This is a genomic window from Spirulina sp. CS-785/01 (genome assembly GCF_028330525.1).
Taxonomy (GTDB): domain Bacteria; phylum Cyanobacteriota; class Cyanobacteriia; order Cyanobacteriales; family Spirulinaceae; genus JAQMSD01.
Genome location: NZ_JAQMSD010000075.1, coordinates 1 through 57,445 on the forward strand (window position 1 = coordinate 1; position 57,445 = coordinate 57,445).

General features: G+C 44.6%; 46 protein-coding genes, 5 pseudogenes and 1 riboswitch. Of the genes and pseudogenes, 26 read left to right on the forward strand and 25 right to left on the reverse strand.

Going from position 1 to position 57,445, the window contains the following annotated elements; translation table 11 throughout:
* Both PN462_RS04160 and psbC read left to right on the forward strand, forming a co-directional pair.
* Nucleotides 1-187: pseudogene (locus PN462_RS04160) on the forward strand (photosystem II D2 protein (photosystem q(a) protein)); the annotation flags it as partial.
* Nucleotides 171-1,556 carry a photosystem II reaction center protein CP43 gene (psbC, locus tag PN462_RS04165; protein ID WP_443029058.1) on the forward strand — a complete coding sequence of 462 codons (1,386 nt, stop codon included), beginning with the start codon at nt 171-173 and terminating at the stop codon, nt 1,554-1,556. The pseudogene PN462_RS04160 and the gene psbC, both read left to right, overlap by 17 nt.
* Before the next feature lie 279 nt (nt 1,557-1,835).
* Here the strand turns inward: psbC and PN462_RS04170 are convergent, their stop codons facing one another.
* From PN462_RS04170 to PN462_RS04180, 3 genes are read right to left on the reverse strand one after another with little or no spacing between them, the layout of a single operon-like run.
* Complete coding sequence (locus PN462_RS04170) at nt 1,836-2,618, reverse strand: ABC transporter ATP-binding protein (protein WP_272126719.1); 783 nt, start codon at nt 2,616-2,618, stop codon at nt 1,836-1,838.
* A gap of 11 nt (nt 2,619-2,629) precedes the next feature.
* Nucleotides 2,630-3,040 carry an ExbD/TolR family protein gene (locus tag PN462_RS04175; protein ID WP_272126720.1) on the reverse strand — a complete coding sequence of 137 codons (411 nt, stop codon included), beginning with the start codon at nt 3,038-3,040 and terminating at the stop codon, nt 2,630-2,632.
* On the reverse strand, nt 3,021-3,695 hold the full coding sequence (locus PN462_RS04180) for a MotA/TolQ/ExbB proton channel family protein (protein WP_272126721.1): 675 nt from the start codon (nt 3,693-3,695) through the stop codon (nt 3,021-3,023). Before PN462_RS04180 ends, PN462_RS04175 begins: the two co-directional genes overlap by 20 nt.
* A 131-nt stretch (nt 3,696-3,826) precedes the next feature.
* On the opposite strand from PN462_RS04180, the gene PN462_RS04185 reads away from it, so the two are divergent.
* The 6 genes from PN462_RS04185 (at nt 3,827) to PN462_RS04210 (ending at nt 12,014) form a co-directional block, all read left to right on the forward strand.
* Nucleotides 3,827-5,158, forward strand: coding sequence for an energy transducer TonB (locus PN462_RS04185; protein WP_272126722.1), 1,332 nt, complete (start codon nt 3,827-3,829; stop codon nt 5,156-5,158).
* A gap of 96 nt (nt 5,159-5,254) precedes the next feature.
* A riboswitch (cobalamin riboswitch) is annotated at nt 5,255-5,411 on the forward strand.
* 403 nt (nt 5,412-5,814) lie between these two features.
* Nucleotides 5,815-7,890 carry a TonB-dependent receptor gene (locus PN462_RS04190; protein WP_272126724.1) on the forward strand — a complete coding sequence of 692 codons (2,076 nt, stop codon included), beginning with the start codon at nt 5,815-5,817 and terminating at the stop codon, nt 7,888-7,890.
* 122 nt (nt 7,891-8,012) lie between these two features.
* Nucleotides 8,013-8,861, forward strand: coding sequence for a (2Fe-2S) ferredoxin domain-containing protein (locus PN462_RS04195; protein WP_272126726.1), 849 nt, complete (start codon nt 8,013-8,015; stop codon nt 8,859-8,861).
* A 129-nt stretch (nt 8,862-8,990) separates the two neighbouring features.
* Nucleotides 8,991-10,208 (forward strand): ABC transporter substrate-binding protein, encoded by a 1,218-nt coding sequence (locus PN462_RS04200; RefSeq protein ID WP_272126727.1) that lies wholly within the window; start codon nt 8,991-8,993, stop codon nt 10,206-10,208.
* Between the two features lie 16 nt (nt 10,209-10,224).
* Nucleotides 10,225-10,974, forward strand: coding sequence for a metallophosphoesterase (locus tag PN462_RS04205; protein ID WP_272126728.1), 750 nt, complete (start codon nt 10,225-10,227; stop codon nt 10,972-10,974).
* Nucleotides 10,971-12,014 carry an iron ABC transporter permease gene (locus tag PN462_RS04210; protein ID WP_272126729.1) on the forward strand — a complete coding sequence of 348 codons (1,044 nt, stop codon included), beginning with the start codon at nt 10,971-10,973 and terminating at the stop codon, nt 12,012-12,014. Before PN462_RS04205 ends, PN462_RS04210 begins: the two co-directional genes overlap by 4 nt.
* A 186-nt stretch (nt 12,015-12,200) precedes the next feature.
* Here PN462_RS04210 and PN462_RS04215 read toward each other — a convergent pair whose 3' ends face one another.
* Nucleotides 12,201-12,449 carry a type II toxin-antitoxin system HicB family antitoxin gene (locus PN462_RS04215; RefSeq protein WP_272126730.1) on the reverse strand — a complete coding sequence of 83 codons (249 nt, stop codon included), beginning with the start codon at nt 12,447-12,449 and terminating at the stop codon, nt 12,201-12,203.
* 210 nt (nt 12,450-12,659) lie between these two features.
* On the opposite strand from PN462_RS04215, the gene PN462_RS04220 reads away from it, so the two are divergent.
* The gene (locus PN462_RS04220) at nt 12,660-13,232 is read left to right on the forward strand and encodes a COP23 domain-containing protein (RefSeq protein WP_272126732.1); all 573 of its coding nucleotides are present in this window, start codon (nt 12,660-12,662) and stop codon (nt 13,230-13,232) included.
* A gap of 4 nt (nt 13,233-13,236) precedes the next feature.
* Here PN462_RS04220 and PN462_RS04225 read toward each other — a convergent pair whose 3' ends face one another.
* The 15 genes and pseudogenes from PN462_RS04225 to PN462_RS04285 all read right to left on the reverse strand — a co-directional run bounded on the left by PN462_RS04225 (nt 13,237) and on the right by PN462_RS04285 (nt 28,708).
* Entirely contained in the window at nt 13,237-15,048 is a 1,812-nt protein-coding gene (locus tag PN462_RS04225) for a tetratricopeptide repeat protein (RefSeq protein WP_272126733.1), read from the reverse strand.
* A gap of 108 nt (nt 15,049-15,156) precedes the next feature.
* Nucleotides 15,157-15,792 (reverse strand): annotated as a pseudogene (locus PN462_RS04230) (cobaltochelatase subunit CobN); the annotation flags it as partial.
* A gap of 292 nt (nt 15,793-16,084) precedes the next feature.
* Nucleotides 16,085-16,336 carry a hypothetical protein gene (locus PN462_RS04235; protein WP_272126735.1) on the reverse strand — a complete coding sequence of 84 codons (252 nt, stop codon included), beginning with the start codon at nt 16,334-16,336 and terminating at the stop codon, nt 16,085-16,087.
* Nucleotides 16,337-16,414: 78 nt separating this feature from the next.
* A complete protein-coding gene (locus PN462_RS04240) occupies nt 16,415-16,840 on the reverse strand; it encodes an ATP-binding protein (protein WP_272126736.1) in 426 nt (141 codons plus the stop codon).
* A complete protein-coding gene (locus PN462_RS04245) occupies nt 16,828-18,294 on the reverse strand; it encodes a PP2C family protein-serine/threonine phosphatase (RefSeq protein ID WP_272126737.1) in 1,467 nt (488 codons plus the stop codon). Before PN462_RS04245 ends, PN462_RS04240 begins: the two co-directional genes overlap by 13 nt.
* Nucleotides 18,295-18,315: 21 nt before the next feature.
* Complete coding sequence (locus PN462_RS04250) at nt 18,316-18,648, reverse strand: anti-sigma factor antagonist (RefSeq protein WP_272126738.1); 333 nt, start codon at nt 18,646-18,648, stop codon at nt 18,316-18,318.
* 119 nt (nt 18,649-18,767) lie between these two features.
* A complete protein-coding gene (gene thrB / locus PN462_RS04255) occupies nt 18,768-19,727 on the reverse strand; it encodes a homoserine kinase (RefSeq protein ID WP_272126739.1) in 960 nt (319 codons plus the stop codon).
* A gap of 293 nt (nt 19,728-20,020) precedes the next feature.
* Nucleotides 20,021-21,154 (reverse strand): SGNH/GDSL hydrolase family protein, encoded by a 1,134-nt coding sequence (locus PN462_RS04260; protein ID WP_272126740.1) that lies wholly within the window; start codon nt 21,152-21,154, stop codon nt 20,021-20,023.
* A gap of 61 nt (nt 21,155-21,215) precedes the next feature.
* A complete protein-coding gene (locus PN462_RS23370; protein ID WP_443029059.1) occupies nt 21,216-21,368 on the reverse strand; it encodes a DUF5989 family protein in 153 nt (50 codons plus the stop codon).
* Nucleotides 21,368-21,772, reverse strand: a complete 405-nt coding sequence (locus tag PN462_RS04265) for an SxtJ family membrane protein (protein WP_272126741.1) — start codon at nt 21,770-21,772, stop codon at nt 21,368-21,370. The genes PN462_RS23370 and PN462_RS04265 overlap by 1 nt, the downstream gene beginning before the upstream one ends.
* Nucleotides 21,773-22,053: 281 nt before the next feature.
* Nucleotides 22,054-23,892, reverse strand: a complete 1,839-nt coding sequence (locus PN462_RS04270) for a carbamoyltransferase family protein (protein ID WP_272126743.1) — start codon at nt 23,890-23,892, stop codon at nt 22,054-22,056.
* 445 nt (nt 23,893-24,337) lie between these two features.
* Nucleotides 24,338-24,478: pseudogene (locus PN462_RS23375) on the reverse strand (carbamoyltransferase N-terminal domain-containing protein); the annotation flags it as partial.
* Nucleotides 24,479-24,854: 376 nt separating this feature from the next.
* The gene (locus tag PN462_RS04275; RefSeq protein ID WP_272126744.1) at nt 24,855-25,892 is read right to left on the reverse strand and encodes a hypothetical protein; all 1,038 of its coding nucleotides are present in this window, start codon (nt 25,890-25,892) and stop codon (nt 24,855-24,857) included.
* Nucleotides 25,879-27,495 (reverse strand): hypothetical protein, encoded by a 1,617-nt coding sequence (locus PN462_RS04280; RefSeq protein ID WP_272126746.1) that lies wholly within the window; start codon nt 27,493-27,495, stop codon nt 25,879-25,881. Before PN462_RS04280 ends, PN462_RS04275 begins: the two co-directional genes overlap by 14 nt.
* Nucleotides 27,488-28,708: an AAA family ATPase gene (locus PN462_RS04285; protein ID WP_272126747.1), complete on the reverse strand. Its 1,221-nt coding sequence runs from the start codon at nt 28,706-28,708 to the stop codon at nt 27,488-27,490. The genes PN462_RS04280 and PN462_RS04285 overlap by 8 nt, the downstream gene beginning before the upstream one ends.
* Nucleotides 28,709-28,763: 55 nt before the next feature.
* Here PN462_RS04285 and PN462_RS04290 point away from each other — a divergent pair, with 55 nt between their 5' ends.
* The 3 genes from PN462_RS04290 (at nt 28,764) to PN462_RS04300 (ending at nt 31,218) form a co-directional block, all read left to right on the forward strand.
* Entirely contained in the window at nt 28,764-29,216 is a 453-nt protein-coding gene (locus PN462_RS04290) for a hypothetical protein (RefSeq protein ID WP_272126748.1), read from the forward strand.
* Nucleotides 29,217-29,380: 164 nt separating this feature from the next.
* Entirely contained in the window at nt 29,381-30,475 is a 1,095-nt protein-coding gene (locus PN462_RS04295) for a tetratricopeptide repeat protein (protein ID WP_272126749.1), read from the forward strand.
* A gap of 32 nt (nt 30,476-30,507) precedes the next feature.
* Nucleotides 30,508-31,218, forward strand: coding sequence for a dienelactone hydrolase family protein (locus tag PN462_RS04300; protein WP_272126750.1), 711 nt, complete (start codon nt 30,508-30,510; stop codon nt 31,216-31,218).
* Between the two features lie 124 nt (nt 31,219-31,342).
* Here PN462_RS04300 and PN462_RS04305 read toward each other — a convergent pair whose 3' ends face one another.
* Together PN462_RS04305 and PN462_RS04310 are read right to left on the reverse strand one after the other, a co-directional pair.
* Complete coding sequence (locus tag PN462_RS04305; RefSeq protein WP_272126751.1) at nt 31,343-32,608, reverse strand: O-antigen ligase family protein; 1,266 nt, start codon at nt 32,606-32,608, stop codon at nt 31,343-31,345.
* A gap of 100 nt (nt 32,609-32,708) precedes the next feature.
* On the reverse strand, nt 32,709-33,548 hold the full coding sequence (locus PN462_RS04310) for a YaaW family protein (RefSeq protein ID WP_272126752.1): 840 nt from the start codon (nt 33,546-33,548) through the stop codon (nt 32,709-32,711).
* 80 nt (nt 33,549-33,628) lie between these two features.
* Here PN462_RS04310 and PN462_RS04315 point away from each other — a divergent pair, with 80 nt between their 5' ends.
* The 7 genes from PN462_RS04315 to PN462_RS04345 all read left to right on the forward strand — a co-directional run bounded on the left by PN462_RS04315 (nt 33,629) and on the right by PN462_RS04345 (nt 47,113).
* Nucleotides 33,629-35,290, forward strand: a complete 1,662-nt coding sequence (locus tag PN462_RS04315) for a sensor histidine kinase (protein WP_272126753.1) — start codon at nt 33,629-33,631, stop codon at nt 35,288-35,290.
* Nucleotides 35,291-35,529: 239 nt separating this feature from the next.
* The gene (locus PN462_RS04320) at nt 35,530-35,952 is read left to right on the forward strand and encodes a response regulator (protein WP_272126755.1); all 423 of its coding nucleotides are present in this window, start codon (nt 35,530-35,532) and stop codon (nt 35,950-35,952) included.
* 3 nt (nt 35,953-35,955) lie between these two features.
* Nucleotides 35,956-38,001 carry an ATP-binding protein gene (locus tag PN462_RS04325; protein ID WP_272126756.1) on the forward strand — a complete coding sequence of 682 codons (2,046 nt, stop codon included), beginning with the start codon at nt 35,956-35,958 and terminating at the stop codon, nt 37,999-38,001.
* A 227-nt stretch (nt 38,002-38,228) separates the two neighbouring features.
* On the forward strand, nt 38,229-41,567 hold the full coding sequence (locus PN462_RS04330; RefSeq protein WP_272126757.1) for a response regulator: 3,339 nt from the start codon (nt 38,229-38,231) through the stop codon (nt 41,565-41,567).
* Nucleotides 41,568-41,616: 49 nt separating this feature from the next.
* Nucleotides 41,617-44,970: a response regulator gene (locus PN462_RS04335; protein WP_272126758.1), complete on the forward strand. Its 3,354-nt coding sequence runs from the start codon at nt 41,617-41,619 to the stop codon at nt 44,968-44,970.
* A gap of 242 nt (nt 44,971-45,212) precedes the next feature.
* The gene (locus PN462_RS04340) at nt 45,213-46,136 is read left to right on the forward strand and encodes an isoaspartyl peptidase/L-asparaginase (protein ID WP_272126760.1); all 924 of its coding nucleotides are present in this window, start codon (nt 45,213-45,215) and stop codon (nt 46,134-46,136) included.
* Nucleotides 46,137-46,198: 62 nt separating this feature from the next.
* Entirely contained in the window at nt 46,199-47,113 is a 915-nt protein-coding gene (locus PN462_RS04345) for a histone deacetylase family protein (RefSeq protein ID WP_272126761.1), read from the forward strand.
* 192 nt (nt 47,114-47,305) lie between these two features.
* Here PN462_RS04345 and PN462_RS04350 read toward each other — a convergent pair whose 3' ends face one another.
* Together PN462_RS04350 and PN462_RS04355 are read right to left on the reverse strand one after the other, a co-directional pair.
* Complete coding sequence (locus PN462_RS04350) at nt 47,306-48,259, reverse strand: ADP-ribosylglycohydrolase family protein (protein ID WP_272126762.1); 954 nt, start codon at nt 48,257-48,259, stop codon at nt 47,306-47,308.
* A 114-nt stretch (nt 48,260-48,373) separates the two neighbouring features.
* Nucleotides 48,374-49,375: a methyltransferase domain-containing protein gene (locus tag PN462_RS04355; protein ID WP_272126763.1), complete on the reverse strand. Its 1,002-nt coding sequence runs from the start codon at nt 49,373-49,375 to the stop codon at nt 48,374-48,376.
* Between the two features lie 160 nt (nt 49,376-49,535).
* Between PN462_RS04355 and PN462_RS04360 the strand changes: the two genes are divergently transcribed.
* The 3 genes from PN462_RS04360 (at nt 49,536) to PN462_RS04370 (ending at nt 51,124) form a co-directional block, all read left to right on the forward strand.
* Nucleotides 49,536-50,366, forward strand: coding sequence for a carbohydrate ABC transporter permease (locus PN462_RS04360; protein WP_272126764.1), 831 nt, complete (start codon nt 49,536-49,538; stop codon nt 50,364-50,366).
* Nucleotides 50,367-50,511: 145 nt separating this feature from the next.
* Nucleotides 50,512-50,874: a DUF6972 family protein gene (locus PN462_RS04365; protein ID WP_272126765.1), complete on the forward strand. Its 363-nt coding sequence runs from the start codon at nt 50,512-50,514 to the stop codon at nt 50,872-50,874.
* Complete coding sequence (locus PN462_RS04370; protein ID WP_272126767.1) at nt 50,834-51,124, forward strand: hypothetical protein; 291 nt, start codon at nt 50,834-50,836, stop codon at nt 51,122-51,124. Before PN462_RS04365 ends, PN462_RS04370 begins: the two co-directional genes overlap by 41 nt.
* 191 nt (nt 51,125-51,315) lie before the next feature.
* On the opposite strand, the gene PN462_RS04375 is transcribed toward PN462_RS04370, so the two are convergent.
* On the reverse strand, nt 51,316-52,557 hold the full coding sequence (locus tag PN462_RS04375) for a vWA domain-containing protein (protein WP_272126768.1): 1,242 nt from the start codon (nt 52,555-52,557) through the stop codon (nt 51,316-51,318).
* Between the two features lie 175 nt (nt 52,558-52,732).
* Nucleotides 52,733-54,010 carry a DUF1517 domain-containing protein gene (locus PN462_RS04380; RefSeq protein ID WP_272126769.1) on the reverse strand — a complete coding sequence of 426 codons (1,278 nt, stop codon included), beginning with the start codon at nt 54,008-54,010 and terminating at the stop codon, nt 52,733-52,735.
* 446 nt (nt 54,011-54,456) lie between these two features.
* On the opposite strand from PN462_RS04380, the gene PN462_RS04385 reads away from it, so the two are divergent.
* The 4 genes and pseudogenes from PN462_RS04385 to PN462_RS23380 form a co-directional block, all read left to right on the forward strand.
* The gene (locus PN462_RS04385; RefSeq protein ID WP_272126770.1) at nt 54,457-55,560 is read left to right on the forward strand and encodes a M23 family metallopeptidase; all 1,104 of its coding nucleotides are present in this window, start codon (nt 54,457-54,459) and stop codon (nt 55,558-55,560) included.
* A gap of 73 nt (nt 55,561-55,633) precedes the next feature.
* Nucleotides 55,634-56,260: a precorrin-8X methylmutase gene (locus PN462_RS04390; RefSeq protein WP_272126771.1), complete on the forward strand. Its 627-nt coding sequence runs from the start codon at nt 55,634-55,636 to the stop codon at nt 56,258-56,260.
* 24 nt (nt 56,261-56,284) lie between these two features.
* Nucleotides 56,285-56,584, forward strand: a pseudogene (locus tag PN462_RS04395) (Uma2 family endonuclease); the annotation flags it as partial.
* 47 nt (nt 56,585-56,631) lie between these two features.
* A pseudogene (locus PN462_RS23380) lies at nt 56,632-56,757 on the forward strand (RNA-guided endonuclease TnpB family protein); the annotation flags it as partial.
* Between the last annotated feature and the right edge of the window lie 688 nt (nt 56,758-57,445).

Sequence of the window (57,445 nt, forward strand, 5' to 3'; positions counted from 1 at the left end):
AAACTTACGGGCTTACGACTTCGTATCCCAAGAAATTCGGGCCGCAGAAGACCCCGAATTTGAAACCTTCTACACCAAAAACATTCTGCTCAACGAAGGTCTGAGAGCCTGGATGGCCCCTCAAGACCAACCTCACCAACGTTTTGAATTCCCAGAGGAGGTATTGCCGCGTGGTAACGCTCTCTAATACAAATATGACAGGAGCAGGTCGTGACCTAGAATCCACAGGTTTTGCCTGGTGGGCAGGGAACGCACGCCTGATCAACCTGTCCGGAAAATTACTCGGCGCTCACGTCGCGCACGCAGGACTCATTGTCTTTTGGGCTGGGGCTATGACCCTATTTGAAGTTGCCCACTTCACCCCAGATAAGCCCATGTACGAACAGGGCTGTATCCTAATCCCCCACTTGGCCACTTTAGGACTCGGCGTAGGTCCTGGTGGTGAAGTGGTGGACACCTTCCCCTACTTCGTCGTTGGGGTTCTTCACCTAATTTCCTCGGCTGTCTTAGGACTGGGCGGCATTTATCACGCTGTTCGCGGGCCCGAAACCCTCGAAGAATATTCCGATTTCTTCGGATATGACTGGGCGGATAAAAACCAAATGACCAACATCATCGGCTATCACCTCATCCTCTTAGGAGGCGGTGCATTACTGTTGGTCTTTAAAGCCATGTTCTTTGGCGGTGTGTATGACACCTGGGCTCCTGGTGGAGGGGATGTCCGCATCATCAATAACCCCACCTTGAATCCGGCTGTGATTTTTGGCTACTTGGTTCAAGCTCCCTTCGGTGGGGAAGGTTGGATCATTGGTGTCGATAACATGGAAGACATCATCGGTGGTCACATTTGGATCGGTCTCATCTGCATCGGTGGCGGTATCTGGCACATCTTAACCAAGCCGTTTGGTTGGGTGCGTCGTGCCTTCATCTGGTCTGGCGAGGCTTATCTCTCCTACAGCTTAGGTGCGTTGTCCTTAATGGGCTTCATTGCCTCTTTCTACGTTTGGTTCAACAACACCGCTTATCCTAGCGAATTCTACGGTCCGACTAACGCTGAAGCCTCTCAAGCTCAAGCCTTCGTGTTCTTAGCCCGTGACCAACGCCTCGGTGCGAACATCGGGTCTTCTCAAGGACCCACTGGCTTAGGGAAATACTTAATGCGTTCTCCCACTGGGGAAATCATCTTCGGTGGTGAAACCATGCGTTTCTGGGACTTCCGTGGTCCTTGGCTCGAACCGTTACGGGGACCCAACGGGTTAGACCTCAACAAGCTGAGAAATGATATTCAACCTTGGCAACTCCGCCGTGCGTCTGAATACATGACTCACGCTCCTAACGGGTCTTTAAACTCCGTGGGTGGTATTATTACCGAGCCGAACTCCTTTAACTACGTGAACCCTCGCGCTTGGTTAGGGACTTCTCACTTTGTGTTAGGGTTCTTCTTCTTAATCGGACACCTTTGGCATTCCGGACGCGCTCGTGCGGCTGCGGCTGGGTTTGAAAAAGGAATTGACCGGAAGACTGAACCTGTTCTGTCTATGCCTGACATTGACTAATTAACACGATTCATCGTCTTAGTTTAGGTTGAAAAACAAGAGACTCCTAGATTTCTGTCTAGGAGTCTCTTGTTTTTTGGGAGATAAAAAATTGCTATGTTAACCCAAAAGGTAACTGTCAGTATCTAGCCACAAAGGCTAACCTATTATAGAGTCAGGGGTTCAGTTTCAAAATAGTTCTCATTGGTCTGGTTAAACAATAGACCTCTCCAAAAAATCTGATTTAGCTACGGTAGAACTAGCGGTTCAGTTTTGTTTTTCTGAATGATGGGAGAAGTCTCATGGACGAATGGGAGACAGGGGATAGATTTGCTTGCCAACGGGAGTTTCCACGATCGCAACCTCCACATCAAAGACGGCCTTGAGATTGTCCGGGGTGAGGACTGTAGCAAGGGGGCCCACGGCCCACAGTTGGCCCTGACGCAATAAGGCCAAGCGATCGCTATACCGGGCCGCTAAATTAATATCGTGGAGAACAGTCACAATGGCTAATCCTCGCTCTTGGTTTAAACGAGTCAGCAGGTCTAACAGTTGCAATTGGTAATGAAGATCGAGAAAGGTGGTGGGTTCGTCGAGGAGGAGGACTTGGGGGTTTCGCGCTAAGGCCAGGGCTAAAAACGCTCGCTGTCTTTCTCCTCCGGAAAGGGCGGCCACCGGACGATCGCGGTATTCTCTCATTTCCGTCCATTGCAAAGCCCAATCCACCCATTGTTCTCCCTCTCGATCTAACTCCCATTGCCACCATTGTTGATAGGGCGATCGCCCCAAACTCACCAGTTGATACACAGTCAGGCCAGAGGGTAAAGTTTGTTGTTGGGGGAGGAGAGCTAACTGTTGGGCCACCGCAGTGGGGGAGAGGGTTTGAATATCTTTGGCACTCAAGCAAACTACCCCGTTTTGGGGTTTGAGGAGACGAGTCAGTAAGCGCAACAAGGTTGATTTTCCCGAACCATTCGCCCCCACTAAACTCAACCATTCCCCGCGATCAATGTTCAAATTGACTGCTTCTACAATGGGCTGAGTGTTATAGCCTCCGGTAATAGCTTCTGCTGCTAGTAACATGGCATTCTCGATTAATTTTCCTCTGGGGGGGTGGTGGCAAGTCCCAATCGTACCCCGTCAATTTGGCGTAAAATATCCATCACTTGAATTAAATTGCGATGATAGGTGCGTTCATCGGCATGAATGGCCACGAATGTAGAGTTATTTTTGACCCGCTCAGTCATGGTATCCTCAAGGGCGATCGCATCAATCGGCTCATTGTCTAAATACAGTTGTCCTGCCGCATCTATAGCAATCGTTACATCCGGTTCTTGACTCACATCTCCTGTTTCCGCAGAGGGCAAGTTAACAGGCATTTCCTCAGCACGAGTGAGAAACAAAGTGGACAAAATAAAGAAGGCTAAAATCGCAAAAATAACATCGATCATGGGGACAATATTAATTTCTAATTTCTCATCTCCTTCATTGTCTCGGACTCGCATATTTCACCTCCTTTCCCTTTTGTTCATTGTGTTGATTGTAATGCCATTCATAAAGGATTTCTAAATGACTGCCATATTCTTGTAATAAGGCAATTTGTTTGCGGTAAAAACTGCGAAAAACATTAGCTAAAAGGAGGGTTGCGATCGCAACTGTTAATCCCGTCGCCGTAGAAACCAATGCCTCACTAATTCCCCCAGTTACTAACGTCGCATTTTCAGTCATTTCTCCAATTTTAATGGCGGAAAATGACCGAATTAACCCTAAAATTGTTCCTAATAACCCCAATAACGGAGACACCGCAATAATGGTTTGGAACGCCCCATTAAAGCGTTTTAACCCCGGAATTTCTCCTGATGTCGCCCCTTCTAGAGCCAAACGAAACTGATTTGGCGACGCTCCATCCAATTCCATCGCTTCTAAAAAAATACGAGCAATGGGCAAATTGAGATGTTTCTTTAACTTCCCCATTGCCTCTAGAGGAGAATAACGATAGGTTTTTAAAATATCTTTAGTCACTCGTTTTTGGCGACGCTCAATCTGCAACCAAAAGAGCGATCGCTCTAGGCTTAATGTTAGCGTAGCGAGAGAAAATGCAAGGAGTGGCCACATCACAACCCCCCCTGCCGTAAAGATGTCTCGAACAAATCCAATCATGGAAAACGGCCTCGGTTTTGTTGTGTGAAGAAAAAATTTTAGTGGGTGATGGGTCGTACACCCAGTCATGCTAAGTTGTATCAATCGACAATAGTCGAAAGTAGAAATTTGGTCAAGTTAAATTTTATCTGATGAGTCTTTCCAAAACTTGTCTTGAGCAGCGAGCCAAGCAAAATACCAGAACGAAAAAATGGCTCTGTTGGGGCTTTTTAGGGGCGACAGGGGTTCACCTTGCGCTCTTACCTTTCCTTGCATGGATGCCTACACCGTGGCGCGATTCCCCTTTGGGGACGCTACGCGATCGCAATGCCAGCCAACCCACAACCATTGAACTGGTTGTCACCGCGTCTGAGGAGACGGAAACCCCCGAACTAGAAGCAACAGAGCCAACCGAATCCGAACTTACCTCCGAAGCGACGGAAACTCCTGCTGCGGCCTCCTCCCCTCCGAAGCGTGCCACCCTGACTCCAAGTCCACCGGAGAAGATGAGGGAGTCAGAGGCAGAAAATCCCTCTCAAGATACAGCAGAAGAGGAGAAAGCCGATTCTGAAGATAATACCGATGAAAATCAGCAAAATTCCCAAGATTCTGGAGAGAGTCAGGAGGAAACTGAAGCAAATAACAGCAATTCTGGGGAGAATAGCGAGGAAAATCAGCAAAATTCAGAGAATTCTGGAGAGAATGATGATCAGGGATTCAGTGACGATGAAGGATTAGGGGATGATGAGGGAGAAAATGAAGGAGATTCCGGAGAAAATAGCAATGATAATGGAGAAAGTGAGCATAATTCTGGAGAAAGAGGCAATAATACGGGAGAAAATGACGAGAATTCCGGAAATGGTAACGATAATAGCCCCTCTAGACGCACCATTTCCTGTGTCTCCTGTCCTCGTCCCGCCTACCCTCAAACAGCGCGACAGCAACGCCTAGAGGGAACAACTACCGTTGTAGCTGAGTTTAACGCCAATGGCACTGTCACCAATGTTCGCCTTGGGGGATCGAGTGGTCATTCCCTACTGGATAACGCGGCCCTCAATGCTGTGCGAAATTGGCGATTTAATGGCGGTGGCCAGAGTGGACAAATTTCGGTACAACTCCCATTTAGTCTGGGGTCTGAGGAAGAACAAGCAGAACGACGACGCAGCGATCGCACATCCGTCGAAGTCCCATCACAACCCCAAACCCCCCCATCCCCCACCCCCTCACCAAATCCCACTCCCGTTGAACCCTCCCCAACAGAAGCAGAGTTGGAAACATCCGACCCATCGGACGAAACCCCCACCCCGACACCATCCCCCAACCCCGCACCAAGTCCCACTCCAGCACCCGCACCAAGTCCCACTCCAGCACCCGCACCAAGTCCCACTCCAACACCTGCACCAAGTCCCACTCCAACACCTGCACCCAAACCCTCACCAAGTCCAAGTCCGACATCAACCCCCCCACCAGAAACCCCCTCTTAACCCAAAATTGATTACTGATTACTGGTTACTGATTACTGCAAAATCCTCCCCAAGAATGATTTTGAACACAATACTTGCAAAGTGGACAAAAAATAGTATGATGAGTAAGTCATCGGTTCTAGTGAGGAACAGTCGCTAGAGGAAACGGGGAAAGAACGGTGTAAATCCGTCGCTGTCCCGCAACTGTGATGAGATAAAGGCGAGTTTGAGCCAATCTCTTAGTCAGGATGCCCGCCGATTGTACAATCTGTCGATTTTATAAACATCTGCGAGGTACGGATGATGAAAAGTATTTTTCGAGTATTTGGACAAAAATATTGTCCTAAAAGGCGCGTTCACGCAGCGTCTCAGAACAAGAATCGCTATTATTTCGTTACATTCTGGTAGCGTTCGCACTTTGGCATTACAGGCTTTGCTAAGTTGAGTCTCAACCCAATGGGTGTTTTTGTACCGTTGTTTTGGCAATAACGGCCATCCTTGCATGGTTATTGCAAGGATAGAGCCGAGTATCACAAACAAACCCAGTAAAACAGCTTAACTCTGCGCTGGCCACCCTTTCCCCATGGGGAATTGCCCGATCTGAGAGCAATTCTCAACCCTTCCCCTATGCAGCTTTACGACAATTTCCACCCTCTAACCCAACTCAAAATTTTTCGATGCAACAATCTTTAATCTCCCTGTCTCTCCTATCTAGCTTAATTGTTCTATCCCCCTTCGCGCTTTGGGAATCCGTTCTTGCTCAAGAGAATTCCTCTGAAGAAGAACCCACACTTCGGATCAACGTGACAGACACCATTTTAGACACCCCCACCTCGACCCCCTTTCGTGGAAATGCTCCCTTACGGGACTCCACTCGTCCCACCTATGTCATCGACCGAGAACAGATCGAGCAACAGGGTGCAAGAACCATCCGAGAAACCCTCCGTTTTCTCCCTGGTATTTTGGGAGATGGGACAACTGGAACGGAAGTAAACGGGTTAAGCGGACAATTTATTCGCGGTTCTAATAGCTCTCAAGTCCTGATTTTATTGGATGGTCGTCCCATTAATGCGCTAGGGTTTGGAGGGTTTGACCTCTCAGAAATTACTACCGATGTAATCGAACGGGTGGAAGTGTTACCCGGTGGGGGTTCGACGCTTTATGGGTCGGATGCGATCGGGGGGATTATTAATATTATTACCCGTCGTCCGTCTGATGAGTTTAGCGGTCAAGTTGGCGTTGAAGTGGGGAGTTACGGTTATAATGAGCAGAATTTAGAACTCAGTGACTCTTTTGGGGATTTTGGTTATTTTCTCAACTATAATCGCGTTGCCGCAGAGAATGAGTATGATTACACCATTGAAGGAGTTACGAGAACTCGTGAAAATAATGATACAGAATACAATAATTTAGCCGTTCGGTTAGAGCAAGAAATTGGCGATCGCGCTCTTTTGCGCTTCACTTCCTTTTACCTCCCGAAAGAACAAGGTCTTCCGGGGGGAGTTCCGGTGGCCGATCCCCCTTTTGGACAAGGCTTTTTTAACTCCTTGACCGACAATAATCGTAAATTTACCGACCAAGTATTAAACGACTTATCCTTAGAAGTAGATTTAGGAGAAGACGGAAACTCAGTCTTAACTGCACGCTTTTTCCTCGACTATTTGAATATTCGCTTTGATAACCGCACGGAAGTTACAGAAACGCTTTCTTTTACACCACCCTTCCAATTACAACGCACCGAACCCGACCAACAACGCTTTGAAACCGAACAGCGATCGCTCGGTTTTCAAGTTCAACACAATTGGCAAATTACACCCAATCAAAACATTGTTTATGGGTTCGACTATCGCAACACCAATGTCAACAACTTGACACAAAACTTAACTACTAATAAAATTAGAACAAATTTCAACGATGAGATTAGTCAAGGGGCTTTATTTGCTCAGTACGCTATCGACCCTGTGCCAGCGTGGACAGTTGTTTTAGGACTACGACAAGAATTTAGTAGCCTCATCAATGGGTCGGTAACATCTCCCAGTATTGGCACAAAAATACAGGCTTCCGATTCCACAATTTTCCGTGCTAATTATATCCGGAACTTCCGAACTCCCACAGTCGCTAACCTATTTAACGCCAATCCAACTAACATCGGAAATCCTGATTTAGACCCGGAACGAGGCAATAGTTTTGATATCGGAATTGATCAAGCTATTGGTAATGCTGCTCTGCTCCGATTAACCTATTACAACAACACGATTTCTGATTTAATTGCCTTTAAACGGATCAGTCCGCCTGAAAATGGCGTTTCAGGAACATGGCAAAACTTAGGCAAAGTTCGCAGTCAAGGACTCGAAGCCTCAGTTAATGTTCAACCTGCACCTAATGTCTTTTTCTCGATAGGCTATACACTCAATGAGCCAGAAATTTTAAAGAGTGTTAACCCAGAAGAAGAAGGCCAAGAATTACGATTTGCGGGAGCAGATAAGTTAAATTTAGGAGTATGGTACGAAAATCAATACGGTTGGTATGCGGGTTTATTAATGAATTCTTTAGGCAGTTATCCGACAAATAACACCAATACAGAATTTTTACCGGGATATACCACCTTTGATGCTCGTTTGCGTGCGCCAATTACACCAGATTTAACCGTTGAGGCCGGAGTCCGGAATTTATTTGATCAACGATATCAATTATTTTCTGGTTTCCCCGATAGCGGTCGCACTATTAATCTAGGAGTAGAGTACAATTTTTAACCTGTGTGTCACAATTTAAGTTGGCTGGATGAGTCTCCCTAACCCCCCTTCCGTGTTCACCCAAAACAAACAAACAACAAACAACAAATAACCAAGAACAAATGACAAATAACCAAGAACAAATGACAAATAAAACAACTGAAACTACCCTAACCGGAGGAACAATTGAATATGAGGACTTTTCCTGTGAAATTGGGGTCTTGGGGCCAATGCTGTACACCCTCTGTCAAGATCATTGGCAAGAGGTGCAAATTGGTCATGTTGTCCAAGGTAGTGTCCTAGAACTCTCCTTTCTTGAACCGCCCAAAATATTTGTCCTGTACGACGGTTATCTTACCGTAGCGACAGAGGCTTGGCACTTGCATCTCTGCGTTGAGGAACATTTAGGCGGCCCCCATTGCAAAACCCCACCCGAACTGCGGAAACAGCGTTTAGTGACTCGGGGTGCGCTTTATCGTCGTCTCAACCGTCAGGGAAAACCCACCAGTTGGGGGATTCAATTCTGGAATGGGGATGGGGAAAAAATGATGACCTTCTTTTTACCGAACCCCTATTTAGGAGAAGACGAAGACTTACTTCCCGAAGGGAAACCTCAATGGAAAAAACTGGGACTCTATGAAACCCTGCGGGAAATTTATGTTTTGGGCAATCAACCGATTCCCTTTCCTGAAAACCCCCTCAAACGCCCGTATTTAGCCGTTTGTCGTTCCAGTCGTTGTAACCCCTCTCGTAATTGGCAACCCACCTATGACGCGCTGAAAGCTGCCACAGAGGAGGCGGGATTAGATATTCCGGTGCAAACTGCGGGGTGTCTGGAAGTGTGCCAACAGGGGCCTGTGGTTTTTTATTCTGGCGATCGCAGTTGGTATGTTCAAGCTAAACCCGAGCTGGCTAAACGAATCGTCAATGAACATATTATCGCAGAAACCCCGATCTCAGAATATCTTTACCCTCAGAACAGTAATCAGTAATCAGTCACCAGTCACCAGTCACCAGTCACCAGTTACCAGTTACCAGTCACCAGTCACCAGTCACCAGTCACCAGTCACCAGTTGGGAATAGGGAACAGTTATCAGTCAAGATGAGGCGATTCTTGAATTATGCCTAGATTTGTTGAGGGGAAGCAGTTAATTTTAATTTTGCTCGGTTTTTGTGGGCCGGTGTTGATTTGGGGATGTCAACCCCAAGAGACAACCCAAGGAGAAACCGAACAACGTCTTAGTGCAGAATGTGTTCAGGATTATGATCCCGAGAAAAATTATTTCCGCGATCGCACCCAACCCGAATACGCCACCGGATTTTCCGTCACCTATCATAACCATTATAAAATCGTCACTGTCCGTAATCCTTGGCAAGATACCGACGAAACTTTCCAATATTTACTGGTTCAATGTGGAACACCTGTCCCGGAAGGATACGAACAGATGCAGGTGATTAAAATCCCTATTCAAAGCGTCGTCACCCTCTCCACCACCCATTTACCCCATCTTGACCGTTTGGGAGTTATTGATCGTTTATTGGGAGTGAGTCGCTTTTCCATCGTCAATACTGCCACTGTCCAAAGCAAAATCGAGGAGGGGAAATTACTCGAAGTGGGGTCGGGTAACACTTTAAACTTAGAACGGTTAGTGGAACAATCCCCCGATTTAATCCTGACCTATGGGACAGGCAACCCAGAATTTGACCGCCATCAACAAATGCAGTCTGCTGGCCTTTCGGTGGCTATTGTCGCTGAATATATGGAATCTTCGCCATTAGGTCGGGCAGAATGGATTAAATTTACGGCCTTATTTTTCAATCAAGAAGCCAAAGCAGAGGCAATTTTTACGAAAATCGCGGCTCAATACGAAATGCTCACCCAACTCACCGAAAATATTGAAGACCGTCCTACAGTTTTGACGGGTTTTAGTTATGAGGGAACGTGGTATGTTGCAGGAGCAGAGAGTTATGTGGGGCAATTTCTCCGGGATGCAGGGGCGAATTATCTTTGGTCAGATTTAGATATTGCGGGGAGTTCTCCGAAAGACTTTGAAGCGGTTTTTGCTCGTGCCAAAGATGCGGAATATTGGTTAAATGTTAGCCAAGACTGGCAGAGTCGAGAGGATATGGTGGCGGCTGATGCCCGTTATCAAATGTTCACCGCCTTGCAAGAGGATCGCGTTTTTAATAATACGGCTCGACTCTCTCCCCAAGGGGGAAATGATTATTGGGAGACGGGAATGCTCGAACCCGATCAAGTTTTAGCCGATTTAATCGCTATTTTACACCCCCAACTCCTCCCCGACCGAGAGCTTAAATATTATCAAAAATTAGATTAATTACCGACTCCCTACTATGATCACTATTGCCCAACTCACCGACACTCATCTGTTAGCCCAAAAACAGGATAACTTACGCGGGAGTAATCCTTGGTCATCCCTAGAAGCCATTGTCGAAGCCATTGCCCAAGCTCAACCCGATTCCCTCCTTTTAACCGGAGATATCGCCGATACAGGGGATAGAACTGCCTACGAACAGGCGATCGCACTCCTCTCCCCCCTAGAAACGCCCATCTACTGGCTACCTGGAAATCATGACGTAAACGCCTTCCTCAAAACCAGCTTCACCCACCCCCACTTCCATCCCCCCCAAACTACCCTGTTAGGTGACTGGCAACTCTGCACCCTCGACTCCACCCGACAAGATGCCCGTTGGGGAGAAGGCCACCTCCCCCAAACCACCCTACACCACCTCGAAACCCAATTAAAACAGACTCATCGCCCCACCTTAATCGCCCTCCACCATCATCCCTTACCTACGGGCATTGAGTGGCTAGACATGATGGGCTTACAAAATGCCGAGGACTTTCTTACCCTCCTCCACCGCTTCCCCCAAGTCAAATTAGTGGTTTTTGGTCATATTCATAGCCCCTTCCACCAACAACAAGGGGACATCCATTTTTATGGGACTCCCTCCACTTGCGTGCAGTTACCACAAACTGCCCACACCCCAACAGACAAACAACCCGGTTTTCGCTTGCTGCACCTTCATCCCGACGGGACACACACCACCGAAATTCAGCGTGTAGAGGTTTTCGCTTCATGACCAAACTGAGGACAATTGCCCCCTTTTCTGAACCGATGGATCGCAAAACCCCTTGGCTCTTTGGCGTATTAGCCATTTTACTTGCGATCGCGGTCGCAGGCCGATTAACGTTAGGATCGGTCGAGATTCCCTTTTCCCAAGTTGTCACCATCCTCTTAGGAAACGAACCCACCCAAACCCCATGGCGCGATATTATCCTACAATTTCGCTTACCCCGTGCCATTGCCGCCATTTTAGCGGGTGCGGCCTTATCCGTTAGCGGCCTACAAGTCCAAACCCTTTTTCGTAACCCCCTCGCTGGCCCCTCTATCTTAGGCATCAATGCCGGAGCCAGTTTAGCGGTTGCTCTCGTCGTCTTAGTCACAGGCAGCAGCAAACTCCCCAACCTCGGCATTGCTATGGCCGCAGGTATCGGGGCAGGATTGGCGGCCAGTCTTCTCTTGCTCATTTCCCAACAACTTCAGAGCCAACTCGCCTTATTAGTCTTTGGCTTAATGTTTGGCTATATGACGACTGCTTTCGTCACCATTTTTCTACATTTTAGTTCCATCGAACAGACGCAAAGCTATCTGGTTTGGACGTTTGGCAGTTTTGCCGGGGTAACATGGTCACAAATTCGCGTCTTGTTGCCCTTGGTCTTGTTAGGATTAATTCTGTCTAGTTTATTGTGTGGGTCGCTCAATTTACTCTTACTCGGAGACGAACAAGCCCGTAATTTGGGCTTATCTGTCCGTGCCATCCGCATTGGCATTATTCTCAGTTCCTCTTTATTAGCGGGTACAGTCACGGCATTTTGCGGGCCAGTGGCGTTTCTGGGGGTGGCCGTGCCGCATTTATGCCGAAGTTTGTTCAAAAGCGTCGAACATCGCCTTTTAATCCCGGCCACGATTCTCTTAGGGGCGTTATTGGCTTTATTTGCCGATGCGATCGCGCAATTCCCCGGCCAAGACACCGTACTCCCCTTAAACGCCGTCACAGCCCTCTTAGGTGCGCCTGTCGTAACGTGGTTAGTGTGGAAGCGACAACACTTTTTTTATTGAAGAGAAGGGGGCATAGCAACGAATTATCAATGAATTATGTATGGAGTTAGTCTCCCAGATGATGTAAATTCTACTCAAGAATGTACGAGATGTAGGATTATATGAAAACGGCGAGTAATGATGTGCATTGTTACATAATGACATTTTGATCTATCAAGAATGTGTAGATTCGAGATTGTAGTAAAATTAGTAATTTTTGGAAGGGAGAGGGATTGTTTTTTCGTTACTACAATAAACGGTTTCAATCCATAATTCTCTGGCTTCGTTAATATTGTCTAATGCCTCCTCTAAGGTATCCCCTTGGGTGATACATCCCGGTAAATCGGGAATTGTGACGGTATATCCCCCATCTGCTACGGGATAGAGCGATATGGGATATTTTAGAGATAAATAGTATTCTAAGGGTTGATGGTCAGGATTTTGACTCGGTTTCATAAGACCTATTCCTGTAGGGTGCGTTGGGTGGGGAAAAACGTTCAAATATCACTTAACGGTAAGTTCCACCCAACGCACCATCTGATTATAGAATACAATGTGGTGCGGTGCATTCAACGGTCGATACTCTCTATTCTTGCCCTCAATTTAACATCTGTACAGTAGCACATCCCAAAAAAATTGATTACTATTAAAGAGTAAGTAGATTATATGGGCAATTCTGCCATGACATCGGATAGCAAAATTAACCTTACTAATATAATGATAACAGCAGTTATCGGTTTGTTGAGTCTAGGGTATGCAGTCTATAGTAATTACGAGAAAACATTGGTGTCTCAAAACAGTTATTTTTACTGTGAGTCTCAGGCTGTTCCAGAAAAAGGTGGGGCTGTGTGGACTATAATGTATCGAGCTGATAAAAATGTTCGTCCTAAACCTTGGCTAAGGATGGTTCGACAAATGGGAGAAGAATGGAATACGTTAAAACGATGTCAAGAAATTGCTGACCGTATAGAGCAATTTCGCCAAGATGGTTTGATTGAGTTTGCCTATCGCAAGGATGAGGCAACAGATGCAACAGGACAATATGTATTGTGTGCAAAAACTCGCCTTAGTGGCGATAGTTGTCCTATTCTTCTCACCTTGATGCCAGATGATAACCCATATCAAATGTTGCGAGAAGTAGCAGGTGCATTAATGCCTGGCAGTTCACCAAGTTACCAAGGTTCAGGAGAAATTGCTCTTGAAAAATCTGTAGTCATCAACTTAGAAGATCAACTATAATAAATTATTCTTGTAATTTTTCCAATACAAGTTGCTTGTTCTCTTGAGCTAGTTGATAATCTGGGTTAAGTTCAAGAGCTTTATTGATGTGTTTGAGAGCCTCTTCATAATTACCGAGCTTGTATAATGCAGCTCCTTTATTAGACCAAACTATTTCATTTGTGGGATTCAAGTCTATGGCTTTATTCCAATCTTGAATTGCCTCTTCATATTTTTCTAGCTTGAAAAATACAAGACCTCGACTGTTAAAAGTATTAGCTCGATTCTCTTGTAGAGTTTTTGGGCTATCTGATGATATTGATCTATCTAAGGGATTATCTAGTTTTAAGCTTTTATTACATGAATTAAGAGCTTCATCTAATCTATTTAATTTCCATAAGAGATAACAGTGAGCCCCCCACGCATCGCTATATGTAGGATTGATTTCGATTGCTTTATCAAACAGTTGGAGAGCCTCTTCATACTGTTCTAATTTTTGGAAATCTAAACCATTACCATACCAACACAAAAAGTAATCTGACTTTATACTGATAGCTTCTTCGCAGGCTTGAATGGCTTGGTGATATTTTCCTAGTCCTGATAGTGCGTTAGATTGGCAATGCCAAGAATCATATTTATCAGGTTTGATAGAAACGGCTTTTTGACAAGCCTTTAAAGCTTCCTGATATCGATCTAAATGTAATAAAGCAACACCTTTGTTATGCCATACTATGGGATGATTGTCATTAACATTTATGGCTTTCTCAGTTACCAATAAAGATTCTTCATATTTTTCTAAATCTATCAGAACATCACCTATACCCCATAATGCTTGGAAATGGTTTGGAGCGAGATCCAGAACTTTTTCATAAGCAATAATTGCCTTTTCATACTTCTCAATTTTTGCTAAGACTATACCTTTCTGCATCCATGCTTCAATGTAATTAGGTTTAAGCTCAATGGCTTTGTTGTATGCTAACAGAGCATCTTCATATTTTTCTAAATTTTGAAACCGCTTTCCTTCAAGCAAAGCGGTTTTGTGAGAACTTTTCGGTAATCCAGAGATTGGAGCTCCTTGAATTTTCTCTGATTTTTTTTTCGTATAAAGATTAATCGGAATTGACCATTTAAAATGATCATTTTGTGCTAAATTCCGATTGGCACTGTTCATTTGCTCCGACTGCAATTGCCTTTGTTCTTGAGAGAAACTACTTTGGTTACTTTGATTCAAAGTAATTAATTCCCGATCAGTTTTTCCATGTACTGCAACAACTTTTCCAGCTTGGTTTAAGACAGGTGAACCACTCATACCTCCTGCGGTTGTTCCGTCATATGAAATTGCATAACCTTGAGCTAAGGGCGGATGTACAATTTGAGTAATTCTGACAGGTGTAAATTGTTTAATGAGTTGAACTTCCCCCGCACGAACTGGATATCCCGATAAATAAACTTCTTCTCCACGTTCCAGTTTGTCAGAGTTACCTAATTTCAATGCCGGATAAGAACAACCTTCCTCAATTGAAGTAAATTCAACGACAGCTAAATCAACTGATGGTAAAGAATAAATTTTTTCAGCTATCCACAATTCATTATCATCAGTAGTAATTTGTATTGCTTGACTTGATCCAATAACATGAGCGTTGGTAAGAACAGAGCAAACTTCTTTTGACCCAGAAACAAGAAATCCAGTTCCATGACCTTCTTGATTTGCATAAGTAATTAAAACTGTACTTTTTTCAACGCTGCTGGCAATTTCATCTGAAGATAGTTTACGAGTACAGCTATTTAAAGGAATAAGCAAAAAGCTAGCTAGGACTAACCACCGCCAATGAATCATAACCCTATCATTAAAATACTTCTACTTCTAGCATAACAAAACTAATTTTAAACGAAAGAGAGATACATATGTATCTCTCTTCTCTCTTCCGATTAGCTTGGATTCTTGCTACTCAACGCCTTCAATGCGGTCTTCGACCTCCATGTATAACTCGCGGAGACGGTCCAAATTCTCCTCAGAAGTCTCCCAGTAACCGCGGCCATTCACCTCCAACAACGTACTCACCATCTTGCGGAACGAATTGGGGTTCATGTCCATTAAGCGTTTGCACATTTCCTCATCTTTGATGAAGGTGTCGTTGGTATCTTCATAAACCCAGTTGTCCACAGCACCCGCAGTGGCAGACCAACCCATAGTATTCACCAAACGCTTGGATAACTCCCGAACCCCTTCGTAGCCGTGACTCAGCATCCCTTCGTACCATTTCGGGTTTAACATTTTCGTGCGGGCATCGAGACGCACGGTTTCTGATAAGGTGCGGACTTGGGCATTCGCTGTGGTGGTGTCGGCAATGTAGGAGGCGGGTTGTTTGCCATCCTTGCGTAACTTGGACACAACCTTGGTGGGGTCTGAGTCGAAGTAGTGGGAAACGTCCGTTAAGCTGATTTCCGAGGAATCTAAGTTCTGGAATGTAACATCAGCAGTGGATAAAGACGACTCAAAAATATCGCGGTTAGTGTCCATGACTCCTGGGTTATCGGAGTTAAACGAGAAAGATTTACGGTTTAAATACATATCCTCAAGATGATTAGACTCAATAATCTTGAAGTTACTTTTATTATCAAACTTTAAGCTCCGCCAAATCTCTTCCCTTAATAAAACTTTATAGATTGAACCAATTGAGTCAGGACAATTTTGGTGAATAAGCTCGGCATCTTTTTCTCTAGCTTGGGCAACACTAAGCCATTCTTGGGGCTGATTTGGACTCATTAATTCTATGGTTTGAGTTTAAGGAATCTTGAGGAAATTTTGAGGCGGTTGAACAGGGTTCGGAAAAAAATTAAGGGCTTTTACTGAAGTGATTTTACGGAATTTCTTACTTTTGACAATAGCGATCGCGCACAATTTTTGTCATCACTTTCACTTGTTCTCGTTCCCCATCTACAAAACGAGAGGTGGGAATCAATACCGTCTGTTTACACACCCGTTGGGCTGCACCGACCCCGGTATAACTCCAAGCATAAACCGCCGGAGCAGTAGATTGGCTGGCGCGAACGGGCGTAACCATTAACACGGTAAATAAGGTCATTGTGGCAATTAAAACCATAAAAACAAGACGCTGAAGCATTTCCGAAACCCTCCCATCAAACTGGTATCTGTGTGAAACAACCCTATTGTTAAGATACCCAAAAATTTAATAAATCCGTCAGGGGGTGGGCCGGTACATGGTGAAGATGCTACGGTTGCGATCGCGCAAACACTGATACTGAAAATCATCCACACTATTTAACGCCAAATACACCCCTAACCCTCCCATCGGGCGTTTTTCAAGGGGTAAATTAACCATTTTCGCTTCGGCCTCGTGAACGGATTGGGGATCGTAACTTCTCCCCGTATCCTCAATCAAAATCGTCAGAGACTGGGGATTCAGTCGCGCTTGTAAAACAATATTGCCCTCTAACCCGGCCTCTTGATAACCGTGGAGAATAATATTCGTCGTCATCTCATCCACGGCCAACCGTAACCGATAGGCCGACTCCCGATCCAACCCCGCTTGTTCCGTCACAGTTTTAATATACTGGGCGACTTCCTGCAACGCCGACCACCGCCCCGCCACGGTTAACCCTTCCATTCCCCTTCCCCTTCGTTACGACGAACCGCAATCATCGTCATATCATCGAACTGATCGGCACCCCCGGTATAAGTTCCCACTTCCGTCGCAATGTGCTGGAGTAAGTCTTGCACCGAAGGAAAAGGCGAACATAAGGCTTCTAGGAGACGCGCTTTGCCGAAAAACTTACCATCAGCATTTCGCGCTTCCGTCACCCCATCGGTAAACCCTAACAAAAAATCTCCCTGCTCCAATTGCACCTGCCCCACTTGATAAGTTAAATGGGGGATAATGCCCAAGGCCGGAGCAGTGGCGGTGAGTTCTGCCTTAACTTGTCCGGTGCGATCGCAGAGCAACAGGGCTTCATGTCCACTATTAATATAGGTTAAATTCCCCGTCGTAGGGTCTAACACCCCAAAAAACAAAGTGGCAAACATCCCCAAATCCCCATGATTAATAGCAATGTAATCATTGGTTAAGCGAATGGCTCGCAAGGCATTGAGATGCACCGAATAATAACCCTCAACATCCAAATGATCTTGATCCGTCTCCCCTAAAAATTGATGAATCAGTTGAGTTTGAAAATTCAACCCCTCTAAATTAGTCTGTCCCGAAAAAATACGAATTAGACTCCGAAACAACCCCATAAACAAAGCCGCCCCCACCCCTTTATCACAGACATCAGCAATAATGAAGCCAATTTGATTCGAGGATAACTCAAACACATCATAAAAATCTCCCGCCACTCGCCGGGCCGGTTGAAAAAACGTAGCAATCTCCCAACCGAGGCGTTGAGGGACTTGGGTGGGGAGAAAATGAACTTGAATTTCTTGGCCTTTCTCTAATTCCTCATTAAGCGTTTGAGAATAGGAGCGCAACCGACTATAAAGTTGAGCATTTTCCACCACAATACTCATTTGATCGGCTAACGCTCGGATTAACTCAACAGACTCTTGCCCAAAGTGGAAGGCTTGGGGATGAAGTAGCGTTAAAATCCCTAAAATTTCCGTTCCTTTCAAGAGAGGAACACATAAAACCGAGCGTGCCGTATAGAGTTGATCCGGTAATTGTAGCCAACGATCATCTAATTCAGTATCGGCAATTAAGCCAATTTGTTTATGTTGTACCACCCATCCCGCTAACCCTTTATCAATGACCTGACTATAGAGACGAAATTCTTCTTGATTCTCGGTAATTTGGCGACTGAGAATGGCATCTTCCACCCGCCCTGTAGAGTCAATCAAAAATAAACTGCCTCGGTCCGCTTGGGTCATTTCCACGGCCAAAGTGAGGGTTTGTTGGAGAAAATGCCGTAATACCCTTTCTTGCGTCGGGGCCCGGGCTAAAGCAACAAACCCTTTCAGCAACTTTTGTTGCGCTTCAAAGACTTTTTTATCGGTGGTCAGTTGCGCAACTTGCTCCTGGAGTTGCGCAATTTCGGCTAATAGTTGTTTTTCCCGCGACTCTTGAATCATGTTCCTTCCCATGATTGGGGGTTAACGGAGTACCTGTAACCCAGATTCTAGGGTGTCACAGGTGGTAAAAAAATTGAGAAATCCAGTGATTGCCATGGTTCTACGAATTTCATCGGCCAGTCCGACGAGGACTAAGCTACTGGCTTTATTATTGGTTTGGCGATAAAGGGAGAGCAACATTCTCAACCCCGCACTCGACATATAAGAAACCTGGGTTAAGTTCAGCAAAATTTTACTCTCTGGAATGGCTAAGGGTAAAACTTTTTGCTGGACTTGGGGGGCGGTATTGGCATCAATTTCCCCGGTTAAAGTAATCACCTGTATTTCTCCAACGGTATTAATTTCAATGTCCATGCTGGCATTTATGTCACTGAATTATGTCGGCCTTATAGACATTTATTCTCGCAAAGGGAGTTCCCTCTTGGGTGCTATTCCTTTTAATTTTGGCATAGATTAATAGGAGAATAGTGTTTTTAGCGGGTTCGACGGCGAGAGACCATTTCCCGCCGACTTCTTGCTCCTTGTTTGTCGAGATGAAGGGGGCGGACTTGGGTGGTGATCCCTTCGGCTGTCCAGGCTTCTTGCATGGCGTTGGCCACTTCTTGAGCAATATTATATTTGGCGATCGCCAGTAATGTCGGCCCAGCCCCACTGATCACCAGTTCACACGCACCCGCTTCTAAGGCCGCCAGTCGCACCATTTGATAGCCGGGGATTAACAGTTGGCGATAGGGTTGATGAATTTTGTCTTGGAGGGCGAGGCTTAATTGCCGGGTGTCTCCGGTTTCTAAGGCTTTGACGAGGAGAGCTAACCGGGAGGCGTTGAAAATTGCGTCACTGCGGCTTACCTCTGGGGGTAACACAGAGCGAGCTTGGGCAGTCGAGAGGGTAAAGTTGGGGACGGCTACAATGGGAACAAGACTCTGATGCCAAGGAATTTCGCAAATTTGCCATTCTTCTCTCTGGGGTTGCGGGTTGGCGACGGCCAGACGACACCCTCCCAGTAAGGCGGGGACAATATTATCGGGATGGCCTTCAATGGCGATCGCAAGTTGTAAAATTTCTTGAGTATTTAACGGAGTCCCGGCCAGTTGGTTCGCCCCCAACAGTCCCCCAATAATGGCCGTGGCCGAACTCCCTAACCCCCGTTCTAGGGGAATACTCATCTGAATCTTGATTTCGACCGAAGGCGGAGTTTGTTCTAACTGCTCATACAAGTAGCAAAAGGATTGATAGACGAGGTTATCCTCATCTTTACTCACTTTAGCCCCTTGAGACCCCGGAACGTGAATTTTGAATCCTTCTGGGATAGGTTCTTCCGAGCAGACAAATTCAAATTGATTATAAATGCTTAATGCTGCCCCAATACAATCAAATCCTGGGCCAAGATTAGCGGTGGTTGCCGGAACAATAACAGAAGAAATTAATGGCATTCAACTTGTTAAAAGAAAAAATACAACTTAGTCGGTGATTGGAATAAAAGTTAACGATATAAAGGAAGCAAGAATGGGATTAACGGTGCTTGAAAACGAGTTATTTGGTTTAGAGTAAGCCCTAAGCTGGCTTATGCCAAGCCCAATTTCAACCCCGACAATATTTGATAATCCCGAAGGTTTGAGACTCTCATCAGTTTCTTAACCCGTTAAAAACCGATTTAACCGTGGGTTTAACCCCAAAATTTATTTTATCATATACGATTCCCTGTGTCTTATTTTAAATCAAGAAATTAAAACCCCTTTCTCGTCTCCAGAAAATTTTGCCAAGACGGAAGGTTTTGGATTTTTTGGTAAACCTGTTGACTCACTAACCGAGCTTCCGCTTCTTGATAATGTCCCCCTTGATAGTTTTCCCCCTCTTGGTTTCTGGCCAAAAAAAAGGGACGAGTGTTTAAATACGCAACCTTTTCCTCTTGTACAAATTGTTTAAATACCTTTTCGCCATAACTGATATGATCAGGAGTTTCAACCTCTTGAAAACTCGCCAAATAAGTTAATAAAAATGCTGCATTATTCTCTTTAGTAATGCGTTGCATGGCTCGGAAAACTTTACTCGCTAACTGATAACTCACTTCTTGACAAGAGATTTTTAAATTACTAATCACATTATCGAGTTTTAAAATCGGGATATCATACCAAACCAATTCATTTTTAATTTCTTTATAGGTTTGCTCTAATCCTTTGATGGGGACATTAGTAATTTTTAACTGTCCATTTTGAATCTTTAATTTAGGTTTCTTATAATCTCGAAAATCAAAACGCATCCGAAAGATATCATCGGAAATAAAGGCCACAATCACTAAATCTGGTGGATATTGTTGAAGCGTTTCTTTTAGTGTAATATAAATTTGATCTAACCCATAACCGGACACCCCTAAATTAATCACATTTAGACGAGAATCCAAATTTTCGAGTAAGGTTGGCCAGACAAAGCTATCATCAGTATCCAATCCAAACGTATAGGAATTACCAACAATTAAAACCGTATATTGATCCGGGTTAGGTTGATAATCTTCTAAATCTCGTTGGCCTTGGGAATTTGTGGTATATTGGTTTCCATTAATCTTCACCGAAAGATTAGCTTGGGGAGTCCAACCACGACTGGGGTGGGGACGGTGTAAACTGTCATCCTTAATGAGACCTTTTCCTGCTTCATAACGCTGTACAAACCGCCATTTCCACCATCCTGAGTCACAAGCAGCATTCTCATAAGTCTCCCGGTTGGAAATATTATAAAGATGTTCTAATCCTTCATACTGATGGAGAAATTTGAGTTGCACCACTTGGAAAACCGTTTCTAGTATTCCTAATGTAATTAGCGTAATAATGCTATAGGTTTGTAGCGATTTACGAAACGATTTCACTGCTGGTTTCAAGGAATAATGAACAGTATCCGGGAGAAGGGAGAAAAGAGGCTAAACTTACTTAGAAAAGCGTGTAAATGAAGGGTGCGATCGCAGACCCTTGAGTAAAAATAATCAACCCTCCCAACAATACCAAACTAATAATCAACGGAGCAAGCCAGTATTTTTTTCGTTCTCGAAGAAAAGCCCACAAATCCTGTATTAATTCCCACATTAAAACGGTTTCTCCATACTTTTCTGCGTCCGTAGCTGACTGGTGACACGATAACTCTCTAACTGTCGCTCAAAAGTCCGTGAGAGGGGGTCTCGTCCGATGAGACGCATCACCAAGGCCATGGGAGTCACCATCAAAAAGAAAATTATACCCAAAATGAGGCGCGTATTGAGCCAAGCCAGCACCGTAGCAACCTTTATCCAGACTACAGCAACAGGTTTAAAGGTTTTAGGGACAATCAGAGCCAACCCCCAGAATACCGCACCAAGAATCCAGGGGACAAGGGGAAACCCGTGGCCCCATATCCAAGGAAGCAACACCCCAAACAACAGAGGGATAACACTCCCCAGCAGCATACCAAATTGACGGAGTTCTTTTTTGCTTTGCGGAATTGCGATCGCCATATCCCTCTATAATCACACTTCCCTTAAAATAGCAAACTCTGAACCTCCCTAGCTCACAGAATCCGGAATTTCATATCCCTTACCCAATTCTAACTCCAATAACGCCGCTTCTCACCCCAACGCGCTACGATAAGGCCGATGAGAGCTAATCGCTAACCGATGGTTTATTGATGCCCTCCAAATGAATTAGGCCGACAAACAAGGCAGCCTATTACACACCGTAAAACACCATTGTGAGGTTTTTGTGAGGGTTTTGTGATGCCCACACCCCGTAAAATCAGTCAATCTAACTCAAACTCCTCCTGCCACCCCTGATCCTTGTCCCACTGGGGTTGTGCCGACTTCGCCAACAGAAAATTCTCCAACACCAAATAATCCATCTCCGTCCGCATAAAACAGCGATAAGCATCCTCTGGAGTACAGACAATCGGTTCTCCCCGCACATTAAACGACGTATTCACCAACACCCCGCACCCCGTTTTCTGCTCAAACGTGCGAATTAGCTCATAATAACGGGGATTCGTCTCCCAATGAACCGTTTGCACCCGTGCCGAATAGTCCACATGAGTCACCGCAGGAATCTCCGAGCGAGGCACTTTTAACTTGTCAATGCCAAATAACTCCTGTTGCTCCTTCGTCATCGGTTTTCGTAACCTATTCTGCACCCAGGCCACCAACAGCATATAAGGACTCTTGCGGTCAATTTGAAAATAATCGGCCACCCGTTCAGCTAATACCGAAGGAGCAAAAGGCCGAAACGACTCTCGATATTTAATTTTTAAATTCATCACCGACTGCATTTCCGAGTTACGGGGGTCCCCAATAATCGAGCGATTCCCCAACGCACGGGGTCCAAACTCCATGCGGCCTTGAAACCACCCCACCACCTTTCCCTCCGCCAAAATTTCCGCCAACTTAGGCATTAACTCCTCATCCGGCAATTCCCTATAATCGGCCTGTACATCCCGTAAATACTCCTCAATCTCCCCTGCTGTAAACTTCGGCCCCAAATAGGCCCCCTGCATCGTGTCTTCTCTTTCCGTCATGCGGGGATGGCCACAATACTGATACCACACCGATAAAGCCGCCCCTAACGCCCCTCCTGCGTCCCCTGCGGCGGGTTGAATCCAAATATCTTGAAAATTCCCCTCCCGCACCAAACGTCCGTTAGCGACGCAATTCAACGCCACTCCACCCGCTAAACAAAGATGATCTACTCCTAATTCCCGATAAGTCGTCTTGGCCAACCGTAAAACAATTTCCTCTGTCACCTGTTGAACAGAGGCCGCAATATCCATCTCCCGTTGCGTAATTTGGCTTTCTCTTGACCGGGGTTTCCCCCCAAATAAGCGATGAAATTTATCATTGGTCATGGTGAGACCAGTAGCATAGTTAAAGTAGTCCATGTTTAATCGAAATGTGCCATCATCCTTTAAATCAATGAGATAATCAAGAATGTGCTGAACATATTTCGGTTCACCGTAGGGAGCAAGGCCCATAAGTTTATATTCCCCAGAGTTCACCTTAAACCCGGTGTAATAGGTAAAGGCCGAGTAGAGCATTCCGAGGGAGTGGGGGAAGTCCAGTTCCCAGATAGGGGTAATTTGGTTATCTTGGCCTATCCAGAGGGAGGTGGTGGCCCATTCCCCTACCGCATCGAGACATAAGATGGCGGCCTTTTGGAAAGGACTGGGAAAGAAGGCCGAGGCCGCGTGAGACTGGTGGTGTTCGTTGAAGAGGAGGGGAGGGAGTTGTTTCACTTTGCAGTCTGCAAGTTTAGCCAGTTCTTTTTTGAGGACAGTTTTCAGGTAGAGTTTCTCCTGTAACCAGACAGACATGGCGGCCACAAAGGAACGAAACCCTTTCGGAGCGTAGGCCAAATAGGTTTCTAAGAGCCGTTCAAAGGTGATAAAGGGTTTTTCGTAGAAGACAATATAATCAAGGTCTTGGAGGCGAATTTTGTCCTCGTTGAGGCAATATTGAATAGCATGATAGGGGAAGCGAGAATCATGTTTTTTGCGCGAGAAGCGTTCTTCTTGGGCGGCTGCGAAGATTTGTCCATCTTGCACAAGGGCGGCGGCACTATCATGGTAGTAAGCAGAAATACCAAGGATGTTCATAAATTGGGGAAGGGGGAATGGGTGATAGTTCTTAATTTTAGATTATGTTGAGAAACCGGGTTTCTCTCAAGATTGAAGTATTTTCAACAAGATTGACCACAGAACCCCGGTTTCTTGCTCTCTGGCAATACTCTGGAGGTTGAGAAACCGGGTTTCTCTCAAGATTGAAGTATTTTCAGCAAAATTGACCACAGAAACCCGGTTTCTTGCTCTCTGGCAATACTCTAGGGGGTGAGAAACCGGGTTTCTCTCAAGATTGAAGTATTTTCAGCAAAATTGACCACAGAACCCCGGTTTCTTGCTCTCACTTTGCTCTCAATTGGGAACAATTGTTAAATTTGGAAGGAAAACAAAACTTATATCTAACCGATTGCAAACTCTGTCAATACCTGTTGCATCCATTGACGATATTGGTTTAGTCGTTCCATGTTACAATTTCCTCCCTCAGTTTATACTCCCCAGAGTTCACCTTAAACTCAGAGTAATAGGTAAAGGCCGAGTAGAGCATTCTGAGGAAGTGGGAAAAGTCTAGTTCTCAGATAGGGGTAATTTGGTTATCTTGGTCTATCCAGAGGGAAGTTGTGGCCTATTCATCCAAGCATAAGATGATAACCTTCCTCTCATTTCCATTCCCTTCTCCTCACCGCAACCTCCCCCTCTCGTTTTATGAAGTTTTGTAACAGGTTGCGTAATTTTGCCCCAGTTTTTCTGAGTGCTAGATAGGGGGATGTCTTCCCCCAGTCAATCCTGTTAAGAGACGATAAACGATGCTGCCGTTTCCTTTGATTCTGTGCTAAAAGGGATCAAGATCGTTCGATAGGATTGACCCTGTACAGCAAATTTTTCTAATATAGCCATCTCAAATAGGCTATGAACACCAGATCGCTGTGTCTCACCCATAGCAACAATTGAAAATCAAAGTGTTCATGTCCTATCTAATATCGCTATATATAAGTAATTAATTAAAGTAAATTTGTTATGTGTAGTTGACCATCAAGAAACTTAAATTCCGCAACCTTTCTAGTTTTGAAATTTTCTCTAAATTCAACAAAACTATTATAAACTCGGCTATCATCTCCATTTTCAATAAAAATTGTAAATGGAACTTTTCCTTTTTTTTCACGATCACGATAAAAATTGACTGAAACAGTATGTTTTCCTTGAGGAATTTTATCCCAAGTTATATTTTCTTGAGGATTACTTACAAGAGGTGTAGTTGCATTAGCATCAACATCTAATTTACCAATACTTTCGTGATACTCAACAGTTGTATTTTTATAATTAATCACGCCTCCTTCAGTATGAATTTCTAAGTCTAAATCATCAGTTGTATTCCAAGATAAATTTACACGGAATTGTCCAGAATTTCCTTGTATTTTTTGCCGACTTAGATTGACCAGTCTATCTACATCGGCTTTGATTTCAGATTTTCGAGTTGGAGAGGCAGAAAGATATTCTCGATGTTTTACTGCTACTAATTCATCAATTAGTTGATTTCTTCTATCTTCAGGAGTTTTTACTACTTTTAATGTTTCTATTGGCTTTGAAATATTAGTCCTCAGTTCTTTTATAAATTTTATAACTTCTTGTAAATCAATATAGATTATATATAAAATAGGAGATTGTCCTAGCTTTAATTCTCCATATTTAATTCCCTTATATTCTTTAAAATTAGCTAAATCTTGATCAAAAGAAATTGCATATCTTGGTTTAAAGTTTATTTTCCCGTCACTATCTTTATTGATTTCTTGTATTAATTCTTTATAAAGATAGGTTTGTATATAACTTACCTTAAAATCTAAGAATTCGATTTCTGTTTTAATTTTATCTGTATCTAATGCTTCATAAGAATTAATTCCTCCTTTATCTTGAAAAAACAGTCTAAGTTTTGGTTCAATCAGTTTTTGATTTACTGTTTGGCGAACTTGAGCATTAAGTGATATGATAGGATTAAAAGCACTTATAACATTATTGGGTGAATCATATTTAATCATAGTCATTTTGCTGTATATAAAAGTCTTGAAGTATTTTAAAATTCACTTTAATGATTTTAATTTTGCTGTCATTAACGTAAGTATTATTTACTCTCTGTGGTTCTTGAAAATTTAACGGATCACTAGAAAAATATGGAATCCAAAATTCACTCTCCGTTTTGATCCTATCCCAATTTTTTTGTACTGTCCATTCATAGATTAATTGTTTGTGTATGTCTTCTTTTACTTTGTTTATTCCATTTGAATCAATATAGTTTGGTGAATACCTTTCATAGTCCAAAACCCGCATATACTTATAATCAATAATTTTAATACACTGATGTAATATATTCAGTTCTTGCTGTAAAAATTTTTTAAATTTTTCTAAATCGCTATGAGACATATATCGAGGTCGGAGAGATCCCTGAACCTGAATTTGACTGCTACGCTTTGAAAGTTCTAGGTATTTTTTCCAAATTGCTGGACAATCCTTTTGTAATGTAGGAATGTCTAATAACTTTACTAGAAAAATTTGTCCTTCTTGGGGTAAGTTGGATGGTTCAACTTGACACCAATTTTCTAGATCATCTTTGTTCTCTTTTAATACTAGATCAGGACGTAAGTACCGTACCTTTGTAAAATTATTTAATTTTAGTTTAAATGGATTAATCGAATATTCATTATTTATTGGTTTTAAACATCCATTAACATCTGCAAAAAATACACATTTTCTATATTCCGGTTTATTCAATACATAGGTTTGACACATATCTTCCCATATATCGTAGAAACTGCTGAACCCCCAGTAAATGCCTTTATTATCTTCTTGCCGTTCTCCGTATAAAAATGCTTCTACTGCTTCAAAAAAATGCCAATAGTCTTCATCTTTATAAGCTGTCTTAATATCAATATTTTCTAGAGTTTCCTTTAAAATATCTACAGTTTCTAAAAATGTATCTTCGCCAAATAGACTACTGTTAGGCTGTAAGTGTTGGTCTTTAAACTCTCTGGCAAGCTCTATAGCTCTATCAGATACATCTTCTAATTCGTCCAACTCTTTTTTTATTTCAGTATAGATAAAACAAAAAATTTGCAAAATGGGAGGACTCCCTTGTACTAAAACTTTTTTAGCTATATTCATTTCGTCAATATAGATTACATCATCATCAAGATAGATTGCTTGGTGCATATAATGGTGAATTTTAGAATAGTCGATTTCGTTACTTTTCTTTTGTTTCTGTTCTAAAGATACAATTCTTAGCTCATCATAGCCTTCTAGTATTTTATCTAAAGAGTTTATTTTTCCATAAAAAACTATCTGATCATTATTTTCATTGATAAAGCTAAAACCATTACTATTTTCAATTATTCCATCTCGATCAATAGATCTGTTTTGACTATCTATATATTTTTGTTTTCTTTGTATGTAAACTTTGAAAGTTCGATACATTTTGAAGAAAAACTCTTTAACTAAGTTAAAGTTTGTATCCTCAAAATCATCAAATCCTAATGGAAGCCAAAACTCTAGACGGCCAGTATCTGAATTTCTCTGAAGGCCGACAAATGAATAAGTACGATAACCACGTTGTCGATCAGTTTTTATAAAATCTATTTCATTGATATCAAACATCTACAGTATTATAATCCATTATTTTTTTTACAAACTTTATGACTAATTCTTTTTGGGTGAACTGACCAAAGGTAACTAAATCTCTTTCATCCACTTGCAAAAGTTCAATTAAAGGTTTTCGATTATTGCGAAACACGCTATCCCATATAAAAAACATTAATTTATTTTTTATATGTTCTTCTGTAATAATTTCTTCATTGATAAAAAAATAACCAATCTGTTTATCTTCAATTTTTCTAACTGTCTTATAATTGCTTAGAATGAACTTGTTTAAATTATCAACAAAATTATTCCATTCGTAAGTATCTTCGTAAGTAACGTCATCAATGTTGTAAAGCCTTATTTTGCGATCAGATACTACATTTCTTTGGTTATCATCTTGGATATTAACAAACTCCCAATCCCAACGGCGTTTAAAAGCACTATCCATGAAATAAATTGAGTTGTCGGATGTATTCATAGTTGCTAAAATAGAAAAGTTGGGAGGTATTTTTATTTTACCTTGCTCAAGATTTATTTTATTATTGTTTTCAGATTCATCATAATCAGAAATAAAGTTTAGGTATTTATTATATTCTGTTTGTTCTATATTTTTGCCTTTATATTCATACTTTTTTGTATCCTTTCTAGGATATGTAGTTAAGCCTATTTGTTTTAACAAACTTTGTTTCTCTAAATCTGAAAGCAGGATTGTATATTCAGACCAACCAGTGTTATCTCTATCAAGAAGCTGAAAAACACTGCCAAAAATTGCTGCTGAATTACCTCTATTGAGTTCGTCTATTACTAAAACAACATTTTCAGGTTTTGGTTTGTTAATTAAATTATATCGTTGTTCAAGTTCTTGTTTTTGAATTGTCGTAAATTTATCTTGTCTAGTTTCATCAATTTCCTTCTTGTATTTACTGAGTGTGTTTTTTTTCTTGTCTTCATAGTCTAACTGGCTGCTAATGATATTTTCGTAAGCTTTTCCAAGTGCTTTTAAAAAATGGCCTGGATAGTATTTATATGAGACTTTTTCCTCTTCATCAGTGAAGGGCATTAACTTACCCATAAAATCACCATATGTATATTCTGGGTGAAATATAGTTGGAACAATATTGTAATCGTCAGTTATACCTAACTTTTGAGGAATAATTTTATACATTAATCTATGACTTTTTCCTGTTCCGGGACTTCCGAAAAGAATTTTTTGAATAGGTCGGCTAGACATGATCGATCTAATTTTACATTAAGCTACTGAATGTTCCTCTTAAAAGTATAGCAGTGTGACAACAGATAGTGAAATCCCCCGCTTCCAACAACACGCCAACCACTGGACAGAAACCCTCCTAAACACCGAAAAACCAGAACTCGCCACTGCCCAACGCTTCGCCACTCCCTACTTTAAAGACGACATCACCCCCGAACGAGTCCAACGCATTATAGAAATTTCCCCCATTGATAACACCCTCTCCCCGGAAAAAGCCAACCAAAAACGCCTAAAAGCAGAAGTTGAACTACAAATGAGTGGCATGAAACCCCAACTCACCCAACAATGGAAACATCGCCAACTCGCCCTCGCGGAATACCTCGACACCCTCAGCGAACTCTCAGCGCGACTCGACGGCCTCCTCTCCTTCGCCCACCTCTGCGAACAACAAGGGGTGAACAGTAGCCATGACCTCCTCTCTAGTGCGGATGCGAAACCCGGCCTCTATCTCCTCCCTGCCAATGGCTAAACTGGAGGGTGAGAAACCGGGTTTCTATGGTCAATCTTGTTAAAAATACTTCAATCTTGAGAGAAACCCGGTTTCTGGCTCTCACTTACTTCTCAATTTGCTCTGAATTAGAAACAATATTCCCTAAACACCCCTATAAATATAGAGTAGGTGTTCATGGGGTCATGACTATGCTTGAATCAGTGGCGAAAGCCGTCCAAGAAAAAGACTATAAGACTGCTGCTAAGTACCTGAAACCGTTACTCAAAACAGAGGCGAAAAACCCTTGGGTGCGGTTTTATGCGGCAAGAGTGCAAGAAGGTTTAGGGAAACTCGATGCGGCGGAAAAGCTGTATTTAAAACTGTTACCTAATATGACCAATCCTAAACTCATTTCGCAAATTCGCCAAGGCATTGCCCGCATTGAAGCAGTCTATCGAGATCAACGACAGGAGAATATTGAAAGCGCGATCGCAACCCCAGAAGGACAAGAAGATGCTATCCTCATCCTCGAAGCCGTCTCCCCAGAAAATAAAAAAGAAGCCGCCCAAGCCTTTGCTAAAATAATGCAAATCGACCCTTATACAGCCCGTTTACAACTTCCTAGTCAGGGGTGGCGGTTTTATCGGACGGGTAAACTAGGAGAATTAAACTACTACGTCTCTACCCTCAACGATGTAAATATTCCCAGTTTTACCTTTGCCCTAGAGAATATTCGCCAAATACAGGTCTTCAACGTCAATTATATCCAGAACATTAACTCCCAAGTTAACGTCCGTTGTACGAACGCAGAAGGGCAACAGGGGACGTTTCAGTTTCAATGGTCCGACGTGAGTCAAAACGTCTTAGGCCGTCTCCCCCTCTTTGAGTCCGTCGTCACCGTCGATGCGAGACACCAACTCACCCGCAAAACCCAAAAACAGGATGATGTCCCCTTCTGTGATCTCCACCTGCCCCGTCAAAAATATATCTTACGGTTCTGCGATCGCAACTACAACTTTCAAAAAGGCATCACCCTCACCCCCCGCAACAGCAACCCCGACTACGAAACCGACAGCAAAAACTGGCATCATCTCCTAAACTTCCTCAACCACAACCTCCCCAACCTCCCCACCTGGTCAGACTTTAACAGCTTTGCCGACTCCATCCTCGACTTCCGAGAATTACTAGGGGGGTTAGAATCCTATATTGACCTAGAACGTCGTCAACCGAGTTTGTGGGACCCAGCCTTTCAACTGTATAGCGTTTTAGTATTTGGGCGAAATCACCCCTTGCTCTAAACTACCTAGAAGTGGATGTTTTTACTCACAGAATGAGCCAAGAAATTACAATTCAAGCGTCCGATGGTGGCAGTTTTCAAGCCTATCTCGCCACCCCTAACACCGATCTTGCCCCCGGTGTCGTCATGATTCAAGAAATTTTCGGTGTCAATGAAACCATGCGGGGGTTAGCCGATGGGTATGCTGCCGCCGGATATTTAGCCATTGTCCCCGACCTCTTTTGGCGACAAGAAGCAGGGATACAACTCAATGATCAACAACCAGCAGACTGGAAACAGGCATTTGAACTCTATCAGGGGTTTGACGAAGACAAGGGAACAGAAGATTTAATCGCCACATTACACACCCTCCGTCTGATGGAGAATTGTCTTGGCCGTGTGGGGACTGTCGGCTTTTGTTTAGGAGGCAAATTAGCCTATCTCATGGCCACCCGGTCCGATGCAGACTGTAATGTAGGCTATTACGGAGTAGGCATTGAGAAAAACTTAGAAGAAGCGGCCAACATTACCCAGCCTACCCTATTACACATCGCCGAAGAAGACGAATATGTGCCAAAAGAAGCCCAAACCCAGATAAAAAGCCAATTACAAGACCATGATTTTGTCACCCTATACTCCTATGCCGGAGTCAACCACGGGTTTGCCCGTCCTGGGGGAGACACTTATTCCCAAAATGCCGCAGCCGCAGCCAATTTAAGAACCCTAGAATTCTTTAAAGAACATATTGGAGGGGGGATTTTTTAATTTTTGGTTGTTGGTTATTGGTTGTTGGTTGTTGGTTGTTGGTTGTTGGTTATTGGTTATTGGTTGTTGGTTCAATGACTGATTAGTGATTAGTGATTAGTGATTAGTGATTACTGATTACTGTTTACTGTTTACTGTTTACTGAAGACACCCCTACAATTGCACTCCATAATAGCCAACCTAACGTTGAAATGCGTAAATCAAAGGTCGAGACATCGAGGAGATTAAACAACAAACAGGCCACAAACGCCACAATATAAGTAAATAGAATAGTGCGATCTTGTTTCTCCCACTGTCCTAACAGTAACATTCCTTGGGCTAACCCCCAACCAATAATCCCACTCAACCAAAGCGTCGCCGGGATGCCCATTTCTGCCGCCAGCATAATATATAAATTGTGGGGATGGGCCAACCAAAACCCCGTTGCCGCTTCGTATAACGGAGTAAAATGACGAAACCCCCACCCCAACCACGGTTTCTCTTGAATGAGTTGCCAGCAAAACTCCCATTGGGTTATACGGAGTTTTGGACTAGGGGGAGGAGTGTACATTTCCCCGGAAAGGCGGCCCCAGAGGAAAAAGGGGACAATTTGCCGTAACGGTTGCCCTCCCAGAGAGGGGAAAAAGGAGGCCCAAGCGATAACCCCCACACAAGCGGAAATGCCTAAAACTAACAGTCGCCACCCCAGATACAACGCAAACACCAAACCTGCTAAAAATGCCAACCCCCAAGCGTTGCGAGACTGGGTTAATAGGAGTGAGACAGCATCCCCCACTACAATAACCCCTAACACCCCTAACCGCCATTTTGAGGGGGACTTACGGTGCAATTCCTCCACCCCCAACCCCAACCCCAACACCAATACCACCACTAAATATAACGCCAAGACATTGGCATACATAAACGCCGAAGCCATACGGCCTGGGGGGTTTCCTCCGGCTTCCAACTGCCATCCAGAGAGGGTATGCCATAATTCCCCACTACTCCACCCTAACCCCAACTGGCCCAACCCTAACACCACTATGATCAAAGAGGGTAAGAGTAAAATCCAGGCCAACCGTCGCAACTGTCGGGGGGTTTGAAGAAGCCAGCGAAAGGCCGCGGAGGCGATAAAATAGGGGACAAAATTCCCGGCCCCCAATAATGCTTCTTTGGGCAAGTCTGCTAAACTCGCACTGAGAATCATCAAAACCGCCAATCCCGCAAACGCCCAATTTAAGCGACTTTGCAACAATTCTCGTCCCGCTTTCCCCAAGGTAGCCAAAACCACAACACTGAGAAGAATGGCCCCGACTCCTGGAAAGAGATAAAAGAGAAAAAACCCCACTTGAAACCCATCCCACATCCAGAGGGTACAAGGATCATTGATTTTGCGAGATTTTTGAGTCACGGGAGATAAATTACTAGCAGTTAAACAGTATTCACTTGAGTTTTAACCCAGTTGATAACCTGAGAACTTAGTTGTTTGTTATTGATAAAACTGTCAACTGTCAACTATAACAATAGTCCATGCGGAGGAGGCGGATTTGAGCGATCGCCAATACAGTAGGAATAATACGACCATAGTTAGTTGCGATCGCACGCCAGCCAATATCGGCAAAAAAGGCCACCCATAACATCGGCCCCAATACCGCAAAAACCGTTTTCACGGCCCCCTGTCGGGCCGCAGCTAGGGCCATTCCCCGGGAGGCCATCTGCATAGTAACGCGATGTTGAATTTGTGCAGCCACCGCAGTTCCTCCTTTAACTAATGTCGTTTTAGCCACCTGATAAGTTGCATAATGGAGGGCAAATTGACGGGCAATATGTTGTAAAATTACCGACTTGAGGACAGCACTAATGGCAATCACCCCACTGCCCTTTAAAATAAACTGAATCGGGTTATGTTGGAGTTGAACAGGTAACGGTTCAGAGAAATTCGAGTCCGCTAAAGACTTCTGAACCCTGGCCGTCAGGGTTTTTCGTTCCGATGGGGGTAATTTTTTCCAGGCCCGGCCCAATAAATTTAAGAAAATCTCCGACTCAATTTCTACCGTCGTCATCTGTTGAGAATAGGGAATTTTCAGATAATGACAGATACGGGTTAACACTTGACGATAGGTGATCTCTTGACTATTCCCCCGTAACACCGTTACCCCGTCTGCGGCCAAAAAGCGAAACCGTTGTTCAAGTAACTCTAACTGAGTTTGGCGATCGCAGTTTTGAACCTCCACCACATCAGGAGTCTGCCAATAGTCTAAAGGATTCAACCTACGACAGAAGAGAATTTGTGTTAATTGTTGTAATTCTTCTTCTGTAGCGAGTTCTAGGGCTTCCCTCAATTCATCCAAGATTCAAACCCTCACTACACTGTCCAATTCAATGTTCTTATTTTAAGGCAAGAATGGGTCACTGACCCCCTAAACCCCCTATGAAACAACATCAATTTTGGCAAACATTAATTTTGTCTTCCCACTGGTGGGGGAGTCTGTTACTCGTTATCCTCGTTTTTTCCCTCTTAACCCTACAGGGATATTGGTTTGTCCCCATCATAGACTTTGCAGTAGCCATCTTACTGGGAATGCTACTCTATCAACTGCGTCAGGAGTTAGTAGCGAAAAATCAACGGTTACGGGAAACCAACGCTAGGTTAGATTTAGCCAATGATATGATTTTAGTCCGTGACCTCAAAGACCGGATCACCTATTGGAATCCTGCTTGTCAACGGGTGTATGGGTGGACGGCTTCCGAAGCGATAGGCCAGTCGGTCCACCAGTTATTACAAACCGAGTTTCCTGAACCTCTCGATGTTATTCAGTCCAACTTCCTCCGTCAAGGGGAATGGAGGGGGGAGTTAGTCCACCACACCAAAACCGGGGAAAAAATCACCGTGGCCTCTACTTGGAGTTTACACCGCAATGAGAAAGGCCAGGCCACCGCTAATTTAGAAATTAACAAAGATATCACCGCAGCTAAGGCCGCAGAAGTCGCATTGCGACATAGTGAAAAACTCTATCGGACCCTAGCAGAAAACTTCCCCAATGGGGCTGTCTTTCTCTTTGACTGGGATTATCGCTATACTGTGGCGGAGGGGTCAGAATTGCAAGGGATGGGGTTTTCTCTCCCGTTACAGGGGAAACCGATTGATCAAGTTTGGTCACAAACCGAGTTATTAGTCTTGGACCCTCTCTATCGCAATGCTTTAATGGGGAAAAATACTGTAACAGAGATGCAACGGGGAAACTCGGTTTATCGCGTCTATGCGTTACCTGTGAAGGATGAGGAGGGAAACGTCTTTGCGGGGATGGCAATGATGCAGAATATCACGGAGAGTAAACAAGCTGAGGAGAAATTGCGATCGCGGGCTGACCAACTCTCCACCACCACCCACAGTTTAGCCGAAACCACCGCCATTTTAGAAAAACGCAACCAAGAGTTAGACCAGTTTGCTTATATCGTCTCCCACGACTTAAAGGCCCCCCTCCGGGCCATTGCTAACCTCTCCACTTGGATAGAAGAAGACTTAGAAGACACCCTCACCGACGACACCCAACACCAAATGAACCTGTTACGGAGTCGGGTAAAACGCATGGAGGCATTAATCGACGGCTTATTACAATATTCTAGAGTCGGTCGCTTCAAACGTCAGGCCGAATCCGTCAATGTGGAACAATTATTACATGAAGTCATCGACTCCCTCGCCCCACCCCCCGAAATTCAGATCAAATTGGCCTCAGAACTCCCCATTTTACAAACGGAACGCTTACCATTATTTCAAGTCTTTGCCAATTTGATTAGTAATGCTATTAAACACCGTCATTCCCCCCAAGGAGAGGTTACAATTGAGGCAGTAAATCAGGGGGACTTTTATCAGTTTACCGTCGCCGATGATGGCTATGGCATTGATCCCGCTTATCACGAAAAAATCTTCGTCATGTTCCAAACCCTAGAACCCAGAGATAAAGTCGAAAACACCGGAGTGGGTCTAGCCATTGTCAAAAAAATCATCGAAGATCAACAGGGGTCTATTTGGGTCGAGTCTCAGGAAGGAAATGGAGCTAAATTCAGCTTCACTTGGGCAAAAGAGTCCTAAATTGATTCAGGCTTAGATATCTAGGGCAAAAAGGGAATTCAAGTTAACAGTAAATCGTTCTATAAATAATCGGATAGTTATCAAAGACCCTCCCAGAGAATGAGACACGAACCGTACAACCTTAAATTATAATCAGAAAGTGAAACGCCAGTTTATTACCGCCAATTTATAGCTTAATCCCCCTCTCATCCCAGTCCCCTAAATGATCAACTCTCAATTCTCAATTCTCAACTAAAAATATGTCTTATAAAAAACTAAATTTCCTCTTGATTGAAGATGACGAAGTTGATATAATGACAGTCAGGCGTGCCTTTAAAAAGCATAACCTTGATCATCAACTTTGGACAGCTTCCAATGGCGTAGAAGCCCTAGAGTTATTAAGCCCAGATAGCCAAGATTATCCCAGTCATAACCGCTTAATTTTATTAGATTTAAATATGCCTAAAATGGGCGGAATTGAGTTTCTACATCAACTGCGATCGCACCCAGAATTAAAAAAAATTCCGGTCATTGTTTTAACCACATCTAACGAAGACGAAGACAAAGTAAAAGCCTATAATTTCAATGTGGCAGGATACATGATTAAACCTGTAACTTTTGAATCATTTTTAGAAACCATTGCCACTTTAAACCAATATTGGATGATGAGTGAAATTTTGTGAAAAATGCTCGAAGAACCATTAAAAATACTGCTAGTTGAAGATGACGAAGTTGACCGTATGGCCGTCGATCGCGCATTAAAAAAAGCCGGATGGCAAGGTAAGATCATAGAAAGCGAAACCTGTCAGGACGCGATCGCACTCCTACAAAACACCCCCTTCGACTGCCTATTCTCCGACTACCGTCTCCCCGACGGAACAGCATTAGACCTCCTCGCCTACCTCGAAACCCAACCCCTGCGCGTCCCCCTCGTCGTCCTCACCGGACAGGGAGACGAACAAATCGCCGTACAATTAATGAAAGCAGGGGCCTCAGACTACTTAGCCAAAAGTCAACTCTCCCCCGAATGTTTAGCCAGAACCCTCTGTAGTGCCGTCCGTCTCCATCGGGCCGAACAGGAAGCCCAACAAGCCAACCAACGACTCTACGAAAGCGAAGAACGGTATCGCCTCGTCTTGGAAGGGTCAAACGATGGGATTTGGGATTGGGACATCAAAGACGGGGTAATTTATGCCAATGACCGTTTATTAGAAATGGTGGGGATGCAGACCCCCGAACAAGGGCTTCCTTTCGCCCTTGAAAGCCTCGATCAGCCCTCTCATCCCCTCTTTTGGAAATTTCACCCCGAAGACCGAGAACAGCTTGTCAGAGCCATAAAACGCCACCTCTACGACAACCTTGATCTGGAGGTAGAATTTCGCATCCTCCACTCCAGTCAAGAATATCGCTACTGTATCGCCAGAGGGAAAGCGCAACGGAACAAACAGGGAAAACCCGTCCGACTAGCGGGGACGGTGACAGATATTACCGAACGGAAACGGAGTGAGGAGCGATCGCGCTTTTTAGCCTCAGCCACCACCCTCCTCTCCTCCTCCCTCGACTACGAAACCACCCTAAAAACCCTCGCCCACCTCATTGTCCCCGATCTCGCCGATTGGTGTACCATCAACCTCGCAGACACCGAAAACACCCCCCGTCTCATTGCCGTCGCCCACACTGATCCCGATAAAGAATCCCTCGTCTGGAAACTGCAACAAGAAAACCGCACCCCTCAAACTAATTATGTCTTCGACACCGGAGAATCATTAGGCGGTTATTATGTCTGCAAAGGATCAATGGCCCTAATTGCCTTTAATGAAGAACAACGGAAACTCTTTCGAGAATTACAATGTCACTCCTATATTTGCGTTCCCCTCTGGACAAGAGAGCAAATTATTGGCTCAATTTTATGTGTTTGGGGGCATACCCCCCGCAGTTATACCGAAGCAGATTTAAAACTCATTGAAGACTTAGCCTATCGGGCTGCCTTCGCCATCGAAAATGCCAGATTATATAAAGAAGCACAAGAAGCAGCGAGAATTAAATCCCAATTTCTAGCGTTAATGTCCCACGAATTACGCACCCCCATGAATGCCATTATTGGCTTTTCTCAAGTGTTACTCCGGCAAAGATCAGGAAAACTCGCGCCCCAACAGGTTTCTATGATTGAACGAATCCATAATAATGGCAAAAACTTATTATCTTTAATCAGTGACATTTTAGACCTATCTAAAATTGAAGCGAACCGCTTTGAATTGAAGCCAGAACCCCTTAATTTAGTGCAACTTATTGCCACTACTTTAGACAGTTTGAGACCCCTTGCAGATGAAAAAAAGATTAAACTGCGCTTTGCTTCAACCGTAGAAGAAATTGAAATTCATAATGACCGCGATCGCTTGCGACAAATTCTCATTAATCTGCTCTCCAATGCCATCAAATTTACCCAAGAAGGTCATGTCACTGTCACCCTAGAAACCCCTTGTCCAAAAACCCTACAACTCACCGTAGAAGACACAGGAATTGGCATTACTCCCGAAGATCAAGTTAATATTTTTCAAGAATTTTATCAAGTAGATCAAACCAGCACCCGGCAATATTCTGGCTCAGGATTAGGATTAGCCATTACTAAATCCTTAGTGGAATTAATGGGAGGAGAAATCACCTTAGACAGTCAAGTCAATGTCGGGACAACCTTTCGCGTGAAACTCCCCGTCAAAGTCCAAATTGCTTAATTTACGGTAAGCATTCAGCATTCAGCATCCCCGCAGAGAAAACACGCTCACCCACTCCGGTTGAATACTGCTGAATACTTCTGTCTATCAACCCGTTAAACACGGGTTTCAGCTATTAGCCTTGGGTTTTAACCCAAGGCATATAAAGGTAGCGTCCTGCTCCCCTCAACCCAAGACAAGCCTCAACGGTTAAATTAGAGTAGAACCCTAACAACTCCTATCCTAAAATGTCCCCAAGCCCTCTCCCTAAAAAGCCCTCCCTCCTTCGCAAAATTCCCCTTCGTACAGTGTTAATTGTGCCGTTTGTGATGCAGTTGGTGGGAACAGTGGGATTAGTGGGCTATTTATCCTATCGGAGTGGTCAACAAGCAGTGGCAGATTTAGCCAATCAGTTAATTGAGGAAAAAGGCGATCGCGTCTTTGCCCATCTCGAAGACTACCTACAAACCGCCCAAACCGTCAACCAACTCAACCTAGAAGCCATCAAACTCGGTGTCATTGATCTCGATAACTTCCAACAACTCGGCCAGTATTTTTGGCAACAAATCGCCCTCTATGACCTCTCCTATATTAACTATGGCAATCCCAACCAAGAATTTATCGGGGCAGGATATGGTCGCTTTGGGTTAACCATTGGGGAAGTCAAGTTAAACCACATGGGGACTATGTATGTCTATGAAACCGATAACCAAGGGAAACGCATCAAACCCCCAGTCGCCATTCGAGAAGGAGCAAACCCCGTAGGAGACTGGTACACACAAGCCTTAGACGGGAAACATCCCATTTGGACTGCCGTATATAACTGGCCCAGTGTACCCGAAAAAATCTCCATCTCCGCCAGTGTCCCCGTCTATGATCAGCAAGAACAACTTTTAGGCGTATTAGGGATTGATCTCAGCTTGTCCGATATCAGCGAATTTTTAAAAACCCTAGAAATTGGACAATCCGGCAAAGTCTTCATCATAGAACGCTCTGGGTTACTGGTAGCCCATTCCAGCACCGCCAAACCCTATCAACTGGTCGAAGGGAAAGCCGAACGATTATCCGCCACCCAAATGGCTGATCCCCTCATTCAATCCACCGCCAAGGCCATTATCGAGGAATTTGGCGAGTTTGCCGCCATTTCCTCCCCGCAACCAATGACCTTTTCAGAAAATCAGCAACGGCATTTCACCCAACTGATTCCCTATCAAGATGATTATGGCCTCGATTGGCTAATTGTAGTAACAGTGCCAGAATCCGACTTTATGGGGCAAATTGTGGCCAATGGACGGAAAACCCTCTGGCTGTGCGGTTTTGCCTTCATAGGATCAGTCTTGATTGGGGCCTTGGTAGCCCACAGGATTAGTCAACCTCTGTTGCGTCTCAAAGCATCAGCAAACACCATTGCTTCCGGGAATTTAGACGAGACAATCACCCCAGAAGGCATTGGCAGTGTTTATGATCTTAGCCAAGCATTTACTTGGATGCAGCAACAATTAAAAGATTCTTTTACCGCCTTGAATGATAGTCAAAAACAGATCGAGACCATTATTCAAAGTATCCCCATAGGCGTTGGGGTTTTCGATCATCAAGGCCAGTTATTACTCATCAATGCCACCGGAAAAGCTATCTTTCAAGACAACACCCCCAACGCCCCTCTCAACCAACTCAGTACAGCCTATCAACTCTTTCAAGCGGGAACAGACACCTTTTATCCCACAGAACAATTACCCATTGTACGCGCCCTACAGGGGGAAACAGTACACAGTGAAGATATTGAAATCCAGGTGAACGGAAAACGCATTCCCCTTGAAGTCGATGCTGCACCCATTCTTAACTCCCAAGGGGAAATTCTCTATGCAGTGAATGTCTTTCAGGATATCCGCCAACGCAAAGAAATCGAAACTCTCCTCAAAAATTATAACCACCAACTCGAACAGGCCGTCCAAGAAAAAACCGCCGAACTACAAACCGCCAAAGAAGACGCAGAAGCCGCCAACCGCGCCAAAAGTTCCTTTCTTGCCAACATGAGTCACGAACTACGCACCCCCCTCAACGCGATTTTAGGTTATCCCCAACTTCTCCTCAATAGTCCCACTCTCGCCCCCCAAGATCGAGACTACATCCAGATTATTGAACGCAGTGGGGAGTATTTACTCAGTTTAATCAATCAAATTCTCGATTTATCCAAAATTGAAGCAGGCCGCATGACTTTAAACCTCAGTCCCCTGAAACTCCACAAAATGCTAGAGGAAATTAAGGTCATGTTAAACCCCAAAGCCGAGGCCAAAAACTTAACTCTGCACATTGACCATCACCCCGATGTCCCCAATATCATCCAAACCGATGGCGTTAAGTTGCAACAAGTTTTAGTGAACTTACTGAATAATGCCCTGAAATTTACCGAACAAGGGTCTGTCACCCTCAGCGTTACTTTTGCCGAAGATAAAACTGATCATCTTCATTTTACCGTAGCCGATACTGGGGTGGGCATTGCCCCTGAAGAACAAGAGTATTTATTTGAATCTTTTGTGCAAACTGAAAGTGGCCGTCAGAGTCAAGAAGGGACCGGGTTAGGACTCGCTATTAGTCATAAATTTGTCGCCCTCATGGGGGGAGAATTGACCGTAGAAAGTACCCTCGGAGAGGGAACAACCTTTCAGTTTGATCTTCCCTTTATTCAGGGACAACAAAACTCCACCAGTCATCAATCCCTCAAAACGGTTCGGGTTCAACTAACGCCCCATCAACCTCCACCGAAAATTCTGGTGGTTGACGATAACCCCTCGAATCGAGAAATTTTAGTCACTTTACTGACCAATTGGGGATGTCTCATCCAAGAAGCCGATAATGGAGAAACTGCTATTTTGCAATGGCAGAAATGGCAGCCAGATTTAATTTTTATGGATATCCAAATGCCTAAGTTAAGCGGCATTGAAGCCACACAGTATATTCAATCTCAACATCAATTTTCTATTCCCAAAATTATTGCTATTACTGCCAGTGTTTTTGAAGAAGAACGGGAAAATATTTTAAAAGCGGGGTGTGATGATTGTATTCGTAAACCCTTTAAACCACAAGAAATTATAGATTGTTTAATTCGTCATTTAAATTTGCAGTTTCAAGAAAAAGATTTCGCTTTTTTTGGGTCAAAAACTGATTCTGTGAACGCTCAACCCCCGTCTCCTGAAAAAAGTCAATCTCTGCGCATTCTCTTAGCTGAAGATAACGACGTGAATCAAAAGATGGCTTTACTCTATCTCAAAAAATTAGGCTACGAGGCGGAAACGGTCAAAACTGGGTTAGAAGTCCTCTATAAACTGGCCGAACACCCCTATGATGTGGTTTTTATGGATATCCAAATGCCAGATATGGATGGATTAGAAGCGACTCGTCACCTTCGTCAACATTTTCCAAAACATGAACAACCCTATGTTATTGCCATGACCGCTAGTAATGAAGAAAGTGATCAAATTGCCTGTCGGGAAGCGGGGATGGATGACTATCTCACAAAACCCTTAAAGCTAGAAAAACTGCAACAAGCTCTCCATCTCTTGAGTAATGTAGTGCGAGCGAAAAAGTAGGGTTATATTAGAGGAGACTTGAACTCTAAGAGTAACGACAATGCCCTCAATGCCTCCTCAACCTTGGTTACATCGCTTTCGCAAACTCCCTATTCGTGGGGTTTTAATCGTACCGTTTGTAGTCCAGTTGCTGGGAACGGTGGGACTGGTGGGCTATTTATCCTATAGGAGTGGACAAGAGGCAGTACAAAATCTGTCTCAACGGTTGATGGAGGAAGTGGGAAAACGAGTGGATTTATATCTTCAGCAACAACTCTGGGAGGCCATTCACCTTAATCAGATGAATGTGAAAGCGGTTCAAACTCAAGGGGTTGATCTGGAGAATTTAGGGGAGATTGAGCGATTATTGTGGGAGAGATTACACCAACTTGACACGGTGAGTAGTGTTTTGTTGGGACAACCGGATGGGGCATTTCGTGCGGTCAATTGGAGTGGCATTAAACCGGGGCAGATTGAGGGGGTTTTTGCCAATCCCGATCAACCCACACGGGTGGTGATTGATATTTTAGATGAGAAGGGCGATCGCACAGAACGTCTCACGGTCATTGAACCCCTACGAGTGCAAAATCGGCCTTGGTATCGGGGGGCAGTGCGCGATCGCCGCCTAGGCTGGACAACCCCCTTTCAAATTGGCACAACCCCCCAATTAGCCGTGAGTGCCTATGCCCCTATGTATGATGACCAAAACCGCTTACAAGGAGTATTTGCCGTCAACTTAGCCTTTAGCCATGTACAAACCTTTCTTCAGTCTCTCGATCTCTGTTCGGGATGTCGCGTAGTGATTATAGACGATACCGGACAATTGATCGCCACTTCCACCGAAACCCCTCCCTTTCTCTTACCAGACCAACCCAACCAAGATGGAACGTATCAGGGGAAGTTTAAACGCCTCAAACCCTCTGAAAGTTCTGATCCCGCTATTGCAGCAGCCGCCCAACATTGGCAACAGTTAGGAGTCACCCACCAACCCTTAGAACAATCAAGTTTTCAGGTTCAACAGGAACAATATTGGGTCTCTTTAACCCCCTTACTGCTGCAAAGAGATATCCCCTATCCCGACTGGAAAATTGCAATCATTGTCCCCCAGAGGGAATTTATGGCAGAAATTAACGCCAATACCCATCGCACGATTCTCTTGTGTAGTTTAGCCTTTCTGGGGTCAGTGGCATTAGGGGGATTAACCAGTCGTTGGATTAGTCGGCCTTTAGCCCGGTTAAAAGAATCCGCAGAAGCGATCGCATCTGGCCAACTAGAAGTCAGTATAACCTCCCAAGGAACAGGTAGCGTTTACGATCTTAGTCTCGCCTTCATGCAAATGCAGCAGCAGTTAAAAGATTCATTTCACGCGCTACATGAAAACCACCAAAAATTAACCACCATTTTAGAAAATATTCCCATGGGAGTGGGGGTATTTGATCAACAGGGTCATTTAATATTAGTCAATCGTTGGGCCCGGGAACTATTCCAAGGCCATACTCCCGATGCGTCTCCAGAGGACATGAGTACCGCGTATCAAGTGTATCAAGCCGACACGGATAACCTCTATCCTACCCAAGACCTGCCCGTTGTGCGGGCCTTACAGGGACAAACCACCCAAGTTAATGATCTAGAAATTGTCGTGAATGGCCAACGCATCCCCCTCGAAGTGTACGCGGCCCCAGTCTGGAATGAACAAGGGGACGTGATCTGTGCTGTGAATGTCTTTCAGGATATCCGCCCACGCAAGCAAATCGAAACCCTCCTCAAAAACTATAACCACCAACTCGAACAGGCCGTCGAAACCAAAACCGCCGAACTACAAACCGCCAAAGAAGACGCAGAAGCCGCCAACCGCGCCAAAAGTTCCTTTCTTGCCAACATGAGTCACGAACTACGCACCCCCCTCAACGCCATTCTAGGCTATCCCCAACTTCTCCTCAATAGTCCCACTCTCGCCCCCCAAGATCGGGATTATATTGCAACCATTGAACGCAGTGGGGAATATTTACTCAGTTTAATCAATCAAATTTTAGATTTATCCAAAATTGAAGCAGGCCGCATGACTTTAAACCTCAGCAACCTGAAACTCCACCAAATGCTAGAGGAAATTAACGTCATGTTACACCCCAAAGCCGAGGCCAAAGGCTTAAATCTGCACATTGACTATCATCCCGATGTCCCCAACTTAATTCAAACCGATGGCGTTAAGTTGCAACAAGTCCTAGTCAACTTACTTAATAATGCCCTAAAATTCACCGAACAAGGCTCTGTCACCCTCAGCGTTACCCTCGCCGAAGATAAAACTGATCATCTTCATTTTACCGTAGCTGATACTGGGGTAGGCATTGCCCCAGAAGAACAAGAGTATTTATTTGAATCTTTTGTGCAAACCGAAAGTGGCCGTCAGAGTCAACAAGGGACTGGGTTAGGACTCGCTATTAGTCATAAATTTGTCACCCTCATGGGGGGAGAATTGACCTTAGAAAGTACCCTCGGAGAGGGAACAACTTTTCAGTTTGCTCTTCCCTTTATGCAAGGAAAATGGACAACAGACGGTAGCGAATTGTTAAAACAAGCGTTCAAACTGCAACTGACTCCCAACCAAACTCCACCGAAAATCCTCGTTGTTGATGATAACTCATCTAATCGAACCATCTTAGTCACCTTATTAAAAAATTGGGGCTTTATTGTCGAAGAAGCTGATAATGGAGCAACCGCCCTCACCCAATGGCAACAAGGGCAACCGGATTTAATTTTTATGGATATCCGAATGCCCCAAGTTAATGGCATTGAAGCCACAAAAACCATTCACGCTCAAACCTCCACAACTGCTCCTAAAATTATTGCACTAACTGCCAGTGTTTTTGAAGAAGAACGAGCCAATATTCTCGCTTCGGGATGCGATGACTTTATTCGCAAACCTTTTAAACAACAAGACATTATAGACTGTTTAACTCATCATCTTAATCTTCAATTTCAAGAAATAATCCCCCTTGACTCATCCTCCTCTAATTCTCCACCAGAAACCAAAGAATCATCTCCCGAAAAAGGCCAACCCCTGCAAATTCTTTTAGCCGAAGATAACCCAGTGAATCAAAAAATGGCCCTACTTTATCTCAAAAAAATCGGCTACGAGGCCGAAACCGCAAAAACCGGCTTAGAAGTCCTCTACAAACTCGCAGAAAAGCCCTATAATTTAGTTTTAATGGATATCCAAATGCCGGATATGGATGGCTTAGAAGCTACTCGACAAATTCGCCAACATTTTCCCCAAAATGAACAACCCCGTATTATTGCCATGACGGCTAGTGATGATGAGAGTGATAAGATAGCCTGTCAAGAAGCGGGAATGGACGAGTATATCATGAAACCGTTAAAATTGGAAATTCTTAGACAAACTTTGTTCCAAAATAACCCTTCTTGAAAAACTCAGATTTTCGGGCATTTCGCCCCCTCTGCCAGCAAAAATCGCCAATAACTAAATAAAGGGAAAAAGCGTCTGGGAGTCTTGCCATGTTTCGACCCCAAACGCTTCTTCTCACTTTCTCCTCACACTCACTTGTATAAAAAATTAACATAAGTCTGTTGATTGTCAACCCCCTTCTTTTGAGAAAGCAAAAAATTGTACAATCAACAATGCGCTCAATTACTCAAAAATAAGTCGTCATGCAGCCAAAAGTTATTATTCATGGTGGGGCCGGGAGTTCCCTGCAAGGGAAAGGGGGACTAGAGGCGGTCCGAACATCGCTACACAAAATTGTCCAAGCGGTGTATGAAGTACTCACTCAAGGGGGAAGTGCGACTGATGCAGTTATTTTAGGCTGTCAACTGCTCGAAGATGAACCGCGTTTTAATGCGGGGACCGGTTCGGTTCTCCAGTCGGACGGCCAAATTCGCATGAGTGCTTCGTTGATGGATGGGACGAAACAACGGTTTAGCGGTGCAATTAATGTATCGCGGATTAAAAATCCCATTGAGTTGGCGAAATTCTTACAGAATGAAAGCGATCGCGTGTTATCGGACTATGGTGCAGCCGAATTAGTCCGAGAATTACAATTCCCAGTTCATAACCCGTTAACGGATTTACGTTTAAACGAATGGTTACAAGACCGCAAGGATAATGTTAAACGAGACATGGCCAACGTCGTCGCAGAGGAGGAAGCGGGACGAGGAACGATTGGAGTGGTGGCCTTAGATCAAAACGGCCAGATCGCTGCGGGAACGTCCACAGGAGGGAAAGGGTTTGAACGGATAGGTCGAGTGAGTGATTCGGCTATGCCTGCGGGAAATTATGCTACAACGAAGGCCGGGGTAAGTTGTACGGGAATTGGTGAAGATATCATCGAGGAATGTTTAGCCGCCAAAATCGTCATCCGCGTCACCGATGGGTTATCCTTAGCCCAGGCCATGGAACGGTCGATTCAGGAATCAGTCCAAAATAAGCGAGATTTAGGCGCGATTTCCATTGATGCAACAGGTGCGATCGCGTGGGGAAAAAGCTGTGAAGTCCTCCTGGCCGCCTATCATAACGGCACAGCAATTAACGATACGCTAGAATGCAACCCAACGGATTTAGTGGGGAATGGATGAATAATGCCCTTTTGTGAATTGTGAATTGTAAATTGTGAATTGTAAATTGTGAATTGACCAAAATGTTCCCAATCATTTATTCTGACCGCTTTCTCGAACATAAACCGAGTCGATATCACCCGGAATGCCCAGAACGCTTAACCGCCATTGTAGAGGCATTACAGAGCGTTCCTTGGTCTGACCGCATCGACTGGCAAACCCCCACCCCCATCGACCAGCGAGAAGTGTTACCTTGGCTAGAGAAAGTCCACAGCGAGAAATATTTAACCCTCGTTCGCACCATTGCAGAACGAGGAGGGGGGATGTTGGATGCAGACACCTATATTGCCCCAGAGAGCTACGACGTGGCATTATTAGCCATCAGTGCATGGTTTGATGGGGTTGACCGGGTGTTAAGCACCCATAACCCCGCCTTTGTTTTAGCACGTCCTCCTGGTCATCATGCCGAAGCAACCACAGGGATGGGGTTTTGTCTGTTTTCTAATGCTGCGATCGCAGCCCATTATGCCCTAGAAAAGCCTAATATTAACAAAGTTGCTATCCTAGATTGGGACGTTCACCACGGCAACGGAACACAGCACATCGTCGAAAACAACCCCCACATTGCCTACTGTTCCTTTCATCAATTCCCCTGTTATCCCGGCACAGGACGAGACACCGAAACCGGAATGCACAATAACGTGCTAAACTTCCCCATGAGTGCAGGCAGCACCTTCGAGGACTATCACCCCCTTTTCACCGAACAAGTTCTCCCCTTCCTACGACAATTTGAACCCGATTTATTAATCGTCAGTGCCGGATTTGACGCACATCACAACGACCCCCTAGCAGGCGTTTCCTTAAAATCCGAAGACTATCAAGCCTTCACCCAACTGTTATTACCCCTAACCCGTTGTATCTTATTCGGATTAGAAGGCGGTTATGATTTAGAAGCCTTACCCCAATCCGTCATTGCAACCATTGAAGGGTGTTTTTAAGTTTTTGTTATTTGTTATTTGTTGTTTGTTCTTAGTTCTTTGTTCCTTGTTGCGATTCGACTTACTCCTTTGTGTTCTTTGTGTCTTTGTGGTTTGTGTCTTTGTGGTTTGTGTTCTTTGTGGTTTGTGTTCTTTGTGGTTTGTGTCTTTGTGGTTTGTGTCTTTGTGGTTTGTGTCTTTGTGGTTGACCAATCACCCATTACCAATCTTTCTACTTAATCGCTTCCCCAAACCAATAATATCATCTTTCCGAGCAATAGTTTCAACCCAATGCTGCGGAATTTGTTCAACTTCATAATAAATACCAGCCAACCCACCCGTAACCGCAGCAGTCGTATCCGTATCCTCCCCCAAATTCACCGCAACCACCACACTTTCCGCATAATTTTGATAATTCAAAAAACACCAAATCGCCGCTTCTAGCGTATGAACCACATAACCACTCGAAGCAATCTCATTAACCGGAAGTTTAGCAATATTTCCATCAAGAAATCGTTGAAAATGAGAAAGTTGCGACTGATACGGCTCATTCTGATAAAGCGGCTTAATCTGTTCAATCCCTTGCTGATAGGCTTCAAACGGAGACAGTCCTTGTAATAACCCAATCGCAATACTAACATAAATTCCGCAAGCCATTTGAGACCGGGGATGAGCATGAGTGAGACAAGAAACTTCATGCACCCGTTGAATTAACTGAGGAAACTTGACCAACGGATAACAAAACGCCAAAGGTAAAATCCGCATTAACGAACCATTCCCATTACTCCTCTCATCCAGTCCCCCTGCTTCCGTAGGAGAAATCCCTTGGCGGAGACGAGAAATAGCAGTATTCGTCGTCAAACCAATATCAAAAACCTCCTCATAGGGAGTCCAAAAGGCTTCATCTCGCCATAAACAAAAATAGTCCGCCACCGTCGCCACTAACTGCTCACTTAATAACTCTTGCGCTAATGCCTCCGCCAAACAAAACGTTAACGAACTATCATCAGACCAAGTACCTGGAGGCTGGTTATACGTCCCATAACCGCGCATCGTTGCCACCGGATTATGTGCCAAAGTTTGCCGTGATTGAAATTCCACCGGAACACCCAACGCATCTCCAACACAGACTCCCATCAATCCCGATACAATCTTCGTTTCACTCATAAATAAAACCCATTCAATCCTGCAATGTGGTGTATTCAACAGCAGTTCAGTGAACCTCAGAAAAATCCAGTGATTCGCCATTGAACACACCTAACAAAAAACGCTAATTCTCCATTATCCATTATTTTGCGCTGTCTCAGCAGCAGCAACCCCCGCAGGAGTCCGCACATTAGCGCGTTTTGCGCGAAACATTCCAAAACGGCATAACCCCGCACCAAAGGCCACCCGCATTAATAACAAAGTTGGCACTTCTCGCAGCGACTTGATAAACCCAGACACTCCAAACCGGACTAACCCCGCAGGCCGCGCAATTCCTTGCCAAATGGAATCTAACCAAGAGGGTAAGGTTTCTTGAGTCCAGTCATCGGTGACGACTTCTCCTTCCACCAGTCCAGTTTCGCTCAATAACTCCGCAAACCCTTCAATACTAGAGAAAGCAGGATGAGACCATTGGTCTAATAATTGTCGCATCATGGGACGTTCCCAGAAATTAAGGGGGTTTTGCCGTGCATCCCGTTGATTCCAGTCTGCCACAACTAGCACTCCACCAGGTTTCAGGACGCGCAATAATTCCTTGGCAAAAGCGGCTTTTTTGGGGATATGGGGCCCAGTTTCAATGGACCACACCACATCAAACTTCCCATCCTCAAAGGATAAATCCATGGCATCATCCACGGCAAACTCTGCGCTAACTCCCTCTGGGGTTAATTCGGTGGCCCGTTGGACTTGTTGGGGACTGATGGTGACTCCTGTGACCTTAAAGCCATAATCTTTGGCTAAAATGCGACTACTTCCCCCAATACCACATCCCACATCGAGAACCGTTGTTCCGGGGGGGAGTTGGTCGAGTCCTCCCCAACGCACCATTTCATGGACAAAATCGGTTTTAGCGGTGAGAAAATCTTTCTTGTGGGGGGGTGAACCATAATGGCCGAGGTGGATATGTTCCCCCCAATAAAATTCTAAGATACCGTCTTCGGTCCACTCATCGTAGGAGTTGGCCACGGTGTCGGTGGATTGGTATTTTCGTGCTGAGAGTAAGTATAGGGTAATGGCCAGCACGACGAGAACCAGCAATACACCGAGAATAATTCCTAAATTGGCTGAAAGGGTCATTTCTTGAAAATCATGTCTGTTCCTTTTTCTAGCTTGACATTGATTTACAAATTCTGGGGAGAGGAGTTGTTTGCGGTCTGCGATGAATCGGAACAGTCAAGGGTAGAATGATGAGGCGATTCGCTCTAGACTGAAACTTCGTTCACTGTAGTATTCCTCCATGATTTCCCAACGGCACTGGAAAACCCTTCGCACTTATTTTATTCTACTGATCCTTGCAGTGGGGATGTTATTCCCGTTACTGTGGTTAATTAGTACCTCGCTCAAGTCCCCTACAGAGCAGGTTTTCGGCTTTCCCCCGCAACTCATCCCCCAACATCCGACCTTAGAGAATTTTCGCACGGTTTGGGAGACGTACCCGTTTGGACGGTATTTGTTTAATAGTGTTTTGGTTGCGGTGTTAACGGTGACGCTGAATTTATTGTTTTGTTCTTTGGCGGCCTATCCCTTGGCCAGACTGGCGTTTCGGGGACGGGAGGTGATTTTTGCGGTGATTATTTCTACTATTATGATTCCTTTTCAAATTGTAATGATTCCGTTGTATATCTTGACGGTGCAGTTGGGGTTACGGAATAGTTATTTAGGGTTGATTTTTCCTGCGATCGCATCTGCTTTTGGCATTTTTCTCCTACGACAAGCCTTCCAGGGAGTCCCCAAGGAACTGGAAGAAGCGGGACGAATCGACGGGTGTAGCGAGTTAGGCATATGGTGGCATATTATGATCCCCTCGGTCCGTCCTGCCTTAGTTACTTTAGCCATTTTTGTCTTTATCGGGTCCTGGAGTGATTTTCTGTGGCCGTTGATTGTGGTAGATCGAGAGGAATATTACACTTTACCGTTAGGGGTAGCCACCTTAGCCAGTACCTTTTCTCTCGACTGGCGACTGATTGCCGCCGGGTCTGTCATTTCGATTTTACCTGTTCTATTCTTATTTGTCTTTGCGCAACGCTATATCATCCCCACAGAGTCAGGAAGTGGGATGAAAGGGTGAAATCAATTCTGAGCTAAATGTGGTAATCTGGTCTCCTTCCTAACTACTGGAGTTCACCTAACACACTTTTTTATTTTTTAGCAGAGTGCGATTAACAGAGATTATGCGCGATCGCGTAGTATGCTAGAAATGACAACACCCCAACATGAGTGGTATTGACCGAGAAATTACTCTGGAAACCCGAACCAGTCTGATTGACAAGCATTTGCCTAATACCCAAAAATCTCAAAGAGAACTACAAACAGAGGGAATTGTTTATCTCTTTAATGATCGCCAGACCATGGAAAACGTAGCCTCTGAAATCAAGCAAAAAGGACAACGGACAGGCATTCAAGATTTAGAAGACAACTATGAACGCTACGGGCTCTTTTTTGCCGAGCCAATTGGGTATATTTTAAAATTAGATGGCACTAGAATTCCTCTCTACTATGGGGAAATCAAAATCAAAAAATCCACAGGCCAATATCATGTCATCCCTCGCACCAAACCACGCACAACCAAAACCTGAATCTACCACACACCAAGCTGCTCAACCCTCAGAGTCTCAATGGGAATTTGCAGAAATCTGGGTTGATCCTTGGCTCTCCCCTCCTTATATCCTAATGTTAGTTAAAGAACAATCAGGTCAATTTTCAATTCAAAATCCTGCACAAAACTATCAATCCATCTTTACCAGTCAGACTTATGAAGAAAGTCAAATGTGGCTACTTGAAGATGAATATGAACGAGTGACAGGTCGTTTTTGGCAACCGGATTAAAAAAAGCGTCGGTACTGACTTATAGCACTTTTTAAAGCAGAAAGTCACACTAGCATTTTCTGTATTCCCTGTTCCCTGTTCCGGAGTTCCCTCAAACAGTTACTTTAAGGATTTTATCCCAATAGGGGGATTGCATATTTGCTGTCCCCCTAAACGGTATATATCACGGCTACTTTATCGTCAATTTATACCTACGAATCCTGTAAAATTGTTTTCGAGACAATGCGGGTTTTCTTGCGGTCGGCCTCAGATAAATCTTCCCCCGATTGTAACTGAGTGGCACTTTTCTGGAGAACCGTTGCGCCGCTATCGTCGCCTAATTGTAACGCGGTTTTGGCCGCCGTTTGTAACATGGTTGCAGCCCCCGTGCGATCGCCCTGTTGTAATTTAGTCTCGGCAATCTGCGTCTGACGATATTTTGCTAAGGCTAAAATAGATTTCTGGACTTCTTCGTTAGGGGCAGGTTGATAGGCTTTCTGCACTTCTGCATAGACAGGGACTTTCTCCGAGAATAACCCCTCCTGACCTAAAGCCGGGTCATCATAACGCACCTGTACCGCCCCAATTTGCTGATTTCCAGGGGAAAAATCCCCAATATACAAATTGGCTAAAACCACCCGTTCCTCCTTCATTAAATCCCCTAACCGCACCATCGGTTGGCCGTTTTCCTCCTCGACAGGCAATTCAATGGTATCTGGGGCCACTTGGGCAATGGGTTTTAATTCCGCTAAACGGACATTGGGGGCTAAATCCAGCAATAAATGGGCATTGGTTAAGCAAACCGACTGTACCCGTGTAAATAAGCGGCCAAACTCACTCACCGCTTGTTCCGGTTCTTCAATATAACTCAGCGCACCACTGGCCATATCGGCAATTTTCTCTAAAACGTCCTGATTCCAGTGAGAGCCAAACCCTAACGTATTGAGGGTAATATTATACTCTGAGGACATGGTGGCAAATTTCAAACAACGGTCATTATCCCCGTGTTCGTTTTCACCGTCGGTTAAGAGGAAAATTTGCGAGGAGTTGTCTTTTTTGCCTTTGGCGGTTTCTTCTAAGGCCAGTTTCATCCCTTCATCAATGGCCGTCCCCCCATCCGCTTCTAGTTTACTGATGCGCTTTTTAATGCCTTCTACATCATCAACGGGTTGGTTGGGGATTAGCACTTTGGCGCGATGGTCAAAGGCTACCACAGAAATTCGGTCTGTGGGCTTGAGCTTCTGCACTAAATTAATTGCCGCTTCTTTCACCGTTTGTAACGGTTGTCCATTCATCGATCCACTATGATCGAGGACGAGACAGAGATTTAAGGGGATGGACTGGTCTTCGGACCCTGCGATCGCAGATAAAGAGATAGCCATCTGACGCTGACTATTCGGTTGATTCGCATCAATATGAGAATCATTAAGCTGCGCAAGTAAACCAACTTTCATAAAACTACTCCTATAGGGTGTTTCTCTATTTTCACAACGCTTTCCCCCGCTTTTTCGCAAACCATCCTAAAAATTTAACTAAATGTTGCAAGAAGTCCCACTCGAAAAGCGCGACTTCTTGCGATTGGGGAGTTTATACATCCTCGAATCCCACGATGTCTCATCATGCAGCGTGTCACACCAGTTGATACATTTCGGTATATTCGCTCAACAATTCCTCGTAGGATAAATGTTCATGGGACTGTTGGGGAGTCCAGAGGAGATAGAAGGTCATTAAATAATCTTGGCGCATTCCGGCAATAGTTGATAAGGCTTCTTCAAGTTCGTTCACTCCGTGAATCTGCTCAAAGAGGGGTTGATCATGGGCCGTCCCTAAGAGTAAGGTGACGACAATATACGATCCCGCTTCATACCCATTATTCCCATTGCCATTCCCGTTGCCATTCCCATTACTGCGAACTTGGCCATTAACATTATTGAAGGTTTCCTCACTAAATTTACTCCGTTCTTGGAAACAGAGTTGATTAAACTGGGTTTCCGCTTCGTGAATGGCGACTTTTTCAGAACTGGCCAAAGCATGACTCCAATGATCCTCATGGCGTTGCAAAATGAGGATAGATTCTTGTAATAATTGCCATAACCCCTCTGGACTACTGGTATCCACTTGGGTACTCAACTCGGATAACTCGTCCTGAATGCCGTCTGCGCTGGAGAATAAGGCGACTTGTAACTTAGAAATGGAGACCATATCATTATCGCGTTCTTTGGCGATCGCGCCCATTCCCGTCCCCGACTCTCCCGACGACGACAACACCCGCTTCAGAAGCATATACAGGAGAATAAAAACAATAATTCCTCCCACCCCTAACAAGAGATACAAGAAAAATAATCCAGTCCCTCGACCCGAAGAAGCAGAGGTTGTATGGCCTGTATGGGTCTGATTCCGATTATGATAGTAATCATCATCATCATCGCCGATCTCAATCTCAACCTCTGTATTAGAACGACGAGGAGAGGAACTCCGAGAGGGCGAAGTCGTGGAAGAATTATTGTGCGAGTCAGAGTGACTCGGAGACGTTATCGAATTATTATGATCATCATCATCATCGACTTCAAAGTCAGTGTCTGTATGGGTACGACTAGGTGAAGTGCTACGAGACGGAGAGGTAGAACGACTTCTCGAACTAGACCCCGAAGAACTAGACCCCGAAGAACTAGACCCCGAAGAACTAGACCCGGAAGACCGACTTCTCGAACTTGAACCCGATGACCGCGAAGACCCACCCCTAGAAAATGACCCTCCCCCACTGCGACCCCCACTCCGTCTGGCATAGGCTTCTGTCTCTAAATCAAGCCATTGGGCTTGGGACAGGAGAGGAATTTCCCAAGCAAAGGGATTAAATAAGGCTAATGATAGAGTTGTCGCCAGTAATAACTGCAATTTTAGTTTCATGGTTTAATCACTTCCCTCTTGTCAATCGTCTTGGTGTCTTGCTGACATCCGGTTTTCAGGGATTGTCCCTTGCACCTGCACTTGATCTGCTAATTCGCAAGATTCCGGGGTTCTTCTCGTCTCTACAACTTGAATTAATAATTTTCCGCAATCCGGTTCCGTCCTTTTACCGGGATTTGAGAGTCACTCAGGAGAATGAGAAATACCCAGACTCTCAAAGATCAGGATTTTTATTTTTTAGCTTAACCGCTTGATCTAGGAATGTCGAGAACGCCCAAAATAGGAGACAGAGGAGAAGCAGCCAACTTGGAGATGATCCCCAAGTAGATTATCTTAGCCTTGGAGCGAAAGCGATATACTAGATTGCACGGTTCTCTAGACTTAACTACAAATTGCCGTAACTCTGAGTTCATTTTGATTCCTGTTGCCCTTAATCTCATCCTTGTATGAGAAACCCTCCCCCCTCCCATTCTAGCTCCTCTCCTCCCCGTTCGCCTGGGCGCAAACGGCGGGTTCGTCGTCGTCGTAAACGGAGACGGTATCGGCGTTTACGGTTAATTTTATTGGGGATTATTTTGGGATTAATGGCGATCGCAATTCATTGGATCAGTATCTGGGTTGTGGCGTTCTACTATTCCAGTCAAGCCTGGCTACAAGGGGATTTAGTCTGGATACAAGCCCGAATGTTACGCCAAAAAGACTACAAGGAAACCAAGGCCTTAATTCAATCCTTAGAGTCTCCTGGTATTATTGCCCTCAAACAAGCCTCTCAATCCCCCGGTTTAACTTGGTGTGACGAAGACCCTCAACAGTGCTTAAAGCGGCTCAAACGGCGTTTTCCGCTCGTGTATCAAGAATTAAAAGCCTCTGGACTCGATCCCGCCCATGACCCCTATGCGGTCATTAGTGGCTTAGACTTATTACAAATTGCCTCATCAAGTAGCAGTCGTCTTTTTTCCCGTCAATATGCCGATATTAAAGCCAATGAAGACAGCACCCAACAAGCTCTTGTTTCGGCGCGGGTGTATGCTGTGTTAAATGGGAATCCTCTCGATACGCCGGATTTAGGGGCTAATTGTCCGCCTTCTCAGAGCGATCGCGATTGTCTCTACACCCAACAACGGCAACGAGTCCGGGCCATTGCTCAAGTCCTCCAACCCCATCTCCAAGCTAGTTTTATTATTCCTGCCCAAGGGACATTATCCCAAGGCTTCAACACAGCCCACCAAGGGATTGATATTGCCAACTCTCCTGGCACGCCCATTTTAGCGTCTGCAAGTGGTACAGTCCTGTTTGCGGGTTGGGATGAAGGGGGATTAGGGAATCTCGTGAGAATTCACCATGCGGATGGCAGTATCGCCGTTTATGGCCACAATCAGAAAGTATTAGTGAATGCGGGCGATCGCGTCGAACAAGGACAAATTATCGCCGAAATGGGCAACTCCGGCAACTCCACCGGACCCCATCTCCACTTTGAACTCCATCTGCAAGGCCAAGCCACCAACCCCCTCGCCCTCCTCAGTGATGTGGAAAGTATCGCCAAACATTAACCTGAAATGAGACAATAAAGAACCCCCACCTGTAAAAACGCCCAAACGCTCAAGTATTCTCAGGACTCTGACCATGGAATGGCATCCCACCGAAGCACAAAGTTTAGCAATCATTGACCGAGAAATCGGCGATCACGTTTTTTCTCCTGCGGAATACGAAATTGTCCGGCGTGTCATCTACGAAACCGCCGATTTCGAGTATAAATCCTTAATTGGCTTTTCCGAGCGATCGCTCCAAGCCGGGGCCGCCGCCCTCGCTGCCCGTAGTACCATCGTCGTCGATGTCCCCATGGTACAAGTCGGCATCACCCCCCTCATCCAACGCACCTTCGCCAACCCCATCTACTGCGGCCTAGAAACCATCACCCGTCCTCAAAAAGAAAAAACCAAAGTCGCTTGGGGAATGCAAACCCTCGCCAAACGCTACCCCGAAGCCATCTTTGTCGTCGGCCAAGCCCAATCGGCACTCACCGCCTTGGTAGAATTAATTGAAGCCGAAGAAATTCGCCCCGCCCTCGTCATCGGCACACCCGCAGGGTTTGTAGATACCGACGTAGTAAAAGAACGCCTCCAAGACTCCATGATCTCCAACATCCGCATCAGTGGCCGCAAAGGCAGCGCAGTGGTGGCCGTGGCCATTATGAATGGCTTAATTGACCTCGCCTGGGAAGCCTACGGAAAAGACAACAACGATCTATAATCCCCCTAAAGGCTTGTTGTACCAATGACCACCGCACCCTCCCCACCCCTCACTCTAGAAAATTTCTTAAAACTCCCCTATCTCGAAGAATCCCCCGCATGGGAATATAGTCACGGGGTAGCCCTTCAGAAACCCATGCCCAAAACCCGCCACTCCCTATTACAAAAACGGCTACTCATTGCCCTAGATAACGCGACAGAAGACTATACCGCCTTTCCCGAACTCCGTTGCACCTTTGCAGGACGTTCCATTGTCCCTGATCTCGTCGTTGTTTCTTGGGCAAAACTAGGAATTAATGAAACCGGAGAACCCCAAGATCAGTTTACCAAAAAATGTTGGGTCTAAAGCCTCGCCCTTTTAGGGCGACTTTAATTAACCTCAGAGATGAGGGACTACGAATTTTGACCTGTGGGACACGGGACAAAGCCTATTGCCCAGGTGTAAGACAAGATAGTAGAGGACGGAAGAAATCTACTGTTTTGCGGTCTGTTGGATAGGAAGCCGACGGTGTAATCTTTGATTCACCGTTCGGTAGTTCACTCTTGCTACCGCAACACCCCCCGCAACTGTACCGAGGCAATGACCCCCTCCCCATGCTGCCTTCATTTCCTGAACCTTTGAGTGCAACGCAACTCTTTGGGTGGCTGCAAGTGAAGCGCAAATAAGCTCAATTCCAACGTTTCCAGTTTTTAAGAACGCTTGATATTTGGTGGCATAATCTAAAATCTATCCATTGGGTGGATGATGCGATTCATTAGGAATTTCTTTAAAGAAGTTCCTAAAAATTTTCCGAAGCTCAGGAAAAATGGCTGAAACGCTGATTTTTTCGTTGCGAGCCTCGGTGCTTTGTCCTGCAAGGGTTTGAGGTGTGTTGAAAGGGAAATCAAGAGGGTAGAGTCGGTCGGTTTGGGATGAGCTTCGGGATCAGGGGCTAGACTCCAGACAGGACAAGGGCTTAAAATAGAGGGGTCGCTTCTCTTAGGAGAAGTGGAATTAATGGAAACTTTTCGAGGGTAAGGTCAATGAGATATCCGTTTCCCGTCGCTTCTCTTAGGAGAAGTGGAATTAATGGAAACTGCCCAGCTTTTACCTGACCCCCCAGCTCCAATCAGTCGCTTCTCTTAGGAGAAGTGGAATTAATGGAAACTTTTTGGATATGGTAATGGTATCCCTGTCCACCAATGT

Coding starts and splice junctions, on each gene's coding strand:
- PN462_RS04170 (WP_272126719.1), bottom strand. CDS start 2,618: ATGTTACTAGCAGCAGAAGCTATTACCGGAGGCTATAACACTCAGCCC.
- PN462_RS04175 (WP_272126720.1), bottom strand. CDS start 3,040: ATGCGAGTCCGAGACAATGAAGGAGATGAGAAATTAGAAATTAATATT.
- PN462_RS04180 (WP_272126721.1), bottom strand. CDS start 3,695: ATGATTGGATTTGTTCGAGACATCTTTACGGCAGGGGGGGTTGTGATG.
- PN462_RS04185 (WP_272126722.1), top strand. CDS start 3,827: ATGAGTCTTTCCAAAACTTGTCTTGAGCAGCGAGCCAAGCAAAATACC.
- PN462_RS04190 (WP_272126724.1), top strand. CDS start 5,815: ATGCAACAATCTTTAATCTCCCTGTCTCTCCTATCTAGCTTAATTGTT.
- PN462_RS04195 (WP_272126726.1), top strand. CDS start 8,013: ATGACAAATAAAACAACTGAAACTACCCTAACCGGAGGAACAATTGAA.
- PN462_RS04200 (WP_272126727.1), top strand. CDS start 8,991: ATGCCTAGATTTGTTGAGGGGAAGCAGTTAATTTTAATTTTGCTCGGT.
- PN462_RS04205 (WP_272126728.1), top strand. CDS start 10,225: ATGATCACTATTGCCCAACTCACCGACACTCATCTGTTAGCCCAAAAA.
- PN462_RS04210 (WP_272126729.1), top strand. CDS start 10,971: ATGACCAAACTGAGGACAATTGCCCCCTTTTCTGAACCGATGGATCGC.
- PN462_RS04215 (WP_272126730.1), bottom strand. CDS start 12,449: ATGAAACCGAGTCAAAATCCTGACCATCAACCCTTAGAATACTATTTA.
- PN462_RS04220 (WP_272126732.1), top strand. CDS start 12,660: ATGGGCAATTCTGCCATGACATCGGATAGCAAAATTAACCTTACTAAT.
- PN462_RS04225 (WP_272126733.1), bottom strand. CDS start 15,048: ATGATTCATTGGCGGTGGTTAGTCCTAGCTAGCTTTTTGCTTATTCCT.
- PN462_RS04235 (WP_272126735.1), bottom strand. CDS start 16,336: ATGCTTCAGCGTCTTGTTTTTATGGTTTTAATTGCCACAATGACCTTA.
- PN462_RS04240 (WP_272126736.1), bottom strand. CDS start 16,840: ATGGAAGGGTTAACCGTGGCGGGGCGGTGGTCGGCGTTGCAGGAAGTC.
- PN462_RS04245 (WP_272126737.1), bottom strand. CDS start 18,294: ATGATTCAAGAGTCGCGGGAAAAACAACTATTAGCCGAAATTGCGCAA.
- PN462_RS04250 (WP_272126738.1), bottom strand. CDS start 18,648: ATGGACATTGAAATTAATACCGTTGGAGAAATACAGGTGATTACTTTA.
- thrB (WP_272126739.1), bottom strand. CDS start 19,727: ATGCCATTAATTTCTTCTGTTATTGTTCCGGCAACCACCGCTAATCTT.
- PN462_RS23370 (WP_443029059.1), bottom strand. CDS start 21,368: ATGTGGGAATTAATACAGGATTTGTGGGCTTTTCTTCGAGAACGAAAA.
- PN462_RS04265 (WP_272126741.1), bottom strand. CDS start 21,772: ATGGCGATCGCAATTCCGCAAAGCAAAAAAGAACTCCGTCAATTTGGT.
- PN462_RS04270 (WP_272126743.1), bottom strand. CDS start 23,892: ATGAACATCCTTGGTATTTCTGCTTACTACCATGATAGTGCCGCCGCC.
- PN462_RS04275 (WP_272126744.1), bottom strand. CDS start 25,892: ATGACTATGATTAAATATGATTCACCCAATAATGTTATAAGTGCTTTT.
- PN462_RS04280 (WP_272126746.1), bottom strand. CDS start 27,495: ATGTTTGATATCAATGAAATAGATTTTATAAAAACTGATCGACAACGT.
- PN462_RS04285 (WP_272126747.1), bottom strand. CDS start 28,708: ATGTCTAGCCGACCTATTCAAAAAATTCTTTTCGGAAGTCCCGGAACA.
- PN462_RS04295 (WP_272126749.1), top strand. CDS start 29,381: ATGACTATGCTTGAATCAGTGGCGAAAGCCGTCCAAGAAAAAGACTAT.
- PN462_RS04300 (WP_272126750.1), top strand. CDS start 30,508: ATGAGCCAAGAAATTACAATTCAAGCGTCCGATGGTGGCAGTTTTCAA.
- PN462_RS04315 (WP_272126753.1), top strand. CDS start 33,629: ATGAAACAACATCAATTTTGGCAAACATTAATTTTGTCTTCCCACTGG.
- PN462_RS04320 (WP_272126755.1), top strand. CDS start 35,530: ATGTCTTATAAAAAACTAAATTTCCTCTTGATTGAAGATGACGAAGTT.
- PN462_RS04325 (WP_272126756.1), top strand. CDS start 35,956: ATGCTCGAAGAACCATTAAAAATACTGCTAGTTGAAGATGACGAAGTT.
- PN462_RS04330 (WP_272126757.1), top strand. CDS start 38,229: ATGTCCCCAAGCCCTCTCCCTAAAAAGCCCTCCCTCCTTCGCAAAATT.
- PN462_RS04335 (WP_272126758.1), top strand. CDS start 41,617: ATGCCTCCTCAACCTTGGTTACATCGCTTTCGCAAACTCCCTATTCGT.
- PN462_RS04340 (WP_272126760.1), top strand. CDS start 45,213: ATGCAGCCAAAAGTTATTATTCATGGTGGGGCCGGGAGTTCCCTGCAA.
- PN462_RS04345 (WP_272126761.1), top strand. CDS start 46,199: ATGTTCCCAATCATTTATTCTGACCGCTTTCTCGAACATAAACCGAGT.
- PN462_RS04350 (WP_272126762.1), bottom strand. CDS start 48,259: ATGAGTGAAACGAAGATTGTATCGGGATTGATGGGAGTCTGTGTTGGA.
- PN462_RS04355 (WP_272126763.1), bottom strand. CDS start 49,375: ATGACCCTTTCAGCCAATTTAGGAATTATTCTCGGTGTATTGCTGGTT.
- PN462_RS04360 (WP_272126764.1), top strand. CDS start 49,536: ATGATTTCCCAACGGCACTGGAAAACCCTTCGCACTTATTTTATTCTA.
- PN462_RS04365 (WP_272126765.1), top strand. CDS start 50,512: ATGAGTGGTATTGACCGAGAAATTACTCTGGAAACCCGAACCAGTCTG.
- PN462_RS04370 (WP_272126767.1), top strand. CDS start 50,834: ATGTCATCCCTCGCACCAAACCACGCACAACCAAAACCTGAATCTACC.
- PN462_RS04375 (WP_272126768.1), bottom strand. CDS start 52,557: ATGAAAGTTGGTTTACTTGCGCAGCTTAATGATTCTCATATTGATGCG.
- PN462_RS04380 (WP_272126769.1), bottom strand. CDS start 54,010: ATGAAACTAAAATTGCAGTTATTACTGGCGACAACTCTATCATTAGCC.
- PN462_RS04385 (WP_272126770.1), top strand. CDS start 54,457: ATGAGAAACCCTCCCCCCTCCCATTCTAGCTCCTCTCCTCCCCGTTCG.
- PN462_RS04390 (WP_272126771.1), top strand. CDS start 55,634: ATGGAATGGCATCCCACCGAAGCACAAAGTTTAGCAATCATTGACCGA.